Annotated in this window: 61 protein-coding genes, 2 tRNA genes, 1 other RNA gene and 1 pseudogene (1 of these 65 cut by a window edge); 37 read left to right on the plus strand and 28 right to left on the minus strand. The window is 65.0% G+C overall.

Annotated elements, in window-relative coordinates; translation table 11 throughout:
• Nucleotides 1-384 precede the first annotated feature (384 nt).
• Nucleotides 385-675 (minus strand): hypothetical protein, encoded by a 291-nt coding sequence (locus FXF75_RS11240; RefSeq protein WP_163521997.1) that lies wholly within the window; start codon nt 673-675, stop codon nt 385-387.
• A 209-nt stretch (nt 676-884) separates the two neighbouring features.
• On the minus strand, nt 885-1,511 hold the full coding sequence (locus FXF75_RS11245; protein WP_163521998.1) for an alpha/beta hydrolase: 627 nt from the start codon (nt 1,509-1,511) through the stop codon (nt 885-887).
• Nucleotides 1,512-1,526: 15 nt separating this feature from the next.
• On the opposite strand from FXF75_RS11245, the gene FXF75_RS11250 reads away from it, so the two are divergent.
• Nucleotides 1,527-2,078, plus strand: a complete 552-nt coding sequence (locus tag FXF75_RS11250; protein ID WP_163521999.1) for a potassium transporter TrkG — start codon at nt 1,527-1,529, stop codon at nt 2,076-2,078.
• A gap of 188 nt (nt 2,079-2,266) precedes the next feature.
• Here the strand turns inward: FXF75_RS11250 and FXF75_RS11255 are convergent.
• A tRNA-Arg gene (locus FXF75_RS11255) sits at nt 2,267-2,339 on the minus strand.
• 19 nt (nt 2,340-2,358) lie between these two features.
• The gene (locus FXF75_RS11260) at nt 2,359-2,628 is read right to left on the minus strand and encodes a twin-arginine translocase TatA/TatE family subunit (RefSeq protein ID WP_375335536.1); all 270 of its coding nucleotides are present in this window, start codon (nt 2,626-2,628) and stop codon (nt 2,359-2,361) included.
• Nucleotides 2,629-2,853: 225 nt separating this feature from the next.
• Here FXF75_RS11260 and FXF75_RS11265 point away from each other — a divergent pair, with 225 nt between their 5' ends.
• The 3 genes from FXF75_RS11265 (at nt 2,854) to FXF75_RS11275 (ending at nt 5,384) form a co-directional block, all read left to right on the plus strand.
• Nucleotides 2,854-3,333: a redoxin domain-containing protein gene (locus FXF75_RS11265; protein ID WP_163522000.1), complete on the plus strand. Its 480-nt coding sequence runs from the start codon at nt 2,854-2,856 to the stop codon at nt 3,331-3,333.
• Nucleotides 3,334-3,640: 307 nt separating this feature from the next.
• The gene (locus FXF75_RS11270; protein WP_163522001.1) at nt 3,641-4,432 is read left to right on the plus strand and encodes a winged helix-turn-helix domain-containing protein; all 792 of its coding nucleotides are present in this window, start codon (nt 3,641-3,643) and stop codon (nt 4,430-4,432) included.
• Nucleotides 4,433-4,754: 322 nt separating this feature from the next.
• Nucleotides 4,755-5,384 carry a hypothetical protein gene (locus tag FXF75_RS11275; RefSeq protein WP_163522002.1) on the plus strand — a complete coding sequence of 210 codons (630 nt, stop codon included), beginning with the start codon at nt 4,755-4,757 and terminating at the stop codon, nt 5,382-5,384.
• Between the two features lie 236 nt (nt 5,385-5,620).
• On the opposite strand, the gene FXF75_RS11280 is transcribed toward FXF75_RS11275, so the two are convergent.
• Together FXF75_RS11280 and FXF75_RS11285 are read right to left on the minus strand one after the other, a co-directional pair.
• Nucleotides 5,621-5,992, minus strand: a complete 372-nt coding sequence (locus FXF75_RS11280) for a DUF4870 domain-containing protein (protein ID WP_163522003.1) — start codon at nt 5,990-5,992, stop codon at nt 5,621-5,623.
• Between the two features lie 301 nt (nt 5,993-6,293).
• The gene (locus FXF75_RS11285; RefSeq protein ID WP_163522004.1) at nt 6,294-7,082 is read right to left on the minus strand and encodes a hypothetical protein; all 789 of its coding nucleotides are present in this window, start codon (nt 7,080-7,082) and stop codon (nt 6,294-6,296) included.
• A 375-nt stretch (nt 7,083-7,457) separates the two neighbouring features.
• On the opposite strand from FXF75_RS11285, the gene FXF75_RS11290 reads away from it, so the two are divergent.
• From FXF75_RS11290 to FXF75_RS11300, 3 genes are all read left to right on the plus strand, one after another.
• Nucleotides 7,458-8,054, plus strand: a complete 597-nt coding sequence (locus tag FXF75_RS11290) for a hypothetical protein (RefSeq protein ID WP_163522005.1) — start codon at nt 7,458-7,460, stop codon at nt 8,052-8,054.
• A gap of 35 nt (nt 8,055-8,089) precedes the next feature.
• Nucleotides 8,090-8,548 (plus strand): DUF4870 domain-containing protein, encoded by a 459-nt coding sequence (locus tag FXF75_RS11295; RefSeq protein WP_163522006.1) that lies wholly within the window; start codon nt 8,090-8,092, stop codon nt 8,546-8,548.
• 160 nt (nt 8,549-8,708) lie between these two features.
• On the plus strand, nt 8,709-9,539 hold the full coding sequence (locus FXF75_RS11300; RefSeq protein ID WP_163522007.1) for an HD domain-containing protein: 831 nt from the start codon (nt 8,709-8,711) through the stop codon (nt 9,537-9,539).
• Here FXF75_RS11300 and FXF75_RS23090 read toward each other — a convergent pair.
• The 3 genes from FXF75_RS23090 to FXF75_RS11315 form a co-directional block, all read right to left on the minus strand.
• The gene (locus FXF75_RS23090; protein ID WP_205427517.1) at nt 9,536-10,570 is read right to left on the minus strand and encodes a PAS domain-containing sensor histidine kinase; all 1,035 of its coding nucleotides are present in this window, start codon (nt 10,568-10,570) and stop codon (nt 9,536-9,538) included. The two genes, FXF75_RS11300 and FXF75_RS23090, sit on opposite strands and share 4 nt — an antisense overlap.
• 57 nt (nt 10,571-10,627) lie before the next feature.
• A complete protein-coding gene (locus tag FXF75_RS11310; RefSeq protein WP_163522008.1) occupies nt 10,628-11,731 on the minus strand; it encodes a glycosyltransferase in 1,104 nt (367 codons plus the stop codon).
• Nucleotides 11,732-11,809: 78 nt separating this feature from the next.
• Nucleotides 11,810-12,817 (minus strand): glycosyltransferase family 4 protein, encoded by a 1,008-nt coding sequence (locus FXF75_RS11315; RefSeq protein WP_163522009.1) that lies wholly within the window; start codon nt 12,815-12,817, stop codon nt 11,810-11,812.
• 259 nt (nt 12,818-13,076) lie between these two features.
• On the opposite strand from FXF75_RS11315, the gene FXF75_RS11320 reads away from it, so the two are divergent.
• Complete coding sequence (locus FXF75_RS11320) at nt 13,077-13,352, plus strand: ribonuclease P protein component 4 (RefSeq protein WP_163522010.1); 276 nt, start codon at nt 13,077-13,079, stop codon at nt 13,350-13,352.
• A 15-nt stretch (nt 13,353-13,367) separates the two neighbouring features.
• On the opposite strand, the gene FXF75_RS11325 is transcribed toward FXF75_RS11320, so the two are convergent.
• Nucleotides 13,368-14,267, minus strand: coding sequence for a bile acid:sodium symporter family protein (locus FXF75_RS11325; RefSeq protein ID WP_163522011.1), 900 nt, complete (start codon nt 14,265-14,267; stop codon nt 13,368-13,370).
• An 87-nt stretch (nt 14,268-14,354) separates the two neighbouring features.
• On the opposite strand from FXF75_RS11325, the gene FXF75_RS11330 reads away from it, so the two are divergent.
• The 3 genes from FXF75_RS11330 to FXF75_RS11340 all read left to right on the plus strand — a co-directional run bounded on the left by FXF75_RS11330 (nt 14,355) and on the right by FXF75_RS11340 (nt 16,916).
• Nucleotides 14,355-14,600 (plus strand): YhbY family RNA-binding protein, encoded by a 246-nt coding sequence (locus FXF75_RS11330; protein ID WP_163522012.1) that lies wholly within the window; start codon nt 14,355-14,357, stop codon nt 14,598-14,600.
• Nucleotides 14,597-15,481, plus strand: coding sequence for a mechanosensitive ion channel family protein (locus FXF75_RS11335; protein WP_375335540.1), 885 nt, complete (start codon nt 14,597-14,599; stop codon nt 15,479-15,481). The genes FXF75_RS11330 and FXF75_RS11335 overlap by 4 nt, the downstream gene beginning before the upstream one ends.
• A 271-nt stretch (nt 15,482-15,752) precedes the next feature.
• Complete coding sequence (locus FXF75_RS11340; protein WP_163522014.1) at nt 15,753-16,916, plus strand: hypothetical protein; 1,164 nt, start codon at nt 15,753-15,755, stop codon at nt 16,914-16,916.
• Nucleotides 16,917-17,054: 138 nt separating this feature from the next.
• Here the strand turns inward: FXF75_RS11340 and ffs are convergent.
• The 3 genes from ffs to FXF75_RS11355 form a co-directional block, all read right to left on the minus strand.
• Nucleotides 17,055-17,367, minus strand: an RNA gene (ffs, locus tag FXF75_RS11345) — signal recognition particle sRNA.
• A gap of 76 nt (nt 17,368-17,443) precedes the next feature.
• Complete coding sequence (locus FXF75_RS23315; RefSeq protein ID WP_309221801.1) at nt 17,444-17,956, minus strand: DUF5658 family protein; 513 nt, start codon at nt 17,954-17,956, stop codon at nt 17,444-17,446.
• Nucleotides 17,957-18,045: 89 nt separating this feature from the next.
• Complete coding sequence (locus FXF75_RS11355; protein WP_163522015.1) at nt 18,046-18,465, minus strand: hypothetical protein; 420 nt, start codon at nt 18,463-18,465, stop codon at nt 18,046-18,048.
• A gap of 82 nt (nt 18,466-18,547) precedes the next feature.
• Between FXF75_RS11355 and FXF75_RS11360 the strand changes: the two genes are divergently transcribed.
• Entirely contained in the window at nt 18,548-18,826 is a 279-nt protein-coding gene (locus FXF75_RS11360; RefSeq protein WP_163522016.1) for a DUF5798 family protein, read from the plus strand.
• Nucleotides 18,827-18,918: 92 nt separating this feature from the next.
• A complete protein-coding gene (locus FXF75_RS11365) occupies nt 18,919-19,899 on the plus strand; it encodes a PLP-dependent cysteine synthase family protein (protein WP_163522017.1) in 981 nt (326 codons plus the stop codon).
• A 477-nt stretch (nt 19,900-20,376) separates the two neighbouring features.
• On the opposite strand, the gene FXF75_RS11370 is transcribed toward FXF75_RS11365, so the two are convergent.
• Nucleotides 20,377-21,099: an HAD family hydrolase gene (locus tag FXF75_RS11370; RefSeq protein WP_163522018.1), complete on the minus strand. Its 723-nt coding sequence runs from the start codon at nt 21,097-21,099 to the stop codon at nt 20,377-20,379.
• Nucleotides 21,100-21,154: 55 nt separating this feature from the next.
• Nucleotides 21,155-21,565: a CoA-binding protein gene (locus tag FXF75_RS11375; RefSeq protein WP_163522019.1), complete on the minus strand. Its 411-nt coding sequence runs from the start codon at nt 21,563-21,565 to the stop codon at nt 21,155-21,157.
• 108 nt (nt 21,566-21,673) lie between these two features.
• Here FXF75_RS11375 and FXF75_RS11380 point away from each other — a divergent pair, with 108 nt between their 5' ends.
• Complete coding sequence (locus tag FXF75_RS11380; protein WP_163522020.1) at nt 21,674-22,315, plus strand: SdpI family protein; 642 nt, start codon at nt 21,674-21,676, stop codon at nt 22,313-22,315.
• Nucleotides 22,316-22,348: 33 nt separating this feature from the next.
• On the opposite strand, the gene fen is transcribed toward FXF75_RS11380, so the two are convergent.
• From fen to FXF75_RS11395, 3 genes are all read right to left on the minus strand, one after another.
• On the minus strand, nt 22,349-23,332 hold the full coding sequence (gene fen / locus FXF75_RS11385) for a flap endonuclease-1 (protein ID WP_163522021.1): 984 nt from the start codon (nt 23,330-23,332) through the stop codon (nt 22,349-22,351).
• Between the two features lie 61 nt (nt 23,333-23,393).
• Entirely contained in the window at nt 23,394-24,824 is a 1,431-nt protein-coding gene (locus FXF75_RS11390) for an FAD-dependent oxidoreductase (RefSeq protein ID WP_205427519.1), read from the minus strand.
• Between the two features lie 223 nt (nt 24,825-25,047).
• On the minus strand, nt 25,048-25,704 hold the full coding sequence (locus tag FXF75_RS11395) for a GNAT family N-acetyltransferase (protein ID WP_163522023.1): 657 nt from the start codon (nt 25,702-25,704) through the stop codon (nt 25,048-25,050).
• A gap of 187 nt (nt 25,705-25,891) precedes the next feature.
• Between FXF75_RS11395 and FXF75_RS11400 the strand changes: the two genes are divergently transcribed.
• The 4 genes and pseudogenes from FXF75_RS11400 (at nt 25,892) to rad50 (ending at nt 31,103) form a co-directional block, all read left to right on the plus strand.
• Nucleotides 25,892-26,473, plus strand: a complete 582-nt coding sequence (locus tag FXF75_RS11400) for a class I SAM-dependent methyltransferase (protein WP_163522024.1) — start codon at nt 25,892-25,894, stop codon at nt 26,471-26,473.
• A gap of 26 nt (nt 26,474-26,499) precedes the next feature.
• A complete protein-coding gene (locus FXF75_RS11405) occupies nt 26,500-26,916 on the plus strand; it encodes a DUF3054 domain-containing protein (RefSeq protein ID WP_163522025.1) in 417 nt (138 codons plus the stop codon).
• A 160-nt stretch (nt 26,917-27,076) separates the two neighbouring features.
• Nucleotides 27,077-28,441, plus strand: coding sequence for a DNA double-strand break repair protein Mre11 (gene mre11 / locus FXF75_RS11410; RefSeq protein WP_163522026.1), 1,365 nt, complete (start codon nt 27,077-27,079; stop codon nt 28,439-28,441).
• Nucleotides 28,438-31,103: pseudogene (gene rad50 / locus FXF75_RS11415) on the plus strand (DNA double-strand break repair ATPase Rad50). The gene mre11 and the pseudogene rad50 overlap by 4 nt, the downstream one beginning before the upstream one ends.
• Before the next feature lie 85 nt (nt 31,104-31,188).
• Here the strand turns inward: rad50 and FXF75_RS11420 are convergent.
• Genes FXF75_RS11420 through FXF75_RS11430 form a run of 3 tightly spaced genes read right to left on the minus strand, consistent with a single transcriptional unit; the run spans nt 31,189 to nt 32,357 of the window.
• Nucleotides 31,189-31,626 (minus strand): hypothetical protein, encoded by a 438-nt coding sequence (locus tag FXF75_RS11420; RefSeq protein ID WP_163522027.1) that lies wholly within the window; start codon nt 31,624-31,626, stop codon nt 31,189-31,191.
• A gap of 25 nt (nt 31,627-31,651) precedes the next feature.
• Nucleotides 31,652-32,122 (minus strand): hypothetical protein, encoded by a 471-nt coding sequence (locus FXF75_RS11425; RefSeq protein WP_163522028.1) that lies wholly within the window; start codon nt 32,120-32,122, stop codon nt 31,652-31,654.
• Between the two features lie 49 nt (nt 32,123-32,171).
• On the minus strand, nt 32,172-32,357 hold the full coding sequence (locus tag FXF75_RS11430) for a hypothetical protein (protein WP_163522029.1): 186 nt from the start codon (nt 32,355-32,357) through the stop codon (nt 32,172-32,174).
• A 137-nt stretch (nt 32,358-32,494) separates the two neighbouring features.
• Here FXF75_RS11430 and FXF75_RS11435 point away from each other — a divergent pair, with 137 nt between their 5' ends.
• The 7 genes from FXF75_RS11435 (at nt 32,495) to FXF75_RS11465 (ending at nt 40,249) form a co-directional block, all read left to right on the plus strand.
• On the plus strand, nt 32,495-35,230 hold the full coding sequence (locus FXF75_RS11435; RefSeq protein ID WP_163522030.1) for a DNA-directed DNA polymerase: 2,736 nt from the start codon (nt 32,495-32,497) through the stop codon (nt 35,228-35,230).
• Nucleotides 35,231-35,387: 157 nt separating this feature from the next.
• Nucleotides 35,388-36,284 (plus strand): ABC transporter ATP-binding protein, encoded by an 897-nt coding sequence (locus FXF75_RS11440; protein WP_163522031.1) that lies wholly within the window; start codon nt 35,388-35,390, stop codon nt 36,282-36,284.
• 9 nt (nt 36,285-36,293) lie between these two features.
• Nucleotides 36,294-37,724 carry a Fe-S cluster assembly protein SufB gene (gene sufB / locus FXF75_RS11445; RefSeq protein ID WP_163522032.1) on the plus strand — a complete coding sequence of 477 codons (1,431 nt, stop codon included), beginning with the start codon at nt 36,294-36,296 and terminating at the stop codon, nt 37,722-37,724.
• Nucleotides 37,721-38,932, plus strand: a complete 1,212-nt coding sequence (sufD, locus tag FXF75_RS11450; RefSeq protein ID WP_163522033.1) for a Fe-S cluster assembly protein SufD — start codon at nt 37,721-37,723, stop codon at nt 38,930-38,932. Before sufB ends, sufD begins: the two co-directional genes overlap by 4 nt.
• A 158-nt stretch (nt 38,933-39,090) precedes the next feature.
• Complete coding sequence (locus FXF75_RS11455; protein ID WP_163522638.1) at nt 39,091-39,582, plus strand: ferritin-like domain-containing protein; 492 nt, start codon at nt 39,091-39,093, stop codon at nt 39,580-39,582.
• Nucleotides 39,579-40,007 (plus strand): metal-dependent transcriptional regulator, encoded by a 429-nt coding sequence (locus FXF75_RS11460; RefSeq protein ID WP_163522034.1) that lies wholly within the window; start codon nt 39,579-39,581, stop codon nt 40,005-40,007. Before FXF75_RS11455 ends, FXF75_RS11460 begins: the two co-directional genes overlap by 4 nt.
• A gap of 138 nt (nt 40,008-40,145) precedes the next feature.
• Nucleotides 40,146-40,249: transfer RNA gene (locus FXF75_RS11465), tRNA-Gln, on the plus strand.
• A 123-nt stretch (nt 40,250-40,372) separates the two neighbouring features.
• Here FXF75_RS11465 and FXF75_RS11470 read toward each other — a convergent pair.
• The gene (locus tag FXF75_RS11470; RefSeq protein WP_163522035.1) at nt 40,373-41,071 is read right to left on the minus strand and encodes a haloacid dehalogenase type II; all 699 of its coding nucleotides are present in this window, start codon (nt 41,069-41,071) and stop codon (nt 40,373-40,375) included.
• Between the two features lie 202 nt (nt 41,072-41,273).
• Here FXF75_RS11470 and FXF75_RS11475 point away from each other — a divergent pair, with 202 nt between their 5' ends.
• The 4 genes from FXF75_RS11475 (at nt 41,274) to FXF75_RS11490 (ending at nt 43,696) form a co-directional block, all read left to right on the plus strand.
• Entirely contained in the window at nt 41,274-41,483 is a 210-nt protein-coding gene (locus FXF75_RS11475; RefSeq protein ID WP_163522036.1) for a hypothetical protein, read from the plus strand.
• Between the two features lie 177 nt (nt 41,484-41,660).
• A complete protein-coding gene (locus tag FXF75_RS11480) occupies nt 41,661-41,960 on the plus strand; it encodes a hypothetical protein (protein WP_163522037.1) in 300 nt (99 codons plus the stop codon).
• Nucleotides 41,961-42,055: 95 nt separating this feature from the next.
• Complete coding sequence (locus FXF75_RS11485; RefSeq protein WP_309221802.1) at nt 42,056-42,781, plus strand: alanyl-tRNA editing protein; 726 nt, start codon at nt 42,056-42,058, stop codon at nt 42,779-42,781.
• 204 nt (nt 42,782-42,985) lie between these two features.
• Nucleotides 42,986-43,696, plus strand: coding sequence for an HD domain-containing protein (locus tag FXF75_RS11490; RefSeq protein ID WP_163522039.1), 711 nt, complete (start codon nt 42,986-42,988; stop codon nt 43,694-43,696).
• A 519-nt stretch (nt 43,697-44,215) separates the two neighbouring features.
• On the opposite strand, the gene FXF75_RS11495 is transcribed toward FXF75_RS11490, so the two are convergent.
• Nucleotides 44,216-44,887, minus strand: a complete 672-nt coding sequence (locus tag FXF75_RS11495) for a LysE family translocator (protein ID WP_163522040.1) — start codon at nt 44,885-44,887, stop codon at nt 44,216-44,218.
• A 107-nt stretch (nt 44,888-44,994) separates the two neighbouring features.
• Complete coding sequence (locus FXF75_RS11500) at nt 44,995-45,732, minus strand: metal-dependent transcriptional regulator (RefSeq protein WP_163522041.1); 738 nt, start codon at nt 45,730-45,732, stop codon at nt 44,995-44,997.
• Between the two features lie 171 nt (nt 45,733-45,903).
• On the opposite strand from FXF75_RS11500, the gene FXF75_RS11505 reads away from it, so the two are divergent.
• The 3 genes from FXF75_RS11505 to FXF75_RS11510 all read left to right on the plus strand — a co-directional run bounded on the left by FXF75_RS11505 (nt 45,904) and on the right by FXF75_RS11510 (nt 47,734).
• Nucleotides 45,904-46,074, plus strand: a complete 171-nt coding sequence (locus FXF75_RS11505; protein WP_163522042.1) for a hypothetical protein — start codon at nt 45,904-45,906, stop codon at nt 46,072-46,074.
• Nucleotides 46,075-46,330: 256 nt separating this feature from the next.
• A complete protein-coding gene (locus tag FXF75_RS23095) occupies nt 46,331-46,456 on the plus strand; it encodes a hypothetical protein (protein ID WP_256567929.1) in 126 nt (41 codons plus the stop codon).
• Between the two features lie 129 nt (nt 46,457-46,585).
• Nucleotides 46,586-47,734, plus strand: a complete 1,149-nt coding sequence (locus FXF75_RS11510; protein ID WP_163522043.1) for a YncE family protein — start codon at nt 46,586-46,588, stop codon at nt 47,732-47,734.
• Between the two features lie 29 nt (nt 47,735-47,763).
• Here the strand turns inward: FXF75_RS11510 and FXF75_RS11515 are convergent, their stop codons facing one another.
• The 4 genes from FXF75_RS11515 to FXF75_RS11525 all read right to left on the minus strand — a co-directional run bounded on the left by FXF75_RS11515 (nt 47,764) and on the right by FXF75_RS11525 (nt 50,614).
• The gene (locus tag FXF75_RS11515) at nt 47,764-48,957 is read right to left on the minus strand and encodes a threonine synthase (protein ID WP_163522044.1); all 1,194 of its coding nucleotides are present in this window, start codon (nt 48,955-48,957) and stop codon (nt 47,764-47,766) included.
• A 116-nt stretch (nt 48,958-49,073) separates the two neighbouring features.
• Complete coding sequence (locus FXF75_RS11520) at nt 49,074-49,709, minus strand: cupin domain-containing protein (protein ID WP_163522045.1); 636 nt, start codon at nt 49,707-49,709, stop codon at nt 49,074-49,076.
• A 170-nt stretch (nt 49,710-49,879) separates the two neighbouring features.
• A complete protein-coding gene (locus FXF75_RS23100) occupies nt 49,880-50,008 on the minus strand; it encodes a hypothetical protein (RefSeq protein ID WP_275897407.1) in 129 nt (42 codons plus the stop codon).
• Nucleotides 50,009-50,251: 243 nt separating this feature from the next.
• Nucleotides 50,252-50,614 carry a group 1 truncated hemoglobin gene (locus tag FXF75_RS11525; RefSeq protein WP_163522046.1) on the minus strand — a complete coding sequence of 121 codons (363 nt, stop codon included), beginning with the start codon at nt 50,612-50,614 and terminating at the stop codon, nt 50,252-50,254.
• A 179-nt stretch (nt 50,615-50,793) separates the two neighbouring features.
• Here FXF75_RS11525 and FXF75_RS11530 point away from each other — a divergent pair, with 179 nt between their 5' ends.
• From FXF75_RS11530 to FXF75_RS22625, 5 genes are all read left to right on the plus strand, one after another.
• Nucleotides 50,794-51,162 (plus strand): response regulator, encoded by a 369-nt coding sequence (locus tag FXF75_RS11530; RefSeq protein ID WP_163522047.1) that lies wholly within the window; start codon nt 50,794-50,796, stop codon nt 51,160-51,162.
• Nucleotides 51,163-51,228: 66 nt separating this feature from the next.
• Nucleotides 51,229-53,481 (plus strand): Hpt domain-containing protein, encoded by a 2,253-nt coding sequence (locus FXF75_RS11535; protein ID WP_163522048.1) that lies wholly within the window; start codon nt 51,229-51,231, stop codon nt 53,479-53,481.
• A gap of 176 nt (nt 53,482-53,657) precedes the next feature.
• Nucleotides 53,658-54,470 carry a chemotaxis protein CheA gene (locus tag FXF75_RS22620; RefSeq protein WP_240334662.1) on the plus strand — a complete coding sequence of 271 codons (813 nt, stop codon included), beginning with the start codon at nt 53,658-53,660 and terminating at the stop codon, nt 54,468-54,470.
• A 32-nt stretch (nt 54,471-54,502) separates the two neighbouring features.
• On the plus strand, nt 54,503-54,646 hold the full coding sequence (locus FXF75_RS11545; RefSeq protein ID WP_309221803.1) for a chemotaxis protein CheW: 144 nt from the start codon (nt 54,503-54,505) through the stop codon (nt 54,644-54,646).
• Nucleotides 54,643-54,850, plus strand: the beginning of a protein-coding gene (locus FXF75_RS22625; protein WP_240334637.1) for a chemotaxis protein CheC. The gene runs 500 nt beyond the window's last position; 208 of the gene's 708 nt are visible here — the first part of the coding sequence; it begins with the start codon at nt 54,643-54,645; the stop codon falls past the right edge of the window. The genes FXF75_RS11545 and FXF75_RS22625 overlap by 4 nt, the downstream gene beginning before the upstream one ends.

Here is a 54,850-nt window from a genome sequence, read left to right on the forward strand (position 1 = left end):
ACGGCGAAGTCGTCATCACCGACGAACACGGCGACGGATAGCGTACGAGTCGGCCCTGGGTTCGATTCTATCGTGTTGTTATTCGAATTATATTCCCGGAACTGAGACGTGAGTCTCGGTAGCGTAGATTCGCGTCCGGAGGACGTGAACGTTTCTCGCGTGGGTATGTGTGTTATTCTCCGAGTACATTCATATTCCCCCGGACCGACGTGAGAATACAATGTACGTAGCTTCCCAATCGCGGACAGGTCGAACCGCTACCGACGTGAAGAAGGGTCGAATCAAACGGCGAACGACGCAGTTCGCGTTCCTGTAATCGGTCGCGAAGCGGTCACGTTTTCGAGTTTATTCCCGCAGTAGCGCGAGCAGTCGCCGTCGAGTAGGTTACTCGGACAGTCGCGCTCGGACGGCAGCCACCTCGTCGGAGAGCGACGTGGAGACGGGCGGGGAGCGCATCGCGGCGATGCCCGCCCAGAGAACGCCGGTCAACAGCGCTCCGGACGCCGAGAACGCCATCCCCATGCTGTAAAAACTCACGCCGTAGACGACGCCGAGCGCGGCCGACGGGAGACTCGTCCCGAGTGGGACTCGCGCAGTGTGGTCTTTCAGGGTCGGAGCGAGGAAGAGTATCGAGGAGACGCTTCCGAGGAGGAAGACGAGGTCTTGCCAAATCACGATACCACCGCCGCTGTGAGAGCGTATGCAGTCATCACTGCTCAGTAGACGGGTCACGGGTGTAACGCTGGCCCGTATATCTATTCGAGGTTTCTGTGACACGGGGTTCGATAACTAGCGATGAGACGGGGTGGCGCGGAACGACCCTCCGAGTCGCACGCGGTGAGGTCAGTCGAGGGGAGGGGCCGGGCGTCGGTCGAAGTCGAGCGTCATCGCCGTGGGCCGACCCACGCCGCCACGTCGGTCATCTCCGCGGCCGAAATTCGGTGGCCGACCGGATACGTGCGGAAGGTCACGTCGATGCCGGCGTCCGTGAGCAGGTCGGCGGTTCGTTCGCCGTGTTCGGGCGAGATGACGGTGTCGTCTTCGCCCACGCCGACGAAAGCGGAGACGGAGTTGTCGCGCGCACCCGCGAGTCGGTCGGGGTCGTCGTAGGGCCGGGGCAGGAATCCGTTCAGTGAGACGGCCCACCGGAACAGGTCCGGGTGTTCGACCAGCGACGCGAGCGCCGCCTTCGCGCCCTGACTGAACCCGAAGAGACCGATGCGGTCGTGAGCCACGTCGGCCACCTCCGGAACCAGTTCGGCGAACGCGGCGAGCAGGTCCACGCTCGGCGCGAAGGGGTCGGGTCGCGAGTCCATCCACCCGTATCGTCCGTCACCCGCTTCGTGAGGCCCCCGAACGCCGAACACGTGCAAGTCGTCTGGGAGACGGTCGGCGTGCGGTAGTAAGTCCTCCTCGTCGGCCCCGTACCCGTGGAGTACCAGCGCGGCGGGGGCGTCGGCCGTCGGTTCGTCGGGCGGTCTCTCGACGTAGGCGAGCGGAAATTCGACCACGTAGCGTGTTGGGGTGTGACGGTGTTGAGGCTGCTGCCCGGTAGACGGTCCGGCGTCCCGTCGTCAGTCGGCGGGGCGTCGGGTTCGACCGCCAGCGGAATCAAACTCCTGCGGGCGGTCCGTCTGACCAGCGGGTCGTGGAGTCGCGTTCAGGACGTCTTCTTCGCCAAACGCTCGCAGGTACTGGACACGGAAGAGGGAACTATCGTCTCCAGTCACGCCTCGACCACGTGCGACGAGGGCGCGCTCGTCAGTTTCCTCTGGTTGGCCTTCGTCGTGGCCGGGGTGTTCGTCCTCCTCTGGACGTTACTGAGCGGCCGACCGTTAGAGCAAGTGTTGTTCGAGGTGTCGAGCGCACAGGGGAACGTCGGGCTATCGACCGGCATCACGGGACCACATGCCCCTCGGAGCGAAGTTGGGATTCGTCTTCAACATGTGGCTCGGTCGCCTCCAAACAATTCCCGCCCTCACCCTGTTCCGTGGTCTGGAACGGGCCACCGAGGAGACGGGTCGGAACCGGACGCTGTGACTCGGCCAGCGACTGTGACCCGGTGGACTGACGACTGAAACGTACGGACTGCGACTTACAGGGGTGCGAATCTCTGTGCCCGTTTCTGACTCGTCTCGCTCGGCAGAAAACGGGCGTGACGGGAGTGAGCAAACGCGGTTTGTTTGCGAACCACGTCACGCCAGCGAGGCTAAGCGGAGCGAACCCGCACGCTTCGTTCTCGGTCTCGCGTTTCTCGACACGAGAACGGGCGTGACGGGATTCGAACCCGCGGTCAGGAGGTTAGGAACCTCCTGCCCTATCCACTAGGCCACACGCCCCCGGGCGAAAAAAGGCGGATTATTCGGAGTCTGTGCTGGTGTTCGTCTCGGTCGCGGGTTCCGTCTCGGTCGCGGGTTCCGTCTCGGTGGCGACCGAGTCGGTGCCGCTCTCCTGCATCTCGCGGAGTTCGTTTTCGACTTCCTGACGCCCCTTCTTGAATTCGCCCATGGCCTCGCCCGTCGAGCGCGCGAGTTTCGGAATCTTGTTCGCGCCGAACAGCAGGACGGCGATGAGGAGAATCACCATCATCTCCATCCCGCCGGGCACGGGTCCGAACAGTGGAATCATCTGTACCATCTCTACGTTAGGATAGCTTATTCTGGATTATAGGCTTTTTGCTAGTTCCTCAGACGCGAGAAGACGGCCGAACGCGTCCGGCAGAGCCGTTGAACCGTCCGTCGAGTTCTGGTCCCCGTTGTGACGAAGGTCGTCGTACAGCGGTGCCTCTATCGGTAGGACGTCCGAGTGAGATTCGGAACTGTCTTTTCGTAGATGCGTGTAGTAATACACGTAATGGTAGACGTTGGCGACGACGCACCTGATTTCACTGCACCGCTCGCAAACGGCGACGTAACGGAGTTCACGTTCTCGGACACCCTCGACGAGGCACCCATCGTCCTCGCGTTCTTCCCCGGCGCGTTTACCGGGGTCTGCACGACCGAGATGGCCACGTTCGAGCAGCGACTCGACGAGTTCGAGGGCGCGGGCGCGACCGTCTACGGCGTCAGCGTGGACGCGCCGTTCTCGCTCAACGAGTTCCGCGACCAAGAGGGGCTGAGCTTCGGTCTCGTCAGCGACTCCAACAAGGAGATTATCGACGCTTACGACGTGGAGATGGACTTCGCGGACATGGGCTACTACGGCGTCGCCAAGCGCTCGGTCTTCGTCGTGGACGGCGACGGTACAGTCGTCTACAAGTGGGTCAGCGACGACCCCGGCGTCGAACCCGACTACGACGAAATCATCGAGTCGTTCGCTGAAGCCGAGAACTAATCGGGAGCGACCGCGGCCGTTTTTTGCTAACTTCGTTCGTGACCGAACAGTATCAGTTAGCGCGACAGGAACCGCCTCTCGTCGAGTGACGCTACAGTACGGAATCGTTGCTGTGAACGCCTCGCAACTGTGAGACCGAGCGGATAATCCACCCTCGGTACGGAACTCCGATTGCTTCACTTCGACGTCGGTCCGAGTCGAAACCCAGACGAGCCAGTTTACAACAATTTCAATCTCCATCATACTTCAAATTTTCTATCATGTAAATACGGAAAGTAATTATCTGTGCGTCGTACATAACCGAAATATGGATAACGCGGAAACCGCCACCATAGCCGATTCCGGAACGGGCGACGAACTCCGAGACGTCCTCCACAAGCGAAGCGATATTCTCGACGCAGTCGCCGACCGACCTCGTACGAAGCCGGAACTGATAGACATCGTAGACAAATCACGGTCGACAATCGACCGCGGCGTCGATGACCTCGAGTCCGTCGATTGCATCGAACGTCGCAACGGAACGTATCACCCGACGACGAAAGGACGCCTCGCGTTGGCAGAATACACGGATTTCACCGAGATTACGAATCGCCTCGAGACGGCCGGTGGAATCCTGAACCACCTTTCGTCAGAGAACCCAGTCAGTCGCGTGTTCCTCGAAGGCGTCACGATACATTCTTCGAATCCTCACGTCCCCGGAGCAGCGCTCGAAGAGCGCAACGAGTTGCTTCGGTCGTCTACGCGGATGGTTGGTCTCACGCCGACCGCTCTCTGCTCCTTTCCCGACACCCTGACAGAGGTCGTTCGTGACCAGTCCATCACTATCGAGATAGTCGTCGAAGAGGCCGTGTTCGAGTCACTCTCTGACGTAAAAAGCGACCGAATCACCGCACTAGTGGCGCACGACGACGTTACGTTCTACACGTTCGAGGGAACGCTCCCCTACGCACTGTGGGTGATGGAGCAGGAAGACGACACGTACGCGGGCATCACCGTGTACGAGAACGGTGGCGTCCAAGGAGTACTGATAAACGACACGACCGAGGCGGTCGACTGGGCCGAACGAGTCTACCGGAAGTACCGCACGCGGGCAAAATAAACGGAAACGGAGGAATCGGACGATACCGTAGTGGTCTGTACTGTCGTTCGAGGGATACCTGTACGCCGAAGACGGCAGGTTTCTCGACTCCACCGGCCCAGTCACTGTGAGTCCAAGTGGACCTTCAGCGGAGAGCTATTTCGAGGAACCTCGCATTTTCGTCGGCCGCCTGTGAGCCAGACCGGGTGCGGAGACTCGTCTACCGACGAACGGGTTCACTCACGCGTAGCGAAAAAATCGTCACGGCTCGGTAAGGCAGATAGTATCCGTGCTCTGACCAGTAAATGATTTAATCATGTCGTAGACTTTATTCCGAATTGCGATGCCAGAAGAAAAAGGCAGTGATGATAGCAGCGAACAGACCCTTCCCCGACGAAAGATGCTCCTGACCACCGGTCTCCTCAGCGCAGGCGCAGTTGGCGTTCCCGGTGTATCCGCCGCCAAGGATTCCGGTTCGTCCCCCAAGATGGACGAAGAGGACTTCTCGTGGAGCGAAGTCGACCACAGCAAGTGGGAGGCAGTGCCGCAGGGCGATACGCCGCAATCGCAGGTGTACGGTGCCGAAGTCGCCCAGTCCAACGACCGCATTACGACGCAGGCGTTGCCGGAAATCGTCATCTTCAGCAAGGACATCCCGTCGTACGTGCCCTACATCGGCGGCGATACCCTGACCGTCAAGATTGTTCCGACCCTGTCGTGGCAGGCGGTTTCGCTCGACGTCGTCGTCTGTCTCAACAGCAGTTGCGTCTCCGTCGGTGGGTTCGGCATCGAGAAGAAGAACTCGGACGTGTGCGTCGACTTCAAGCACGGAAGCGTTCCGCTCGACATCGGAATCTGTGCTAACGCGTCGTGGGACGGCGGTTACGACGTCACCCTCAGCATCGACGCCGAAGTCTGCGTGAAGTACACGAACTTCTGCGTCAGCGGTTCGGTCGTCGACGTGGAAATCTGAAGCGAACGCGATAGCCACCCGTTCCCTGACCGCGTGCCGGACCGGCACACGGTCAGATTGCTCGACCGTACGAACCGGTGACTCGAACGGAGGGACAGTTCGAGTTCGAAAATAGATTCTCGTCCCGCACTATTTCGTCGAAATCGTGAGTCCGAAACTTCGGGACCGACGATATCGACGCTGTGCTCGCAGTGTCACCGAGACGAAACCGCAGAGATATCGATAGAGACCGCCCGTTATATGATATTAGGGGTGAATGGATACCGCCATTCCTGTCCGCGAAGCGCTTTGACTGCCGCTACGAGGCAGAACACCGTATTGAGAAGCACCAGTAATAGGGTTCCTAGGGCCGCGAGTATGACGAACAAGTCCGAAACCGGTTTGAGACCGAACGCGATTACGCCGAGCACAGCGCCGACCAACAGGACGAAAATCTGCCAATTTAACGCGTTTCGCGCGTTGGCTTTCGTGAACGCCGCATCCGACAGGAGATAGACCACCCCCACACCGAGAATTCCGAAAAAGAGACCCAGTAGATGGACAATCGTTCCGAAAATCGTTCGCTTGGCACCGCCTCGATTCTCCGAGGACTCTGTTACTGAATCCATGTATAAAATTTCGCCACCAACACATATATATTTATTGCTTAAACGAATGTCTATGTTTGTGAGCGGCTAGCCAGCCGTCAGTTGCGAACAGAACACCGACCGCGATACGTTTCGATGCGCCGACCGTGTCCGACACTCAGTTTGGAACTATTACCACCTGCATCGTCAGCAGTAGCGCCCGGACCCTCGGACTACCGAGATGCTCGCAGTCGGCGAGGTGTGCGTCACTTCTGTCGGACACAGGCAACTGAACGAGTCTCGACCGTGATGGGCGTATCGTGGGGGTTAGCCCACCACCAACCTACGGCTTGTAGTGTTCGCGGTGGACGACTTCCTCCGTCCCGTTCTGGATAGCAGTCACGACGATTTGGTCACCCGTCGGGTTCAGAGTGACGACTGCCCACGACCCGGACCACGAACCGCTGAACTCGGCTTGGTACCCGCTCACGGTCGCTTCGACCCGGATGGTGTCTGCTTCGGTGCCGGGTGAGTCCGTGAGTGAGACCGTCGCCGTGTGTTCTCTCGGGTCGCCGTACGTAATCTCCTCGACGACGCTCGCGTTCTCGTCTTTGATTGGGTCCTCGAACACCGACTCCGGGTTTTCGGGGACTTCGTTTTTCTCTCCGACCCAGAAGACGCGCCACTTACCACCTTCGGTAACGAGGACCCACGTGTTCGTCTTCGGGTCGGACCCCGATTTCTTCAGTTCGACGGTAACGAGGCTGATGTCGGAGTCACCGATATCGTTCCGGAGGTCGCTGTTATCGAACTGTACCGAGGCGTATTTCAGTTTGAAGATATCTGCTACCGACCCGTTTTTGGTTACGATTTCGGTGTCACCGCGCTTTCGGCCCTCACCGATGTTGAACATGACTTTATCCTCGGCGAGCGCGTTCTGCATCGGACTCGAACTGTGGACGACCTCTCTCATCGCGTCCAAGTCGTCGTTTTTAGCCGCGGCGAGGTACGCGTCGATTACCTCCGTGGGATTAGTCGTGCCATCATCTCCGGACCCGTCGGTATCGGTGGTAGTCGTGGAATTAGTACTATCGCTCTCGTCGGTCGTCTCGGTGCCGTCGTTTCCTGACATGTCAGTGGACCCGCTTATGCAACCAGCGAGGAGGGACGGTACAGCAGCGCCAGCAGTGACCAAATACGTTCGGCGGTTCATAGCCGATTACAACTCCGTCGCGCTACGAAATAAACAACACGCGATTTTGGCGGACGCCAACCCGCGTTCGCCGGGCTAACCCTGCCGGTCGTCAGCATCCGCCGGTGAAAACTGCGGTTCACACCGGCACGAAACAGGTCTTCCGCCCGGAAGACGAGTTCCCCCTCGTGAGCGCGTCTAACGACGTCTCTCGCTATCGGCGGCCGATTTTACGACCGCATATTCGCGTTTGACGCCCGCCAAACAGGAGAAGCATTTAATTTACGTACCATCTATAGTTACAACTACGACACGATGTCATCCCTTCCAGAGTGGATTGGGGACCGAATCGACGTCGGTCTCGACAAGAAACTCACCCAGCGTCACGTCGTCGAGACCATGATAGAATCGGAGCGACCGTTCTTCTCCATTCGCCAGCTCGAGGCACTCGTCAAACCCGAGGTGAGCAACGAGACCGTACGCAACCGTCTGGACGAACTCCGAGAAATCGACGTCGTGGCCGCAGAGACGTACCCCGAGTCGATTACGCTGTACTACGTGAACTACTCCCAATCGGACTGGCCGCTGTCGCCCGAGGGTAAGGATGCGCTCGAAGACGACACACCGCTCGAAACGCTGTCGGCGGCGGACTTTCTACGGCTCAGAAACCCGGCCGGAATACGGACGTTAGTCCTCGCCGGCTTCCAATTGAGCCTGTTGCTGTTCTGTGCCGGAACGGTCCTGATGCTCTTCGCGGTCGACGCACCGGTCCAGAACGACCACGGACTGTGGGAGGCCGCCGGAAACCTCCTCGTCACGTGCGTCGTCCTCCTCCTTTCGGAGCGAATCGTTCGAAAAGTTCGCCACGACGGGCCTCGCGGAGTGCTTCCGCGACGGTTCGTCTCCAAGTAACGGATTCAGACCCTCCAAAATCAGATTCCAATACCATGTCACCGAAACCCAACTCCGCGTCGCCGAAATCGCCCTCGACCCAACCTGGCCCGTCACTGCTCGCAGAGCGGTCGCTGCTGGGAATCTTCGTTCACGCCATCGGTCTCGTTTCGGGATTCGTCGGCCCGTGTTTCGTTTACTGGGTGTCGGACCACGAGTTTACGCGGGCCAATGCCCGAAACGCGCTCAACTGGCAACTGTTCCTTACCCCTGCGTTCCTCGTCGCAAGCGCCGCCGTCACCGTACCGATGGGCGTGTCGAACTGGTTCGAGATTCCGGACGTAATCGAGTTCGTCCTGTTCGTTCCGGTGGTGGTAGTCGTCGTAGCCTTGACTTTACTCAGTCTAATGGCGTTCGTGTTGCCAGTCGTCGCGACGGTGAAGGCCATCTTCGGCAAGGCGTGGGAGTACCCCATAGCGCCCGACTTCGTATCGCGAGTAGGCGGACTTACCTGACCGCTCTTCGCAGACGCGACACGGGACAACCGACCGGTCGGCAGCGTCCCCGTTCGGTCCGTCGAGGCTCACCACCGTGACCGATACTCGTCGGACTTTCTTCGAACACCGCCGACGTTCCAGCCGAGGGCTTTTTCCGCTAGACCACGACGTACAATACATGAGCGAGACCGAAGACACCGAGCAGTCCGACGACGAAGGTCGTGAGTACGACCCGCAGGCCGACCACGCCTTCCCCGACGAGCGCCTCAACGAAGTTCTGGAGTTCGTCGAGAACGACCCCGAGATTCAGACCTACCTCGACGCCCAGAACGTCAACCCCGTCGTTCGGAAGGGGTACAACGACCACGGGCGCAAGCACATCTCTATCGTCCGAAATCGGGCACTGGGTCTCTACGACCTGCTCAAGCGGGGCGACGTCGAGTTCAACGGCGCGTCCCAGCAGGGACTGGAGGAGGCCGACGAGAGCGTCATCGTCGCGCTCGCCGCGACTATCCACGACATCGGTCACGTCGTCCACCGCGACGAACACGCCTACTGGTCGATTCCGCTCGCGGCCGACCTGCTGGACCGAATCCTGCCCGAGTTCGGCTTCTACGACACCAGGGAGGTCGTCCGAGTCAAGGGCGAGGTCCTCCACGCCATCCTCTGTCACCACACCGAGGAAGACCCTCTCACGACCGAGGCCGGAGTCGTCCGGGTCGCCGACGCACTCGACATGGAGAAGGGCCGTTCGCGGATGCCCTACGAGAAGGGCGGCCGGGGCATCGACACGGTGTCGAGTCAGGCAATCCAGCGCGTCACGCTGATGCAGGGCGAGGCGGTGCCCGTCCTCGTGGAAATCGAGATGCTCAACGCCGCGGGCGTCTATCAGGTGGACAACCTGCTGAAGGCGAAACTCCGCGACTCCGGACTCGAAGACGATATCCGTATCATCGCGGTCAACATCCGCGAGGACGGCAACCAACTGGTCGAGCGGGTCGAACTCTAAACTCGGATTTCGAATCGCGCGCCGCCGCTTTCGGACTCCGCTATGCGGACTCGCCATCCGTGAGCGTCCACGATTCGCTCGACGATAGCTAACCCCAGTCCGGTCCCGGTCGAAGCAGTGGTGTACCCGTCTTCGAAAACGCGTTCGCGGTCCTCGACGGGGACGCCGCGACCGTCGTCGGCGACGAAGAACCCGTCGTCGAGGTCGAGCGTCCCGACGACGACCGTACTCTCGTCGTGGTCCACGGCGTCCTCGTGAGCGTGTGAACGAGGACTCGCGGAGCCGTGTTCCACGGCGTTCCGGAAGCAGTTTTCGAGGACGTGGTTCAGCAGTTGCGGGTCGGCCTCGAACTCGGTCGAATCGACGACCGAGAGGTCCGCGTCGCCCGTCTCGACCTGCTCCCAAGCGCGATTCGCCCGCGTCCGTAGTTCGACCGTCCTCGTCGCGGCAGTCTCGTCCGACCGGACGAACTCGAGGGCTTCGGAGATGATAGATTCCATGCGCTGGAGCGACCTGACGAGGGGTTCGGCGTGTTCGGACTCGACAAGTTCCGCCCGTCCGAGAGCGACGTTCAAGGGGTTGCGGAGGTCGTGACTGAGGAGACCGGCGACGGTTTCGAGTTGGGCGTTCTGGTTCCGGAGTCCGATTTCGGACTGTTTGCGGTCCGTGATGTCCACGTGCATGACCAGCACGTACCGTTCGCCCGACTGCTCGAACTCGATACCGCGCATCGTGAACCATCGGTCGCCCCTCGGCGTCGGACAGAAGTACTCGACCGAAACGCGCTCCCTGTCGCCATCGAGGAGCGCACGGAGTCGGTCGGCGATTCGAGACGCTTCGTCGTCCCCACTGGCCTCGCAAACCTCGAGATAGTTCGTGCCGACGTGGTCGTCCGCGACTGCACCGGTTTCGGTCGGGAACTCGCGCCACGCTCGGTTCGTGAACACGATGTCTCCCGTCCCGTCGAGTATCGCCACCTGACTCGGAAGCACGTCCAACCCCGACAGGAGCATCGAGTCGTTGACGGTCACGAACGGAGGATAGTATCGTCAGAGCTTATATTTCGGGGTCGTTATCAGAGCTGACACTCACGCGATTTCGCGGTAGACCTCTCGGAGGCGCTCGACCGCGTTCTCGACGCTCACGTCGTCGCGACGCGCGAGACACGTCTCGCGGAGTCGCTCTCGGTCGGCCAGCGTCCGGCGAATCGCGTCCCGGAAGTCGTCGATGTTCCCGCTCTCGTAGTGGTAGCCGGTCTCGCCGTCGTCGATGGTGTTGGCCAGCGCGCCCGCGTTCGCGCCGACGACGGGCGTCCCGCAGGCGTTGGCCTCCAGCGCAACCAGCCCCTGCGTCTCGACCGGACTCGGGAATGCGAAGGCGTCGAGCGCCGAGTAGAACGCCGCCATCTCCTCGCGGTCGAGGAACCCGAGGAACCGAGCGTTCGCCCCGAGGTCCTCCGCCTGCGCTTCCAAGTCCGCGCGGGCGGGACCGTCGCCGCCGAACACCACCGTCACGTCCATCTCCGAGGCGGCGGCGACGAGTTCCGAGAGGCGCTTCTCGTACCCGTGGCGGCCGGTGTAGCCGACCAGCGGTCGCTCGCCGTCGAGGTCGTACCGGGCCAGAAAGTCGTCGGTCTCGACAGGTTGGAACCGCTCGGTGTCGATGCCGTTGGGGACGACCTCGACGGTCGTATCCACGCCGACCTCCTCGGTGAGGTGGTCGCGAGTCGCCGCAGAGGGTGCCAGCACCGCGTCGGCCCGACCGAAGAACCAGCGCTCGTAGGCCTCCGACACGCGCCCGACCAGCGACGCGATGGAGTCGGTGGGCGAGACGTATTCGGCGTACTCGCTGGTCGGGGTGTGGTAGGACGCGACGAGGGGCACGTCGTTGTCGCGCGCGAGTCTGAGACCGCCCAGACCGATGCTGAAGGGCGTGTGTGCGTGGACGACCTCGGCGTCGCGGACCGCCTTCGGAATCCGCGGAGTACCGAGACGGAACCCGTCGTAGAACGGGAACGGGAGACTCCCGACGGGGTGTTCGCCGTCGGTCGGTCTGTGGCCGTCCGCGTTGGGGTAGACCACGTCCATCTGACCGCCCGCCCGCTCCCAGCGGTCGCGCCACGACGCGATAGTGTAGGTCACGCCGTTGACGGTCGGCAGATAGGTGTCGGTGAACGCGGCGACCTGTTCCATTACTGGCTCCTTTGGCAACCGATACTTAAGACCTTTTGAAGTTGTGCTGCGACGGAGACGTCCGAGTTCGGTCGCCGCTCAGGCCAGTTCCCGGTACAGAGCGACGAGGTCGTCGCCGACCGCGTCCAGTTCGAACTCTCGACTCTTGTCCGCGGCGCGCGCACCGAGTCGCTCGCGCAGGGCCGGGTCGCGCAGGCGGTCGAGTTTCGATGCGAAGTCGCCCACTGCGCCGCTCGACTTGAGGCAGTGAGTGTCGTCTTCGAGCCAGTCGTACGTCGGGATGTCGCGGATGACCAGCGGTTTCCCGCAGGACATGGCTTCGAGGAGCGCGATGCCCTCGTTCTCGTTCTTGGAGGGCCAGAAGAACACGTCTCCGGCCGCGAACGCGCCGCGGATGTCCTCCACGTAGCCCGTGAAATGACAGTTGTCGGGGGAGTTCTCGACCAGTCGCTTGGTGTCCCGACTCTTGAGCAGGCGGTCGAGTTCGCCGCCCGCGGGGTTGAGGTAACCGAACCAGACGAAGTCGAGGTCGGGCATCTCGCGGGCCGTCTCCACGAAGGCTTCGAGTCCCTTGCGCTTGATGACGTGGCCCACGTTGAACACCACCGGCGGGTCGAGGTCGTAGCGGTCGAGATACTCCCTTCGGAGGTCCTCGTCGTCGGACCCCGCCACCTTGTCCGGGTCGAACCCGTTGCTGATGACCGTCTTGGGCGCGTCGGCGTACTCCTCGACGACCGCCCGGTTGTGTTCCGACGGGCAGACGAGGTGGTCGGCCTGCGAGTAGGCGTACCGGAGGTAGGGCTTCATCGGCCGGGAGAGCGCGTTCGAGAACGCGAAACTCTCCCGGAAGTCCTCGGCGGTCTGGTGAGTGTGGACGAGGACCGGTACGTCGGCGCGTCGGGCGCGTTTGGCGTAGTACAGCGACTTCGGCCCCATGTTGTTGAGGTGGAGCAAGTCGGCGTCGAGGGTGGGTTCTGTGGTGTACTCGATGCCGCGTCGGTCCATAATTTTGCGCTGATTGTCCACCGACTGGACGTGGCCGCCCGTGATGTACTCCTCCCACTCGAAGTAGTGGCTCACCTTCATGGGTCGAGTCCGATTCCATACCCGAAACCGCCGATTCCGGGGTCGTTGCGCGCGCTCACTGTCGGACGGAAAACGCGGACGCGACAAAACCCTACCGGAACGCGGTCGGCGAACGCGAGGAGCGTCGTCGATTCCGCCCTCGAAAACCAAAAAGTATTTTACTCATTCGGAGAATGACCCCGATGGGGCAACACAGGCACTTTCTATCCTTGTCCTGTCTCGCCCCGGAAACCCCCACCCCCCCCCATTCCCATATTGCATGACGATAGCCGAAGAGCGCATTGAGCGTCTTGCATCGCTCGCCCGCGAGGCCGCCGCGGAGTGTCACGACCGGCGCGCACGCGAGTACGTGCGCCTCGCGCGACGACTCGCCGAGCGCAACCGCGTCTCGCTCCCCGAGCAGTTCAAGCGATTCAGTTGTAACGACTGCGATAGCTACCTCCGCCCCGGCAAGAACGCCCGCGTCAGATTACAGGAGGGCCACGTCGTCCTCACGTGCGACTGCGGGGCGCAGAAACGACACCCCTACGAATAGTTCGACTTCTCCGGTTCAGTCGGCGAACCGGCGAGCGAGGACCGCGCTCGTCGCCATCTCGACGACGCCGAACAGTACTGCCGGGAGCGACGCGCTCGCCGGGAACCCGGCCGCGGTCACCAGCGCGGCCGCGACCGCGAAGTCCCGCATCCCGACCGAGAGCGTCCCGGCGACCCGGGCCGGACCGTCGGCCGACCGCGTGCCTATCCACCCGAGCGCGTAGCCCGCGAGGTTGACCGCGAGCGCGCCCGCACCGACGGAGACGAGGAGGTCCGTCTCCGTGCGAATCAGGTCGGCGTTGGCCGCGGTGACGCCGCCGATGATGAGAATCACCATGACCGCAGAGACCGACGCGTAGTACTCCTCGTACGTCCCCACGCGCCGGTCGTAGCGCGTCCGCACGCCGACCGCGAGTACCATCGGGACGACGACCGCGACCAGCAGGCTCTCGGCGATGCGCCAGCCGTCGATTTCGACACCGGACCCGAGCAGCAGCGTAACCGCGACCGGCGTGAAGATAGTACTCCCCGCCCCGATGACGACGAGCGCGGTCGAGGCGAGCGCGGTGTCGCCGTCCGAGAGCGCGGTCATCGTCGGCGTCACGAGTTCGGGCGTGACCGCACCGAGCAGGACGAACCCGGCGACGAGGTCGGGACCGAGACCGAGGGCGCGAGCGACCGCGAACGCGACCGCGGGCATCGTGACGTGGCCGACGAGGATGCGACCGAGCGCCGACCGGTCCACCGCCCGGAAGCGGTCGGCCGAGAGGGTCAGCGAGACGCTCCCGACCATCACCGCCAGAATCGGCGCGGAGAAGTCGGCGACGACCGCCAGTCGGGGTTGGGCGACGCCCAGTGCGACCGCCGCGAGAATCCACGCGAACAGGTAGTCGTCGACGACTTCGGTAACTCGCATCGACCGCCGATTGACACGAGAGGCCGAAAAAACCCGTCCCCGTCGTCCTCCACGTGCTTTAAGTTATTCGGCTCCTCAGAACGTGGTATGACAGACGAAGACCTCCGGAAGCAGGCCCACGACACGGACGTGACCGTCTGGGTCGGCAAGTCCGGTATCGACGCGGTCACCGACGAACTCGCCGACCAGTTGGCCGACCGCGAACTGGTGAAGGTCAAGTTCCTCCGGGCCGCGCGCGGCGGCACGACGACCGACGAACTCGCCGAGGAACTGGCCGACGAGGTGGACGCCGACCTCGTGGAGACGCGAGGCAACACCGCAGTGCTGCACTGATGGTCGACCCGCTGCCATTCCTTGACCGCGTCCTCGACACGGGGTACGCGACGGCCGTCACGCAGGCCATCTACTTCGTCGTGTCGTTCGTCGCTATCTACGTCGTCGGCCGACTGACCGTGATTCCGCTCGTCGGACGCTTCCTCGACCGGCGGGACCTCGACAGTCACGCCAAGCGACCGCTGGTCAAACTCACGAAGTTCGCCGTCGTGTTCGTCGCCATCTCGGTCGCGTTCGGGTTCGCCGACTACGGCAACTTCCTGACGGCGCTGGCGACCATCGCGGCCGCGGCCACACTCGCCATCGGATTCGCGATGCAGGACGTCATCAAGAACTTCGTGGCCGGCGTGTTCATCTACACCGACAAGCCGTTCAAAATCGGCGACTGGGTGGAGTGGGACGGCGGTAGCTACTCGGGTATCGTGGAGGACATCGGTCTGCGCGTGACCCGCGTCCGGACGTTCGACAACGAACTGCTGACGGTGCCCAACTCCGCGCTGACCGACGGCGTCATCAAGAACCCCGTCGAGGGCGACCGACTCCGACTGAAGTTCCTGTTCGGCATCGGCTACGATGACGACATCGACCGCGCCACCGAGGTCATCGTGGAGGAGGCCGAAGCCCACCCCGACATTCTGGACGACCCCGCGCCCTCGGTCCGCCTCACGGAACTCGGCGACTCGTCGGTCGGTCTCCAGTCGCGCATCTGGATAGCCAACCCCTCCCGGAGCGACTACGTGAAGACTCGCGGGGAGTACGTCACCGCGGTCAAAGAGCGATTCGACGAGGAAGGCATCGACATCCCGTACCCGAACCGGACCCTCGAAGGCGGACTCGAACTGACGAGCGTCGAAGACGTGGTCGAAGCCGCGGACGACTGACCCCTCTGCAGAAGGCGGTTCTCTTTTCCCGGACTCGACGGCGATTCTCCTATCGACACGGCCCCAGCTACGGCCACGTCGCACCCGAAAACTGGAATGTGGCTAGAAGCGGCCGACCGCAGCGACGAAAGCCAACAACTAAGGCGGGGATTTGAGACTCTGCCACCTGCATGGCACGCGAGCGGTTGGAGAATCCGCCTCCACGAGTAGCAGGTAGTATCGACCGCGCTGGCACCGAACCTCTCCCGTCTGCGTCCGGTGGCCCGCCGCGATGAGGCGCGTCGCAGTGCTCGCGCTCACCGCACTCTTGGTGAGCGGTGCGAGTACCGGGGCGCTCGCGTTCGTTGACTCCGACGCCGACGGGGTCTCGGAGTTCCGCGAGTTCTTGGGACCGACCGACCCGACGGTCGCCGACACCGACGGTGACGGTCTGGACGACGGGACCGAACTCGAACGCGAGTCCGACCCCACGGCCGCCGACACCGACGACGACGGACTGAACGACCGCGAGGAGTCCGCGGTCCACGAGACCGACCCCGTTAATGCGGACACGGACGGCGACGGACTCGCCGACACGGCAGAGGTAAGCGAGTATCCGACGAGTGCCACCGTGAGCGACACGGACGGTGACGGATTCGCCGACGCCGACGAGGTGACCGAGCGCTCGACCGACCCGACGGTCGCCGACACCGACGACGATGCGCTGGACGACGGTCCGGAGGTGCGCGAGTACGGAACCGACCCGACGGTCGCCGACACCGACGCCGACGGTCTCGGCGACGGCGTCGAGGTTGGGACCGGGTCGGCCTTGGCGAAGGCCGACCCCCTGCGAAAGGACGTGTTCCTCGAAATCGATTACATGCGCGGAACGACCGTTCCGGAGTCGAAACTGGAACGCGTCGAGCGCGCGTTCGCGAACGCCCCGGTCACCAACCCCGACGGGTCGAGCGGAATCGCGCTCCACGTCCGCGTGAGCGACTCGCCCGTTTCGGCGGAGTCGAAAACGTCGCTGTCGGAGTACTCGAACACCTACTATCGGTCGGCGTACGACACGGCGGGGAAGGGGTACTTCCACGCGCTCGTCGTGAAAGAGGTTCCCGACGAGTCGGGCAACCGAGTCGGTCTCACTTCGACCGGCAACTCCGGGATGATAATCGAGGACCGGCCGAGTCGAGTCCGCGTCACGAAGACTATCATGCACGAACTCGGACACAACCTCGGTCTCCATCCGGACGAACACCGCGGGATAGACTCCTACGAGGTCCAGCCGAAGCGATATCCGAGCGTGATGAACTACCATCGACTCGGCGGGTGTGACTGTCACTACGACTACTCCGACGGGACCCACGGTCCGGACGACTTCGACGACTGGGGCCACATCGCGTCCGTACTCGACGAACAGGCACCGAACGCGAGCGACGCGACGACGCCCTGACGTTCGTCGGTCTATAGACGAACCAGACGAGTTCCCGATTTTTCTGAACGACCGGGCGCTGTCGAACGACGCATCTCCAGTCGCGTCGCTGTGTAGGTGACACCACCGTCTCCGTAGTGACGTGAGAATGCAGTATGAATGCGGACAGCCGGAATTGCCCGGCGTTCCGCGTCGGGGAGTCCCGGTCGCGTCCTCCACCCCGCAACCCTGCGAGCGATAGCTGTCCAGTGGTCCGCTGCTCGCTTCCGCGCCTGGCGGATTACCACCGGCTAACTCCGACTGCGACACTCCTGCGAGTGCCCGCCGGAGACCGCTATCCCCGCAGGACGAGGCTTCGAAGTTGGCTTCCGGGGCCCGGCGCGGTCTGACCGGACGCCTCCGGGGTTCGGTCCCCGCTAAAGGCCATAGTGCGGGAGACGAGCAGGGCCTAACTGCCCGACCTAGTCCATCTACAAGTAAGCGGGTGCGGACTTAAGGGCTTTTCGCAAATCGCGCGACGGGAGAGTTCCGTTCGGCGAGACCGACGGTCAACTGACGACGAGGATGGCCCAGACGTTGCCGACGACCACGAGCAGGCCGACGAGGAGGAAGACCGCGCTCCCCGCGCGGAACGTCCGGCGAGCGTCGTCGGTGAGACCGGGCAGGAGGAGCAGAACTACCGCCGTCATCGCCTTCAGTAGGACGAGTCCGCCGAGACCCGCCTCCGCGATAATCGCGGCGGCGACCGGGTTGACCTCGTCGAGTCCCATCGCCATCCCGACGCCGGTGGTTATCACGTCGCCGACCATCACCGCGACCACCACGCCGAACAGGAGCGGCGAGACGTACCCCCACCACGACCGGCCCTCGTCGCGGAGGACGTACTCGCGGTCCTCCTCCAGAAGGAACTCGTCGTCCCGGAGCATCCACCGCTCGCGCGCTCGCTCGGACTCCGCGAGGTCTCCAACCCCGTCGGCTCCGCTCCGAGCGTCGCCCGACGCGCGGTTCCAAGGCGTCGCGTCTCCCCGCGCGCCGGTCCCGGGGGTTTCGTTCTCGGACACGACGCCGACTACCGGCGCGTTCGGCTTTGTTATGCATCGGCTGACACCGATTCACGCACGGTCTGTGAGGGAGTAATCGGTCGCTACCGCTACAGCACGTCGTTGGCGAACCACCCGGCGGTGGCCGCGACCGCGAAGGCGGTCGCGAGGAGTAGCCAGCGGTGGTAGTCGAACGCCGCGACTGAAGTGAGACTGCCGACGAGTCCGCCGACCTCGACGGCCCACCAGAGGACGAGTAGCGTCATGAACCCGCCGAGGACGACCGTCGCGCCAGCAGCGGTCGGCGGGTCGGTCCGACCGTTGCGACCGGCCGCGAAGACCACGACGGCGACCATCGCGAACAGGCCGACAACGAGGTGAATCGGGAGGAACGTCGGCGCGCTGTAGTAGACGCCGACTTCGGGCGCGTCGATGAGGAAGTACGGTGCGACGACCGCGACGAGTACCGCCAGCGCGGCGACGACGCCGACAGTCGGGGCGGGCGTCTCGGGCAACCGTTTCTGCGACATACCCGACAGTTCTCCGGTGGCATCAAAAAGACCGGCGGTCGAGTCGGAAAAGTCACGTATCGGGCGACACAACGTATCGAGCATGGGATTCGGAAGCACGGCCAAGAAGGTCCAGAAGCTGGCCGACACCGCCGAGAAACTGTACGGCAAACTCAACGAACTCCGCGAGCAGGTCGCGGAGATGCGCGAGAAGTTGGACTCGACCAGCGAACGCGTCGAGCGACTGGAGCGCGAGAACGCCCAGCAGCGCGCGCTCCTCGAAGCCATCGCCAAGGAACAGGGCATCGACCCCGCGGACGTCGAAGCCGAGAGCATCGAGGGCGGAGACACGGAAACCGCGGCCGACGAAGCGGAAGCGTAGCGGTTCGGAACTGACGCCGACCCCAGATTTCGCCACCCCCGAGAGCGCCACACAAAAAAAGGTTAACCGCCTTCCCAACTTTTGCCTACCCGATGACAGACCACCGGACGCCCCTCGATTCCGTGTTAGACACGGTGGGCGAGACCCCGCTCGTCCGCGTGCAGGCGGCACCCGACGAGGTGCCGGTGTACGCCAAACTGGAGTCGTTCAACCCCGGCGCGAGCGTCAAGGACCGCATCGGCGAGTACATGGTCGAACAGATGCTGGAGCGCGGCGAGTTGGAACCCGGCGGCACCGTCATCGAACCCACCGCCGGGAACACCGGCATCGGGTTCGCCATCGCCGCGGGCCAACTCGGCGTAGACGCCGTCTTCGTCGTCCCGGAGCGGTTCAGCGTCGAGAAACAGCAGTTGATGGACGCGCTCGGCGCGGAGGTCATCAACACCCCGACAGAGGACGGCATGGGCGGGGCCATCGACCGCGCCCACGAACTCGCCGAGGAGATGGACGACGCCGTGGTCCCCCAGCAGTTCTCGAACCCCCTCAACGTCGAGGCCCACTACGAGACGACGGGACCGGAAATCTTCGAGGCGTTAGACGGCGAGGTCGGCGCTGTCGTCGCCGGGACGGGCACGGCGGGGACGCTGATGGGCATCGCCGAGTACGCGCTGGAACAGGACCCCGACACCCACGTCGTGGCGGTCGAACCCGAGGGGTCGCTCTACTCCCAGACGAAGGGCGAGGACGTGGAGGAGGCCGAGTACAAAATCGAAGGCATCGGCACTCACGACCCCGCCACGAACGAACTGTTCGACCCCGAACTCGTGGACGAGGTGCTACAGGTCCCGGACCGGCGCGCCCACGACGAACTGAAACGTCTCGCGCGCGAGGAGGGCCAACTCGTCGCGTCCAGCGCGGGCGCGGCCAGCGCGGCGGCCCGGCACGTCGCCGAGCGCATCCGCGACGGCGAAATCGACGCGCCCCACGACTCGGTGGCCACCGTCTTCCCGGACTCCAGCGAGCGCTACCTCTCGAAGGGCATCTATCGCTCGTTCGAGGAGTGGGAAGGGTAGTCGGCGCTGGCGAGGTGCGGTCCACGGTTTCAGTAACGCGGTTGCAGAATTGGCATCGGTCACAGGTGGCTTCCTTCGCATCTTCTCGACGACTGTGGCTTTCCTCGACGACGATTCGGAGGACACCAAGGATTCAGCAGACGCGGCGACCCGACCGACAGCGACGACACCGCAGACAGCACCGCGAGTTCGTGCGTGAGCCACGGAGTTACCGCACGGCCTCGCACCGCGACCTCGAACCGCCCCGGCATCCTGCGTTTCTCGGTCGTCACTTCGCTCCTCCCTGCGATACTCGTCCACCGGAGGACGCAGTGCGTCCTTCGAGCAGTCGGTCGATTCTCTCCCGACGACCTCGCACGCACGGGCGTGGCACGCAGGCCGCGCTGGCGTGCGCCTGACAAGTATTAGATAATCAGCGCGCGCCGGAGAAGAGGGGTCAGCGCGCCCCGAAGTCGCACTTTCGTCCGTCGCCTCGGGTCACGCCCACGGCGGTGTTTGGAGGTCGTGCATCGACTCGATGGTGTGGTGGGGCGTGTGGTCGGCGGTCGCGTCGGGTTGTTCGAGCCACACCGACCGGACGCCCGCGGCGTGCGCGCCAGCCACGTCCGCCCGGAGCGAGTTGCCCACGTGGACCGTCTCGTCGGCCGAGGCGTCCATCGCCGCGAGGGTGCGATGGAAGTGGTCCGGGTCGGGCTTGACCGGGCCGTCGGGTTCCGTGAACGTCATCGCGTCGAAGTAGTCGGCGATGTCGAGGGCGGCGAGTTTCGCGGTCTGGGTCTCGCGGTCGCCGTTCGTCACCAGCGCGAGGTCGTGGTCGGCGGCGAGGGCGTCGAGCGCCGACGCCGCGCCGGGCAGGAACTCGACCGCGGTCGGGTCCGGGTCCTCGTAGGCGCGGGCCACTGCGAGCGCGTCGGCGGCGGCACGGCCCTGCTCGTCGGCGATGCCGGTGAAGCACCGCTCGCGCAGTTCGACCGCGGAGTCGGCGGTCACCGTCGTCAGCCACCGCCGGAAGTCCTCGGTGTCGAAGAAGGGTTCGACACCGGCCCGGTCGAAGGCGTCGGCGAGTCGCTCGCCGGTCGAACGCGTATGCTCGCAGATGGTCTCGTCTAAATCGAGGAAGACCGTCGAGACGTCGGCGTCGGCATCGGCATCGGAGACATTGGCGTCGGAAGAGGCGTCGGCATCGGAAACGTAGTTCATTACCGGCGTCTACGCTCTCGGTGGCAAAAAGGGGTTCGTCGGTCGCCCGGCGTCCTCACGCGACCAGTCGCTGGTGTTCGACCTTGATGCACTTGTCTTGGACGACCCGCCGCCCGGCGTCCTCGGCGCGCTCGGCGGCCTCCTCGTCGGCGATACCGAGTTGGGTCCAGACCACGGCCACGTCGTCGCGGTCGAGCGCCTCCTCGACGATGCCCGACACCTCGTCGCTCGGTCGGAAGACGTCTACGATGTCCACCTCCTCCTCGACCTCGGAGAGCGAGTCGTAGGTCTCCCGGCCGAGAATCTCGTCGGCGGTCGGGTTGACCGGAATCACCTCGTAGCCGTTGTCGAGCAGGTACTTCGGAATCTCGTGGGCGTCCTTGCCGGGCGTGGACGAGCATCCGACGACCGCGACGCGCTCCATCCCCAGAATTTCGCGCAGTTCGGCGTCGCTCTGTACGGGCATACCTCACGTGAGGTCGTCTGCGTGCAAAAGGATTGAGGTTGCAGTAAGACCGGCCCGCGGACCCGCCTCGACCGTACCTTTATATCTGATAACGGACAACTCCCGGACATGAGCCTCCGACGCAGTCACCTCGTCGGCATCGCCCTCGTGGGGGTCTCGGCGCTCCTCAGCCTCGTCGCGTACCCCGAGATGCCCGCGGAGATGGCGACCCACTGGAACGCCGCGGGCGAGGTGGACGGCCGGACGCCGAAACTCGTCGCGCTCGCGGCGTTTCCGGCGCTCCTCGCCGCCACGCTCGCCGCGTTCGCCGCGCTCCCGCGAATCGACCCGCTGGGCGAGAACGTCGCCGAGTTCCGCGAGCAGTACGACACCTTCGTCGCGCTGTTGCTCGGATTCCTCGCGTACCTCCACCTGCTGGTCGTCGCCGCCAACGCGGGCTACGAGTTCGGGATGATTCGGGCGCTCGCGCCCGCCGTCGGCGCGCTGTACTACTACGTCGGCGTCCTCTCGGAGCACGCCGAGCGCAACTGGTTCGTCGGTATCCGAACGCCGTGGACCGTCTCCAGCGACGAGGTCTGGGACCGGACCCACGAGCGCGCCGCCCCGCTGTTCAAACTCGCGGGCGTCGTCGCCGCGACGGGTGCGCTCGTCCCGGCCTACGCCGAGTTGTTCCTCGCGGCACCGGTCGCGGCGGTCGCGCTGTACGCCACGGCCTACTCCTACGTGGAGTACCGGCGGGTCGGCGCGTAGCGCCGAAGCGAGACAGAGTCGCGTTCGGCCGTCCTACGTCCAACTGTCGAGACCGGTCTGGACGACCGACTCCTCGATGCGCTCGAAACCGCGTTCGACCTCGTCGGCGTGGACGCCCCACTCCTCGACCACGTACTCCCGGGCGGCGTCGAGGTCCGGGTCCATCTCGGCGTCGAACTCGTAGTCGTCGCTCACCGTCGGGTTCAGGAACAGTTCCCGAATTACGTCCACGTCCTTGTCGATGCTCGCGCCGCGGGCCTCCAGCACGCCCCAGATGTCGCCGTGTTCCTTGACGCCCTTGAGTGCGGTCTTCGGACCGATGCCCGAGACGCCCTCGTTGAAGTCCGTGCCACAGAGGATGGCGATATCGACCAACTGCTCCCACGTCACGTCGTGTTCGTCGAGCGTGGCCTCGAAGTCCATGAGTTCGGGGTCGCCCTTGCTGGTGAGTTGGCGGAGCGTGAGCGGTGCCCCGAGCAGGAGCGAGTCGTAGTCCTCGGTCCCGCAGTAATCGACCGCGCCCGTCCGATTCATGTGCGCGGCCTGCGACTCGCCTTCGCCCGGAGCCTCGATGTAGGGCACGTCGAGGCGGTCGAACAGCTCGCGCGTCGTGCGCTGAATCGTGTCGGTGAGGCGCTGGGTGTGGGCGTCGAGTCGGGCGACTTCGACAGCATCACCCGCCTCGCGGGCCTCCTCCAGTTTCTCCTCGCGCTTCTCGCGCTCCTCGCGGCGCTGTTCGATTTCGGCGGTCTTGTGGTCGGTCACCGCGCCGTCGAAGACGAAGACTGGCGTCAGGTCGTTCTCGAAGAACTTCGGTAGGCCTTGCACGACGCCGACGAGGTTTGCGACTTCGGTCCCGTCGTCGGTGGTGTACACCTCGTCGCTCGTCCACTTGACGGTCGTCGTGAGGTACTTGTAGAGCCAGTTGTGCGCGTCCACGGCGACGACGCTCCCCTCCAGTTCCTCGAAGGGGACCTCCTCCAGCACTGCGAGTTGACGTAAATCAGAGTTTCCCATTAGGTGACGGTAGGCTTCGCGGGGGTTTGAAAGCTACTGCTCGGCGCGCCAACACCGGGACTCACTCCCAGCGACTCGGCAGTTCCTCGTTCGCGGGACCGTCCAACACGTCGCCGTCTATCGAGAACCGCGACCCGTGACAGGGGCAGTCCCACGACCGCTCGCCGTCGTTCCAGTGGACGATACACCCCATGTGGGTGCAGACCGCCGACCTGACGTGGAGGTCGCCCTCCTCGTCGCGGGCCACTGCGAGCGGTTTCCCGTCGCGCCGCACCACCTCGCCAGCGCCCGGTGGAACCGTCTCGTCCGCCGTCCCGAGCAGTGCCTCGGCCCAGTCTCGGGTGAACTCCTTGCCGACGTTGGCGTTCTCGGTGACGAGTTTCTTGCCCGCCGCGCCGGGGTCGATGCGCTCGGGGTCGAACGTGTGCGCCCAGAGGCGGTTCGGGTCGCCGCGGGCGAACTGCGCCAGCAGCATCCCCGCGGCGGTCCCGTTGGTCATCCCCCAGCCGCCGTACCCCGTCGCGCCGTAGACGTTCTCGTACCCCGGGCCGAGTCGCCCGACGTAGGGAATCTTGTCCGCCGAACTGAAATCCTGCGTGGACCACCGGTACTCCACCGACTCCACGTCGAAGTGCTCGCGGGCCTGCCGTTCGAGTCTCCGGTAGCGCTCGGTCGTCGAACCGCCCTGTCCGGTCTTGTGACTCTGGCCGCCCACGAGAGTTAGGTTCCCCTCCGCACCGGGATACGGGCGCACCGAGAAGTACGACTGGGACTTCCGGTAGAACATCCCCTCGGGCGGTTCCTCCGCGAGGCGGACGCCGAGGATGTACGACCGATGCGGGAACTGTCGGGCGAAGTAGGCCGCCGGGTCCTCGATGGGGAAGTGGGTCGCGACGAGGACGGTGTCGGCGGTCACGGTGCCGTGCGGAGTTTCGACCTCGCAGGGCGACCCGTCACCGATGCCGGTCGCCTTCGTGTTCTCGAAGACGTGACTTCCCTCACCGGGAATCTCCTCGGCGAGGTCCAGCAGGTACTTCCGGGGATGGAAGTGGACCTGCTCGTCGAACCTGACCGCGCCCGCGCTTCGCCCGGGGAACGGCGGGTCCTCGACGAACGCGGCGGGGAGACCCAGCGACTGGGCGACCGACACCTCGCGTTCGACCTGACCGCGCTTTTTCTCGTCGGTGACGTAGGTGTAGGCCGGAAGCCGGCCGAAGTCGCAGTCGATGTCGTGGCTCTCGACGCGGTCCGCGATTTCCTCGACGGCGGCCGAGTTGGCCTCGGCGTACCCCTGCGCTCGTTCCCGGCCGTGTTTCTCCAGCAGTTGGTGGTAAATCAGCGAGTGCAGCGACGTGACCTTCGCGGTGGTCTTCCCCGTAACTCCTTCGACGATTCGACCCTTCTCAAGCAGTGCGACGTCCTGACCGGCCTCCTTGCAGTGGACCGCCGCGGTCACTCCAGTGATGCCGCCGCCGAGGACAACCGTGTCCACTCGGCGGTGCCCGTCCATCGTCGGAAAATCCGTCCGAGGCGTCGTGTCCATCCACAGCGATTCGTGGCGCCCCCGTAGCGAGTCTCGTTCACTCATTCCCAGAACCCCCGGATTCGATACTGGTTCGACGCCGCTCGGTTTAACCCCGGTGGCCAGCGCGGCCGCTGTCCGTCGAGGTCGGGTCGTATCGCACTTCGCGTGGTCTGAGTAGGGGAACGGCGGGTTACGGCGACTCGACTCGCTCGGGCGGGTCGGCGTGGGACTTCGCGGCCAAGAACGACCGCTCTTCGTCCGCGAGGCGGTCGCGCTCGCGGTAGACGTCCAGCCCTGACTGGTAGCGCTCGCGCGACCGGTCGCCCGGCAGGGCAAGCACCAGTTCTGCGAGACCGGTCTGCTCGCCGGTGTAGCCGAACCCGGCCTTGTAGAGGGCGTGGTACGCGAAGGCGTTGTTCACCGCGATTTTCACGCGGTCGTACTCTCGCTCGCGGAGGCGCGCGGTCGTGAACCGGGCGAGGCGCGCGCCCAGACCCTCCCCGCGGCGGTCCTCGCGGACGGTCACGTACCGAAGCCACGCCGTCGCCGGGTCAGTCCGGTCCTCGTTGAACGCGACGGCGGCGACGATTCGGTCGTCCTCGACCCAGTCGCGGTCCCGTTCGGGGTCTCGCCCGGAATCCACCTCGCGTTCCCCGGACCCGTCGTCTGTCTCGACTTCGCGTTCGTCGGTTCCCTCTCCGTCACTGTCCCCGTCTTCTCCCTCGTCCTCGCGCACGACCGCCTTCCCCGTGTTCGACATCACGAACTTCCCGGCGTAGCTGAACTCGCGGTGGTCGAGTCGTATCTGGGGACCGTCCTCCGGCCATCCCACCAGCGAGTACTCCATGAGTCCGGTTTCGGTTTCGCGCGGTAACTGTGCTTCGCTCGGGTCCCCGTCCAGATTTCCGTCTCCGTGGTCCAACTTGTGTTCCGACGAGCCACCCGATTGCCCGAGTCGCGACTCCCGACCTGCAATCGACAGTCACGCCGACCGGAGTCCGGTTTTTTTGCCGTCTCGGCACGTCGTCTCGACCATGAGCCACGCGCTTGGCGACACCGCCACCTTCGACCGAACGGCCCGGTTCTACGACTGGTTCGCGCCGACGCCCGACGCCGCCGAGTTCCGCGACGCCCTCTCGTTCGCCGACCGAGAGGTAGAACGCGTCCTCGACGTGGGCGGGGGAACCGGCCGGGGCGCGAGCGCGCTCGGCGTCTCCGAGCGCATCGTCGCCGACGCCGCCGAGGGCATGACGCAGCAGGCGCGCAGGAACGGGTTCGAGGCGGTCCGGGCCGACGCCGCGACCCTCCCGTTCGCCGCAGAGGGCGTCGATGCGGTCCTCGTCGTGGACGCGCTCCACCACTTCGGCGACTACGAGCGCGCCGTCGCGGAGGCGGCGCGCGTCCTCCGGCCCGGCGGCGTCCTCGTGATTCGGGAGATAGACCCGACGTCGCTGGTCGGCCGAGTCGTCGAAGTCGGCGAACACCTCTACGGCTTCGATTCGACGTTCTTCGCGCCCGAGGACCTCGGCCGGGCGGTCGCCGACGCGGGACTCGACGCCAGATTCCGGACGTCGGGGTTCGAGTACACCGTCGTCGGGCACGCATCGCGGGAATGATAATCGCCCGGGTCTAAAGCGGCGCCATGAGCAACGCCGACGGACTCCTGCGCTCGCGGGTGAACCGCTCTCCGGGTACGGCGCGCCTCGCGCTCGGCGACCTGTTGGTGATGGTCGGATTCCTCGTGATGGGCGAACTCCGCCACGGGGTGAACCCCGTCACGATGCCGGGCCGCGTCGCGGGCACGATAGCCCCGTTCCTCGCCGGGTGGGTCGTCGCCGCGTTCGTGGTGGGGACGTACGCGCCGGGCGCGACGCGAACGGTTCGGACCGCGGTCCAGCGAGCGGCCGGGGCGTGGGTCCTCGCGGCCGCTATCGGGTTGGCGCTTCGCTCGACAGAAGTCTTCCACGGCGACGCGCCGTGGACCTTCGCGCTCGTCGTGACCGCCACCGGCGTCGTCTTCTTCTCGGCGTGGCGCGCGACGGTGGCGTCGCTGCGCTGAGGGGCCGCGCGCCGGGCGGACCAACGTTTATAGGGGAGAGCGCGCGATGCTCGGGTATGACGACCGTCACGACGAGTCGGCGCGGACGGAGTCGAGAACGCCGTCGCCGGGTTGCACCGTCACGGAACGCCTTTAGGCACCGGACGCAAACGACGAATCGATGACACGGGTGATACACACGGGGGACACCCACCTCGGGTATCGGCAGTACCACTCCCCCGAGCGACGGGAGGACTTCCTCCGGGCCTTCGAGCAGGTGATAGACGACGCCATCGCCGAGGACGTAGACGCCGTGATTCACGCCGGAGACCTGTTTCACGACCGTCGCCCCGACCTCGACGCCCTCCACGGAACTATCTCGATTCTGGGCCGACTCCGGGACGCCGACATCCCCTTCCTCGCTATCGTCGGCAACCACGAGGGGACGCGGGGCCGCCAGTGGCTCGACCTCTTCGAAATGCTCGGTCTCGCCACGCGACTCCGCGACGAACCGGAGGTCGTCGGCCAGACCGCGTTCTACGGTCTCGACCACGTCCCCAAGTCCAAGCGCGACGACCTCGACTATCGGTTCGAGGGACACGACCGACCCCACGCCGCGCTCGTGAGCCACGGCCTGTTCCAGCCCTTCGACCTCGGCGACTGGGACGCCGAGGAGGTGCTGACCGAGGCCAACGTGGACTTCGACGCGATGCTGCTGGGCGACAACCACAAGCCCGGGACGAAGGAGGTCGCCGACACGTGGGTCACCTACTGCGGTTCGACCGAACGGTGCAGCGCCGACGAGCGCGAGGACCGCGGCTACAACATCGTCGAGTTCGACGGCGACGTGACCATCACGCGCCGGGGACTCGACGCGACCCGCGACTTCGAGTACGTAGAAGCGGACCTCGCCGAAGACGAAGGTATCGACCGCGTGCGCGAGAAACTCCGGGAGCGCGACCTCGAAGACGCCGTGGCAATCGTGGAAATCGACGGCGAGGGCGAACAGGTCACGCCCGCCCGCGTCGAGGAGTTCGCGCTGGAAGCCGGTGCGCTGGTCGCCCGCGTCGCGGACCGCCGCGAGGTCGAGGACGACGAGGGCGAGGTCGAAGTCTCGTTCGCCGACCCCGACGACGCCGTACGCGAACGCGTCCGCGACCTCGGCCTGAGCGAGGCCGCGCGCGGTATCGACGAGACGGTCCGGGCGAGCAAAATCGCCGACTCGAACGTCCGGGAGTCGGTCAAGGGCCGCGTGAGCCAACTGGTCGAGGACGGCGACCTCTCGGCGTTCGAGTCCGCGCCGGACGACGGAGACGGTTCGGCGAGAGCGGGAGGAACCGACGACTCCGACGGCGGAGAGAACGAAGCGGACGCCTCGACCGGCGAGAGCGGAGAGAGAGCGCCCGACCCGGACGACTCCGAGGCCGTGCAAGCAGTCGCCGAGGCCGCAACGGAAGTCGACGCCGACGCGGACGCCGAAGCGACGGGTGACTCCTCGCCCGAGGAAACCGGAGAGAGCGACGGAACGCTGGAGGAGTACCTATGAAGTTCGACCGCGTTCGCCTCCGGAACTTCAAGTGCTACGCCGACGCCGACCTGCGACTCGACCGCGGCGTGACCGTCATCCACGGCCTGAACGGGAGCGGAAAGTCCTCGCTGCTGGAGGCCTGCTTCTTCGCGCTCTACGGCGCGAAGGCCTTGGACCGCACGCTGGACGACGTCGTCACCATCGGCGAGGAGGAGGCGGTCATCGAACTCTGGTTCACTCACGACGGCGGTGACTACCACGTCCGGCGGCGGATTCGGGCGACCGGCGAGCGCGCCACGACCGCCGAGTGCGTCCTCGAGACGCCCGACGACACCATCGAGGGCGCGCGAGACGTCCGCGCCGAGATTACGAAGCTCTTCAGGATGGACTCGGAGGCGTTCGTCAACTGCGCGTACGTCCGGCAGGGCGAGGTTAACAAGCTCATCAACGCCTCTGCCGGGCAGCGCCAAGACATGATAGACGACCTCCTCCAACTCGGCAAACTGGAGGAGTACCGCGAGCGCGCCAGCGACGCCCGACTGGGGGTCACGTCGGTGCTCGACGACAAACGTGGGAGCCTCTCGGAGTTGGAGAGCCAAATCGAGCAGAAGGAAGAGAAGAATCTCCACGCTCGCCTGAACGACCGGAAGTCCGACCTCAAGGAGGTCGAGACCGAAATCGAGCGCTTCGAGGACAACGAGGAAACCGCCGAGCGAACCCGCGAGCAGGCGGTCGAGATACTGGAGACCTACGAGGAGAAACGCGAGGAGTTGGAGTCGCTGTCGGAGGACATCGACGAACTCGAAGGCGAAATCAGCGAGACCGAACAGCAACGGACCGAACACGGCGAGCGCGTCCGCGAACTCCGCGAGCGCGTCGAGGACTTCGAAGCGGACGTCGCCGATTTGCTGGCGGAGACCGACCTCGATTCGGCCGACGAGGACGCGCTCGACGCCCGACTGGACGAACTCGACGCCGAAGACGAGGACCTCGCGGCGGACCTCAACGACGCGCGGACGCAGGCCCAGATGTTCGACACGCAGGCCGGGAACCTCGCCGAGAAGGCCGAGGAACTGGAAGGGCGGGCGGCGGACAAGCGCGAGCGCGCCGAGACGCTCGAAACCGAGGCCGACGACGCCGAGTCCGACCTCGAAACGCGCCGCGAGAAACTCGACCAGTTGAGCGACGACATCGCGGCCGAGAAGGCGGCGTTCGAGGACGCGCCCGTCGAGTTCGGGGACGCCGACGCGCACCTCGAAGACCGACGCGAGGCTCAGACCGACCTCCAGAGTCGCATCGAGGACGTGAAAGCCGACCTCAAGAGCGCCCGCGACAGCGTGTCCGAGGCCGAACAACTCCTCGACGAGGGCAAGTGTCCCGAGTGCGGCCAACCGGTGGAAGACTCCCCGCACGTCGATACGCTGGCCGAGGACCGCGAGCGCGTCGAGGAACTGGAGACCGAACTGGCGGACCTCCGCGAGGAGCGCGAGACCGTCGCCGACGAACTCGACGAGGCCGAGCGCCTGCGCGAGGCCGAGCGCGAGGTCGAGAATCTCCGGGACCGCCGCGAGAACTTCGAGCAGTTGGTCGCCGACAAGCGGGAGTCGGTCGCCGAGAAGCGCGAGGAGGCCGAAAACCTCCGCGAGGAGGCCGACGACCTCGACGCCGACGCCGCGGACAAGCGCGCGGACGCCGACGAACTCCGGGCGAAGGCCGAGGACCGCGAATCGAAGGCCGAGGAACTCGAAGCCGAGCGCGAGCAACTCGCGGCCAAACGGGAGCGATTGGAGGAGATTCGGTCGCTGCGCGACCGAATCGAGGACGCGGAGGACGACATCGAGCGCCACCGCGAGAAGCGCGCGAGTCTGGCGGAACAGAACGACCTCCGGCGCGAGCGCCTCGCCGAGAAGCGCGAGCGCCGGAGCGACCTCCGCGAGAGCTACGACGACCAGAAGGTCGAGTCGCCCGCGAGGACAAGCGCGAGGCCGAGGAGTATCTGGAGAAAGTCGAGGTCAAACTAGACCAACTCCGCGACCGGCGCGACGACCTCCAGAGCGAAATCGGCGGCATCGAGAGCGAAATCGAGGAACTCGAACACCTGCGCGACCGACGGGAGCGACTCGCCGAGCGCGTCGAGTCGCTGGAGTCGCTCCGCGACGAGACCGAGGAGCTACAGGAGATGTACGGCGACCTCCGGGCCGAACTCCGCCAGCGCAACGTGGACCAGTTGGAAGCGATGTTGAACGAGGTGTTCGACCTCGTGTACCAGAACGACTCGTACGCGCGCATCGAACTCGATGGCGAGTACGAACTCACCGTCTACCAGAAGGACGGCGAACCGCTCGACCCCGAGCAACTCTCCGGCGGCGAGCGCGCGCTGTTCAACCTCAGCCTCCGGTGCGCCATCTACCGACTGCTCTCGGAGGGCATCGAGGGGACGGCTCCGATGCCGCCGCTCATCCTCGACGAACCGACCGTCTTCCTCGACTCGGGTCACGTCGCCCAACTCGCGGAACTCGTCAACTCGATGCGCGAACTCGGCGTCGAGCAGATTGTGGTCGTGAGCCACGACGACGAACTCGTCGCGGCGGCCGACGACGTGGTGTGGGTCGAGAAGGACTCGGTGTCGAACCGCTCCACCGTCGAGCGTCGGGAGAGTCTGTTGGAAGCGGCGGACTGACGACGAAACTCGACGGCTGCCGGGAGGAGATTGACAGACTGACGACGGTGGTTTCTCCCTTCGAATCGAGAGGTGCCGAGAAATACTACGGGTCGCCTCTTTCGCCGGTGAGCAGTGCGAGACCCTCGTCCGCTCGGTCGGTCGTCCCGTAACCGCGCTCACCCAGCACGCGAGTCTCCTCGACGAGTCCGGCGGCGCGGAACTCCGTCAACAGACCGAGCAGGTCGCTCTCGCAGAGGTCGGTGGCGTCGAGCAGGTGGCGGACCGAGTGGGGGCCGCGCTCGCGCAGGTCCACGAGCAGGCCGAGCGCGCGTTCGTCCGGCGTCGCGGTCAGGACGCGACGGGCCGATTCCGGGACGGCGCGGGCCGCCGCCGCCAGCGCCGACTCGCCGGAGGCGGGTTCGAGTTCGTCGCTGTCGCGGTAGCTCTCTTCCCCTGTCTCGGGGTTCCGGACTTTACAGGCGTCGCTCGACTCCTTGAGGAGCAGGTAGACGGTCCCGGAATCGTCCCGGACGGTTCGCATGGCCGGTCGTTGGCGCGGCGCGCGGTTAGTCCTTCTGGAGTTCGGCGTCGTCGGACGTTTCGTCCGGAACCTCGCGCTCGGAGTCGTCTGCGTCGGTCGCCCCACCCTCGTCGTCGTCCGCGTCGGTCTCCCCGTCGGCGTCTCCGGACGTGTCGGTCGCCTTCCGATAACCGTACCACCCGCGGGCGAAGGCGAACGCGCCCACTGCGAATATCGCGCCGCCGAACTCCCACCGGCCCTCGAAGCCGACGAGCATGATACCGAGGCTCATCCCGAACAGCGCGACGTTGAACAGCAGCACGAGCGACCAGAACTCCTTTTTCACCTCGGTGGGTGCGTCCTCCTCCGACGGGACCGACACCTGCGGCGGGTCCGGAGCGAGACCCTCGGAGGGGTCGTCGGGGAGCAAGTCGGTTTCCGCCTCCGGCGGGTCCTCGGGCAGTAAGTCGGTGTCCGGCGGGTCGGTGTCGTCCGGCGTCGAGTCGTCGGGAGCCACTGTTCGACAGTCGAAACGGAACGAGGAAAAGCGCTTCGTCCCGCCGTCCTCAGAGTTGTTCGTTAAGTGTGAGCGGTTCGCCCGCCTTCAACCACGCCAACGGGTTGTCCGCGTCGTAGAATACGACCCCGTCCTCTGTCTGATATGACTCGACAGTCGCTTCCGCGTCGTCGGGTTCCGGAAGCGCCGCTTCCGCACGGTCCAGCTCGTCGCTCGGGTTGACGTGGTCGGACATAGGCGTCACCTCGTCCCATGGTATGCGTTAACACGTTATATGTCTTTGCATTCAGGAAACCGTTTCGTCGGTCGCGTGACTCGCCGCGGTCCGCCGAAAGCGAGGGTTTTTAGCCGAAAGCCCCAAACCCCGAATACATGAGCGATTCGGGGTCTACGACGACACTTACCGACTTCTCCGACGGTGGTGACGACGAGCGCGACGCCGAGGCCGAGGCACGCGCCGTCGCCGGAGGCGACCACCAGCGCGCCGACGCGGTGGTCGGGGACGACGACTGGCTTCCCGACCCTGAGGGCGAAGTCGAACTCTCGGTCGTGCAGGTCGATTACACCGTCGAAGGCTCTGGCGACGACGAGGAACCCGTCGTCCACGTCTTCGGTCGCACGGACGACCAGCGCTTAGAGCACGTCAAGGTCTACGACTTCGAGCCGTATTTCTACGCACCTGCGGAGAACGTCGACGACGAGCGGATTGCACAGTACGACGGGTTGGTCACCTACCGGGAGACCGACGAGCACGGCGACCTCTTCGAGTCCATTCGTGGCGAGCGCCTCGTCAAAATCATCGGTCGAACGCCGCGAGACGTCGGGCAGGTCCGTGACGAGTTCGACCACTACGAGGCCGACATCCTGTTCCCGAACCGCCTGCTCATCGACAAGGACATCAAGAGCGGCGTCAGGCTCCCCGAGCGACGCGACGACGACGGGGACATCCGCATCTCTCACGAGGAAATCGAACCCGTCGATGCGAACGTCACGCCGCGGGTGAACACCTTCGACATCGAGGTCGACGACCGGCAGGGCTTCCCCGAGGACGGCGAGGAGACCATCGTCTGTCTCACCTCTCACGACTCCTACCGCGACGAGTACGTCAACTGGCTCTACCAGTCCCCGGCAGGCGTCGACGGTCCCGCGGCACTGGCCGGGTACGACCCCATCGAGGACGACTTCGAGGCCGACGTCCGAGTGTTCGAAGAGGAAGAAGCGATGCTGGAGGCGTTCGTCGAGTACGTCGAGGAGACGGACCCGGACATCCTCACGGGCTGGAACTTCGCGGACTTCGACGCGCCGTACTTCCTCGACCGGATGGAACAGCTTCAGGGGTCCCACCACGACTACGACCTCGACATCGACCGCCTCTCGCGGGTGAACGAGGTCTGGCGCTCTGACTGGAACGGTCCCGACATCAAGGGACGGGTCGTCTTCGACCTGCTGCGGGCGTACAAGAGCAACCAGCGCACCGAACTGGAGTCGTACCGCCTCGACGCCGTCGGCGAGGTCGAACTCGGCGTCGGCAAGGAACGCTACAGCGGCGACATCGGCGACCTCTGGGAGGAGAACCCCGAGCGCCTGCTGGAGTACAACCTCCGGGACGTCGAACTCTGCGTGGAACTCGACCGCAAACAGGACATCGTCGCCTTCTTCGAGGAAGTGGCGTCGTTCGTCGGGTGCAAACTGGAGGACGCCCCGACGGCCGGGGACGCCGTGGACATGTACGTCCTCCACAAGGCCTACGGCGAGTTCGCGCTCCCGTCCAAGGGCACCGTCGAATCCGGCGAGGAGTTCGAGGGCGGTGCGGTCTTCGAACCCATCACGGGCGTCCGAGAGAACGTCTCGGTGCTGGACCTGAAGTCGCTGTATCCGATGTGCATGTGGACTGTCAACGCCTCGCCGGAGACCAAGGTCGACCCGGAGGAGTACGACGGCGAGACCTACCGCACGCCGACGGGCCAGCACTTCCGGACCGAGCCGGCCGGGATGATGCGGGAGATGATTGAGGAGTTGCTGGCCGAGCGCGAGGAGAAGAAACAGCTCCGCGACCAACACGAACCCGGCACGGAGGCCTACGAGCGCTACGACAACCAGCAGGCCTCCGTCAAGGTCGTGATGAACTCCCTGTACGGCGTGTCGGGGTGGGACCGCTTCCGCCTGTACGACAAGGACAACGCCGCGGCCGTCACGGCGACCGGGCGCGAGGTCATCAACTACACCGAGGAGACGGTCTCCGATTTCGGCTACGAGGTCATCTACGGTGACACCGACAGCGTCATGCTCGAAATCGGGCAGGACGTCGCCAAGGACGAAGCAATCGAGAACTCCTTCGAACTCGAAGAACGAATCAACGAGTCGTACGACAACTTCGCCCGCGAGAACCTCAACGCCGAGGAACACCGCTTCCAAATCGAGTTCGAGAAGCTCTACCGGCGGTTCTTCCAAGCGGGGACGAAGAAGCGCTACGCGGGCCACATCGTCTGGAAGGAGGGCAAGGACGTAGACGACATCGACATCACCGGCTTCGAGTACAAGCGCTCGGACATCGCGCCCATCACGAAGACGGTCCAGAAGCAGGTCATCGACATGATTGTCCACGGCGAGGATTTGGACGATGTGAAAGACTACGTCCACGACGTCATCGAGGACTACCAGAACGGGAACGTGAACCTCGACGACGTCGGCATCCCCGGCGGTATCGGGAAGCGACTCGACGACTACGACACCGACACCGCGCAGGTCCGCGGGGCGAAGTACGCCAACCTCATGCTCGGCACCAACTTCCAGCGCGGGAGTAAACCGAAGCGCCTCTACCTCGAAGGAGTCCACCCGGACTTCTGGCAGCGACTGGAGACTGAGGAGGGGTTCGACCCGAGCGGTAATTCGCGCGAAGACCGCCTCTATCGGGAGTTCAAGAAGGACCCCGACGTAATCTGCTTCGAGTTCGCCGACCAAGTGCCGCCGGAGTTCGAGGTCGATTGGGACAAGATGCTCGACAAGACGCTCCAAGGACCCATCGAGCGCATCCTCGAAGCGCTCGACATCTCGTGGGACGAAGTGAAGTCCGGCCAAGAACAGACCGGACTCGGCAGTTTCGTCTGACGAGAGGTCGGCGCCGACACCCCGTGTCGTCGTCTCGCGGGATAGTTTTTCACAATCCGAAAAGTTATTTTCCGACCTGCGAAACCATTTACGTGGGAATGCGAAAGCATTATGAGACGCACAGCCCTTTCTCCAAACGACTTAGGTGAACCTAACAATGGCAACGCTTGAACTCAAAAATCTACATGCAGAGGTCGTCGAAGCCGACGAGAAGATTCTCAACGGCGTCGACCTCGAGGTACAGTCCGGCGAGATTCACGCCCTGATGGGTCCCAACGGGAGCGGGAAGTCCACCACGGCGAAGGTAATCGCGGGCCACCCCGCCTACGAGGTGACCGAGGGCGAAGTCATCCTCCACCTCGACGACGAGGACGTCCCCGAGGACAAGCAGTCGTGGAACCTGCTCGACCTCGAACCGAACGAGCGCGCGGCGCTCGGCGTCTTCCTCGGCTTCCAGTACCCGGCCGAAATCGAAGGCGTCACGATGGTCAACTTCCTCCGACAGGCGCTCAACGCCAAACTCGAAGAGCGCGAGGAACTCTTCGAGGACGACGAGGAAGCCGAGGCCGAAGCGGAAGAGGAGGACGCTGGCTACGAGACCAGTCCGATGGAAGGTCCCGCCGACGAGGGCGAGGTCGACGTCGCGGAGTTCCAGCAGATTCTCTCGGAGAAGATGGACCTGCTCGACATGGACGAGAAGTTCGCCCACCGCTACCTCAACGCCGGATTCTCCGGCGGTGAGAAGAAGCAGAACGAGGTTCTGCAGGCCGCCATCCTCGAACCGTCCGTCGCGGTGCTGGACGAAATCGACTCCGGTCTCGACATCGACCGCCTGCAGGACGTCTCGAACGGCATCAACGCCCTGCGCGACGAACAGGGGACCGGCGTCCTCCAGATTACCCACTACCAGCGGATTCTCGACTACGTCGAACCCGACCACGTCCACGTCATGCTCGACGGCGAAATCGCCATGAGCGGTGGCGCGGAACTGGCCGAGAAGCTCGAAGACAAGGGGTACGACTGGGTCCGCGAAGAAGTGTACGAGGCTGCGTAAGGTGATAGCATGAGTTCCGAACAAGACCAACTGAAAGAGACAAACACGGAAGAGCGCTTCGCGTTCAAGAAAGAGGAGAGCGCGGCGGTCAAATCCGGGAAGGGGCTGACCGAGGAGGTCGTGAACCTCATCAGCGACGACAAGGACGAACCCGACTGGATGCGCGAGCGACGCCTCCGCGCGCTCGAACACTACCACAACATGCCCCTGCCCACCGACTGGCCCGGGCAACCCGACCTCACCCAACTCGACATCGAAGAAATCGTCCCCTACATCCGCCCCGACGTCGACAAACGCGAAGGTGCCGATAGCTGGGACGACCTGCCAGAGGACATCCAAGACACCTTCGAGAAACTCGGCATTCCCGAAGCCGAGCGCAAGGCCCTCTCCGGGGTCGGTGCGCAATACGAGTCGGAGGTCGTCTACCAGAACATGCAGGAGCAGTGGGAGGAGAAAGGCGTCGTGTTCTGCAACATGGACGAGGCGGTCCGCGAACACGAAGACCTCGTCAAAGAGCACTTCATGACCTCCTGCGTTCCCCCGAGCGACAACAAGTTCGCCGCGCTCCACGGCGCGGTGTGGTCCGGTGGGTCGTTCGTCTACGTCCCCGAGGACGTAACTGTGGAGATGCCCGTCCAGGCCTACTTCCGGATGAACTCGGAAGGGATGGGCCAGTTCGAGCACACTCTCATCATCGCCGAAGAGGGCTCGGAGGTCCACTACATCGAAGGCTGCAGTGCGCCCAAGTACGGCAGCCACAACCTCCACTCCGGCGGCGTCGAAGTCTTCGTCGGCGAAGACGCTCACGTCCAGTACAGCACCGTGCAGAACTGGTCGAAAAACACCTACAACCTCAACACTAAACGCGCCCTCGTCGAGAAGGGCGGCCGCATGGAGTGGGTCTCGGGCAGCATGGGGTCGAAAGCCACCATGCTCTACCCCTGCTCCATCCTCAAGGGCCGCGGCGCCTCCGCGAACCACATCTCCATCGCGTTCGCGGGCGAAGGCCAGAACATCGACACCGGCGCCAAAGTCTACCACAACGCCCCGCGGACGAATTCGACTATCGAATCCAAGTCCATCAGTAAGGACGGCGGCCGCACCAACTACCGCGGTCTCGTCCAGATTTCGGAGGGCGCGACCGACTCCAGCACTAGCGTCGAGTGCGACGCGCTGATGTTCGACAACGACTCGGTCTCCGACACCATGCCCTACATGGAAATCGACGAGTCGAAAGTCGACGTCGCCCACGAGGCCACCGTCGGCAAAATCGGCGACGAAGACGTCTTCTACCTCCAATCCCGAGGGCTGGACGACGACGACGCCAAGCAGATGATTGTCTCCGGCTTCATCGAACCCATCACCGAGGAACTGCCTATCGAGTACGCCGTGGAACTGAATCGTCTCATCGAACTCGAAATGGAGGGGAGTCTCGGATGACTGCGACGCAGGTACACGAGACCATCTCGGAGGAGACGGTCCGACAGATATCCGACGAACTCGGCGAACCCGACTGGCTGCTCGAGACGCGTCTCGAGGCGCTCGACGCGCTCTCGGACCTCGACATGCCCGACGTGATTCGGACGCCCGGCCGCAACTGGACCAACCTCCACGCGCTCGACTTCGAGGGCTTCGTGGACCCGCTCGACGCTGCGGAGGAGAAAGACCAAGTCGGTCCCGAGGACGCCGAAGTCCTGTCCATCGCCGAGGCGGTCGAGGAGCGCGAGGACCTCCTGCAGGAACACTTCGGGTCGGTCGTCGACCCGCAGGAGAACTACCTGACCGCGCTCTCGACAGCGCTGTTCAGCACGGGCACGGTCGTCTACGTCCCGAAGAACGTGGACGCCGAGGACGTGACCATCCGGACCACGCAGAACTCCCAGTCGCTGTTCAACTACACGCTGGTCGTCACCGAGCAGTCGAGTTCGGTGACGATTATGGAGCGACAGGACACCGGCGAGGACGTCGAGGGCGACCGCTACTACAGCGGCGTGGTGGAAGTCGCCGCGGGCGAGAACAGCCACGTCCAGTACGGGTCGCTGCAGGACCTCGACGAGCAGACGTACAACTACACGCTCAAGCGCGGTGAGGCCGCCGACTACGCCACGGTCAACTGGATTGAGGGCAACCTCGGCTCCCGTCTCACCAAGTCCTCCGTCGAGACCGAACTGAACGGCGAAGGCTCGGAGACCAAGACGGTCGGGGCCTTCTTCGGTCATGACGACCAGCACTTCGACATCGCGGCCCGCGTCTGGCACAACACGGCCCACACCACCGCGGACCTCGTGACCCGCGGCGTGCTCGACGACGACGCCCGCTCGGTGTACGAGGGCGTTCAGGACGTCGGCCGCGAGGCGTGGGACACCAACTCCTACCAGCGCGAGAACACGCTGATGCTCTCCGACGAGAGCGAGGCCGACGCGTCGCCGAAGCTCATCATCAACAACCACGATACCGAGGCCAGCCACTCGGCCACGGTCGGCCAAATCGACGAGGAGGACATGTTCTACATGACCTCCCGCGGACTCGACGACGAGTCCGCTCGGAACATGCTGGTCGAGGGCTTCTTCGTCCCCGTCCTCGAAGAAATCGAGGTCGAGGAACTCGCCGAGGACCTCCAGACCAAGGTCCGCGAACGGCTTCGGTAAGCCGATTCGGCCCTCGCTGTTTCGCCAGCGGTGTCGCTGGACGTTCGTTCTCTCGTTTTTTCGTCTCGCTGTCGAGTTTAATCACATCTGTTAAGTCCCCCAGCGCCCCAGTTAGGCACGATGACTGACGTATCGCCGTTCGAGCGCGGGTGGTCGACGTGAGCGTCGGCCAGCGCGTCTCGACCGACCATCAACTCGCCCGCCTGCTCCAAATCGCGATGGTACTGGAGGAGGTCGTGGAAGTTCGCGCGGCGCGTCACTACGAGACGCTCTCGCCCGAGGAGCGCGACGAAGACGTCGAGGAACTGCTCGACGAGGCCCGCGAGGAGTCCGCGGCCCACCGAAAGCAACTGGAATCGCTCATCGACCAGTTGGACGCCGAAGCGGTTCCGCTCGAAGAAATCGAGATGCTGGTGGAGGGTCACTACGCCCAGACGGGACCGGAAGATTTCGACGGTGTCCTCTACGACCAACTCCACGGCGAGGAGACCGCCTACAAGTTCTACGACGACCTCATCGAGGCCATCGAGGTCAGCGACACCGAGTTCACCCTCGACCGCGAGGAGTTGCTTACTACGTTGAAGGCGATTCGCGAGGAGGAGGCCGAAGGCGTCGAGGAAGTGACCCAAGTGATGGAGGCCCGAGAATGAACACGGCAGACCAGTATCTAAAGGCGATTTATCTCGTGCAGAAGATGGAGAACGGTCCCGCTTCGACCGGCAGACTCGCCGACCGACTCGACGTGAGTCCCGCGAGCGTCAACGAGATGATTGGCAAACTTCAGGAGCGCGGTCTCGCCGACCACGAGAAGTACAAGGGGGTCAGCCTCACCGACGAGGGAATCGAGCAGGCCCGCGAGGCGCTCCAGACCTACTGCATCATCGAGCGCTTCCTCCACAACGTCCTCGAAGTCGAGGAGTTCCCGAGCGAGGCGAAAGCCCTCGAGAGCGTCATCGACGAGACCGTCGCGGAGCGACTCGACACCATCATCGACCGCGAACCCCAGTGTCCGGACTGTTTCGACGCCGAAGCCGACATGTGCGCCGAACTGGTCCGCGAAGGCGAAGCGGACTAATCTGTGGGTCCTTCTCGGTGGCTTTCTATTGCGATACGTTCAAGTGCGTCTTGCGATTATGTGGAAACGAAGTCCCGTGGTGGTGAGAGAATCCGGAGGATTCTCGACGCTCACGGGACGAGCGAACGACGTGAGCGAAGTCCCGTGGTGTAGTGGCCAATCATATGGGCCTTTGGACGTGGTGAGTTACGAGTCGCTACGGAAGATAGCCCATGACGGCGGTTCGAATCCGCCCGGGACTATTCTACTGCGAGCAAACGTGTGAACGACAGGTATTCCTCGTAACTACTCCACATCGTCGCGTCTGACGCTCACGACGAACCAGCAATCAGTGACGTCATCGACACACCCCCATCGCTACTGACTCAGGACAACCGGTCCGCGAGGTCGTGGAAGTCCTCCACGACGATGTCCGGGTCCGGACCTAACTCCTCGTGAGGAGCGTTCTCCTCCGGGCGCGAGAGCCACGCCGTGCGCATTCCGGCGTGTTTCGCTCCCCAAACGTCGCGCATGCTCCCGCCGGAGACGTGGAGTATTCTGTCGATTGGCGTTCCGACTCGCTCGGCGGCGTGGCGGTAGATAGCCGAGTCAGGTTTGTACACCTCGATTTCGTCGGCGCTTATGGTGTCGGTGACGATACCATCTAGGTCTGCGGTCTCGACGAGGTGGTCGAGCATCTCCGGATTCCCGTTCGAGAGGACGTACACCTCGTACCCTAAATCCGTGACGCGGTCGATTCCGTCGGTCACGTCTTCGAAGACGGTGAGTCGGTCCTCGTAGACCGTGCGTCGAATCCGGTCGCGGACGTCCGCAGAGACGTCGTACCCGTTCGCTTCGAGGGCGTATCGCAGTCCCTGCCCGACGAGTTCCCAGAACGGTCGATACTCGTCGATGTCGTTCGCGACCATCGAGTAGTTGATGTACTGCGACCGCCAGCGTTGGGACACCGTCTCGGCGTCGTCCATCCCGTCGACGTGTTCCTCTAGCGCTTCTATCTGGGAACCGACGTCCACGAGTGTGGTGTACGAATCGACCGTGACTGTCGTGACTGCTTCGGAGTCCATGTCGTAATCGCGCACCGCAAACGTCCATAATTGTTTGTCACTGTCGGAGTGACAGAGTTGCCGATAGAACCGCAACTCGTGCTCCCACCGCGTTCTCCAAGCACTCGGTTCCGAGGCGGAGAGGGAGTGTTCTCACGTTCAGTTCGTTGGCGCACCATCTGCAGTTACCTATTTCACGCCCAACGTTGACTAGTAGCATCCTATGTCCCTCCCCGTCGAACTCGCCGTCGGCGTCGTCCTGCTCGCGTGGGGGTTCGCGGACTACCTGTTTCCACAGACCGTCCTCCGCACGCAATCGAACCTCCTCAACGTCCCGCCCGAACCGGAGGAGTCGCTCGCCCGGCACAAACGGCGAGTCGGACTCGTCTGCATCCTCGCAGGTCTGCTAGCCGTCGTCGCGGCGGTCGGATGAGGGTGCTTACCGCGTTACAAACACTCTTTACACCCCACTTATATTCCCTCTATTCAAGGAGAAAATTATAAAGCGTCGTCAGGCGATACATAACAAAGCCACTACGCACTGTGGTTTCGCACGCATGGTCCCCACTCGTCTGCATCGCGCCGCCGACCGCCCGCCAACCGGAGAACGATGGAACTGACGTGGCTGGTAGCCTCGTCGATACTCCTCGTCAGCGTCGGGTACGGCTTCCTCAGGCGCGCTCGGCGAACCCGGGTCGTCTGCTGGACCCGACTCGGCGCGTCGCTGTTCGCTCTCGCCACGCGCGACCTGTTCCAGTCGCGCGAGCGGGGTCGGCCCGCCGCGTCGCCGGTCGGCGAGTCGGCGACGCGCGCCGAACGAACCCGCACCGAGCGAGCGCAGACCGACGACGAGCGACGGACCCCGCTCTTCGTCCGACTCCGTCGGCGAGTCGCCGGATGGCTCAACTGAACCGGGGATACCGCTGGAATCCGACACGAGCGACTCGACCGGCGTCCGTTTCCGCCAGCGGACCGATTAAGCGTCTCGAACGCCTTTGGCCGACCGTGACCGAGCAACGCTACCTCCCCGACGCCGACGACGTGACCGAGTTCGAGGCCACCGCGACCGAGGCGACCGACGACTACGTCGTCCTCGACGGGACGTACTTCTACCCGGAGGGCGGCGGCCAACCGGCCGACCGCGGCGAACTGTCTTGGGACGGCGGCAGCGCCGCGGTGACGAAGGTGCGGAAGAACCACGGCGACGTTCGCCACTACGTCGAGGACGTGGAAGGCGACCTGCCCGACTCTGGCGACCGAGTGCGGGGCGAAATCGACGCCGAGCGCCGCGAGGCCCACCGCCGGATGCACACCGCCCAGCACGTCGTCTCGCGCGTGGTCCTCGACGAGTACGGCGCGGCCACCGCCGGCAATCAGGTCCACGCCGACCGCTCGCGCATCGACTTCGAACCCGCGGAGTTCTCCGCGGCGGACGTGGAGCGAATCGAGCGCCTGTCAAACGAGGCCATCGAGCGTGACCTCGAAGTAACCAAGGCCGAGCGCCCGCGCGAGGAGGTCGAGGAGCGCACGGAGGAGGGTCGCGCACTGCTCGACCTCATTCCCGACCACGTGGACCCGCTCCGGGTGGTCGAAATCGAGGGCTTCGACTACTGCCCCTGCGGCGGGACCCACGTCGATAGCCTCGGCGACCTCGGCCGCGTCGAGATAACGAACCGGGAGTCGAAGGGCGAGGCGACCGAGCGCATCGAGTACGAACTGCGGAGGACGTAGCGAGGCCCGAATCACGTCTCGACGTATCGTGGAAAAAATACGACGAGGAGGTGATGGCCGGTCGCACGAACGGCGGGAGATTCCGGACGACGCCCCAAAAAACGCGTCTTCGGTTCGGAGTCCCATCGTCGTAAGCCTAAAGAGTCAATCATTCGTTTATACGAGTAAGAATGAGTACGGACATCTGCGAATCGAGGTGGTTCTGTGGGCGTCGAAATTAAGGAGTCGCCCGTCACGGACAGCGAATTCGAGGAGATGGAGGACTTCGTGTACGAGTATCTCGTCGCCAGCGTCGAGAACGAGGACGGCGGCGGCCGGATGCGGTGGTACCCGTGGCACTCCGCGGAGTACCGGTTCAACCACATCCTCAACGTCGTGGACCTCGCGGGCACCATCGCCGAGAAGGAGGGCGCGAACGTGGACGTGGCGCGCGTCGCGGCGCTGTTCCACGACATCGCCAAACTCGACGCCGACCAAGACGTTCACGCCGAGGAGGGCGCGCGCATCGCCCGGAAGTACCTCGAAACGCACGGCGACTTCCCGGAATCGTTCATCGAGGAGGTCTGCAAAGCGGTCGAGAACCACTCGTATCAGGGCGACCTGACCGACCTGCCGAAGGAGACCCAGTGTCTCATCGAGGCCGACCTGCTCGACAAGGTGGGCGCGAACGGCACCGCGCTGATGCTCCTGCGGATGGGCTACGAGGCCCGCACCCACATGGACGCCGCGGAGATGGTCGACAGAGTGATGGAGCGCGGGAAGGACGCCACCAAGCGGGTCCAGACCGAGACCGCGGAGGGAATCGCACACAGGCGTCTGAAGCGCGTCAAGTGGTTCCGAGAGTGGCTCGAAGAGGAGGTGCCGGAGATGGACTGCGAGGAGTCGCCCGACCGCCGGACGCAACGACGACCGTAACGAGGCCGCGTTCGGGTCCAGAATCGGCCGCTTTTCGCCGCCCGAGCAGTGGCTTCCGTCGCGACGAATGGACGGGGAAATCACCGCAGTAGTACTTCGAACGTAACTGTTCGGCACTTACCGCGACACGGCTAGCTACTCCTCGAGCGACACGGCTAGCTACAGCGCGAACGACACGGCTAGCTACTGCTTGAACAGAGGAGTCCGGCACCGTCACTGCACCGCGACACCGCGACCGGCACTGCGACCGCACAACACCCACCACGACACCACAGCACCACCGCGACCGCACGGCACCGCCACCGCGCCCCGTTCCTCCCCGCTTGCACGCTCGGTAGCGCCCGCACCGCGACGCGCTGCCGAGCGAGCGGCGCGTCCCGTGGACTGTGACGATTCACGAAACGGGGGACGGCGAGAATCACGAAACGGGGGACAGCGACGGTCCGCGAAATTGGGAAACAGCGGGGACGCACGAGATGGGCGTGGTGCAGTGCGGTGAGGTGGTTCAATCGGTCTCGGCTACGCCAGCATCCCGCCGGCCTTCGAGAGGAACGAGAGACCCGCGAGCGCGAGGACCACCGCGCTGAGGTAAGCGACGGCGGGCGCGAACGCGTCCACGCGTCGCCCGACCGTCACCAGCGCGGCAGGGAATCCCGTAATCCAGAGTGCGATGCCGCCGAAGAAGCCGACCACGATGACCGGGCTTCCCGTCGATATCGTCAGACCGCCGAGCGCGTCGAGCGCGAACGTGCCGGGGTCGAGCAGGCCCACGCCCGCCGTGAGCCACCAGAGAATCTGGTAGGGGTTGGTCAGCGCCAGCACGAACGCCTTCCGGAAGCCCTTGCTGTCGCCCCCGGTCGCCGCGCCGCCGTCCGCGGCGGCGTCGCCGCCGAACGCCGCGCTGGCGTCGGCGACCGTCCCGTACGCGAAGTACAGCATCAGCAGGCCGCCGACGCCGAACAGCACGCTCTGGACCACCGGAACGTCGCGTACTACCGTAACGACACCTAGCAGCGCGAGAACGAAGAAGCAGGCGTCGGCCGACATCGCGCCGAGACCGGCGCGGAACCCCGACCCCCATCCCCGGAGGACGCTCTCCTCGGCGATGATGGCGTTCATGGGGCCGGGCGGGGCCGCCAGCGAGAGTCCGAGCGCGACCCCCGCCAGCGCCGACGCGACTGCTTGAAACATCGCTCGAAGGTAGGGACCCCGGCCGAGAAAAAACTGTCTCTCCGTGGAGAACTCGGGCCGAGTCGCTCTCGGAGACCGCCGTGGGCCGAGTCGCCACCGCGCGTTCCTCAGGGTTTGAGGCCCTGCGCGTCCCCGCTGGATTCGTTCCCGGCGTCGTCGGTGTCGATTTCGTCGCGCTCGTCCGCGGGCCGCACCCGGATGGAGCGCGCGACGTTCTCTGGGAGGCTCTGTTCGCGCTCGTCGCCGTCCCCGACTCGGACCGTCACCATCCCGAACGGCGCGACGTCCAGCACGTCGAGTTCGGTCCCGGGCGCGATGCCCGCGTCCGCGAGGTAGCGCAGTTCCTCCTCGTCGCGGTCGCTGACCCGGGCGACCACGAGTCGGTCGCCGGAGTCGTGGTCCGAGAGCGGCGTGGTGTCGTCCGTTTCGAGCGGTGCGAGGTCGGCGCTCGGGATGGGGTCGCCGTGGGGGTCCACCTCGGGGTCGCCCAGCGCGTCGGCGACCCGCTGTTCGAACTCCTCGCTGATGTGGTGTTCGAGGGTGTCGGCCTCCTCGTGGACCTCGCTCCACGAGTAGTCGAGGTGTTCGGTCAGGTACGACTCTAGCAGGCGGTGGTGACGGAGCACTTCGAGCGCCACCGTCTCCCCCTCCGCGGTGAGTTCGACCCCCTTGTACTTCTCGCGCTCGACCAGCCCTCTGTCTTCGAGTTTCTCCACCATGCTCGTGACCGTCGGCGGCGTCACGTCGAGGTAGTCGGCGATGGCCGAGGTCGAGACCGGCCCGCCGTCCTCCTTCTGGAGGGCGTATATCGATTTCAGGTAGTCTTCCATCACGTCGCTCAACATTTCCCGTCCGGATTTAGCCGCGTCTAAAACTTATATTTGTCCCGTCCCGGCCGAGGCTCCGAGGGAGTCGCCGGTACGGCGTGACTACGCCGAGTTAGCGCGGGAAAACGCCGTCTCGGCGGCGCGAGTAGACGGCGTATAACTAACCGACGGGACGCGGTTTTACGGGACATGTCGCACATCGAGACGCGTATCGGGTGTCCGAACTGCGACGGGCGGGCCGTCGAAGTCGCCACAGACGGCGGCGAACCCGACCCGGCGTTCCGAGACCCCGACCGACTCACGGGGACGACAGTGGACTGTAGCAACTGCGGCGACGAGTTCGAAGTGTACTACTACTGACCCCCGATTTCGAGCCAGTCCCCCTGTTCGATACGGTCCGGTGCCGCCCAGCGGAGTTCAGTTCTTCCCAGTCCGACTCGATTCGACCGAGTGCCGGTCGGTCCGACCCGGTACACTCGGTTCGATTCGATACTTCCGGTCGCTTCTCCGGCCTCGCTTACGAACGAGTAGCCCCGGCGTATCCACGGGTAAACCGCCTGTACTCCCGGGTAGACGGCGTATAGTAATGGCCGGGTGCCACGTAGCGGCGGACACGATGTCAGAGACCGAGACGAGCGAACGAATCACCGCTCACTTCCACGACGGGAACCTCGAACTCCGGTCGAAGGAGTCGCCCGACGCGTGGATAATCGCCGAAGAACCGGTCAGCGTCGAACGGTAGCGAAATCTCCGAACTGTCCGCGTGTCCTCGCCGACGAGTCGGGGCACCGACCCGGGCAATCGAACGCACAGACTCGATACCACAATAGCGAGCCAGTAACCCTATTGAAACGAGCGTCTTCGAATCGGTGTGAATCTGGGGAAATACGCGAACCGACGCGACGTGCTTCGAACCGTCGGCGGACTCGGAGGGACTGCACTGGTCGGCGGCGTCGCCGCGGCACAAGACGGCGGGACGACCACTCCCGGCGGCGGAGGGACGACGACGGAGGGCGGCGACCAGACGACGACCGAGACCAACGGGCGGGCGACCGACCGGCCGCTGGTCGTCACCTGTCGCCTCGACGACTCCGTCGCGCTACTGAATCAGGAGACCAAGGAGATATTCGCCGAGATACCCGTCGGGAAGGAACCGCTGTACTGTGCGGTCTCGACCGACGGCGAACTCGCCTACGCTCCGAACACCGCGTCCGCCGACGTCTCGGTGGTGAACGTCGAGCAGCGGGAGGAGGTGAAGCGAATCCCGCTCGACGCCGCGCCGCGCGGCGTCAACGTCCACCCGGAGAACGACGACGCGTTCGTCGAGGTGGCGGGCGCGAATCAGGTTGCGGTAATCGACAGCGAGAACCTGGAGGTGCGCGAGACCATCGACGTCGGGAAAGCGCCGCACAACATCGTCTTCGACGCGGAGGCCGGGTTCGCGTACGTCACGAATCAGGGAGGGAACAGTCTGGGGTTCATCGACCTCCAGTCGCTGGAGATGGTAGACCAGGTTCCGGTCGCCAAAGCGCCGCACAACCTCCACGTGGACCGGGAGCGCAACGTCGTCTACACCGCCAACGCGCTCTCGAACGACGTGGGGATAATCGACGTGGAACAGCGCGAACTGCTGAAGAAGCGGCCGCTGACAGACCAGAACGCCGACATCCACGCGACGCAGAACGGCGAGAAGATATTCGTCGCCGGAGTCCAGTCCGACGCGGTGACGGTCTACCGGGCGCCCGACGACCCCGCCGAAGGCGAGTACCGGGTCGCCGACATCGTCACGGTCGAGGACCAAGACGAGATACGACCCCCGCTCCCCGAGCGCGACTTCGTGCCGCCGGGTCTCGGCCCGCACGGCTGTTTCGTCTCGCCCTACCGCAACGAGGTCTACGTCACCATCACCGGGCGCGACCAGTTGGTCGTCATCGACACCGAGACCCACGAGATAACAGACCGGGTCTCGACGCCGACGTACCCGTTCTTCTCGGACGTGCAGTACGACTCAGGGAACTGAGGCCGACTACTATCCTCGCGCGTTCCCGTTCAGACGCCCTTGCTCATCAGGTGACTGCGGAGGACGTCGTCGTCCTTGTTGCCCGCGCCGGTGTTGAGCAGAACGACGGTGTCGTCCTCGTCGAACTCCCCGCGTCGGGCGAGTTCCCACGCCCCGCTGGCGGCCGCGGCGCAGGTCGCGCCCATCTCAAGCCCCTCGTGCTGGGCCACCGTGACGGCGCTGTCCAGAATGTCGTCGTCGGACGTTGCGACCGCGCCCCCGTCGCTCTCGCGGAGGGCGTCGAGAATCAGGGGACTCGCGCCGGGGTCGGGAATCTCGATGCCGCCGCAGATGGTGTCGGGCGTCTCCCAGACGTCGTGGACCTCCTTACCTTCGTCGAACGCCTCGACGATGGGCGCGCAACCCGACGACTGGGCCGCGTACATCGCCGGAATCTCGTCGGTCAGGCCCAACTCTCGGAGTTCCTTCGCGCCCTTGTGCATCCCGACCAGACCGACGCCGCCTCCGGTCGGGTAGACCACGGCGTCCGGGACCTCCCAGTCGTTCTGCTCGACGATTTCGTAGAGCATCGTCTTCTTGCCCTCGTGGCGGTAGGGCGTCTCGAACGTCTTCACCGAGTACCAGTCGTCGTGGTCGGCCATCGCGTCGGCGTAGGCGTCGGCGGCGTCGCCGATGCGCCCCTCCACGATGGTCATGTCGCCGCCGTGGACGTTGACCATCGCCTTGTTGGTGAATCCGGCCCGCGACGGTAGGAAGACGTGGGAGTCGAGTCCGGCGCGGGCGGCGTAGGCCGACGCGGCCTGTCCGGCGTTGCCCGCGGAGTTGAGCGCCACGTCGGTGGCGCCGTGCTGGACGGCCGCCGTAATCGCGGCGGTCTGGCCGCGGTCCTTGAACGTCCCGGTCGGATTGCGGCCCTCGTCTTTGAACAGAACGCGGCCGACGCCCAGTTCGTCGGCGAGCGTCGGGCACTCCACGAGTTGGGTCGCGCCCTCGTCCATCGTCACCGCGGCCGACTGCGGGAACGGGAGGAGTTCCTCGTAGCGCCACATCGACTCGAACGAGCGGGAGTCGAGGTCCTCGCGCGTCAGGTCGATGGCCTCGTAGTCGTAGTCGGGGTCCAGAATCCCGTCGCAGTCGGGACAGCGGTGGGTGGTCTCCTCGGCGTCGAACGTCTCGCCGCAATCGACACACGTCAGGCCGACGAACGCGTCGGTAGTCTCCATGGGCGGCAGTTCGGAGTCGAGCGACAAATCCCTACTCCTTTCGGCCTCGGTCGCACCCGACGCCGGGACTCGGGGAGTCGCCTCGGTCGCGACGCCGAGCGAGCGCTCCGACGACGCTACTCGCCGAACGGCGTCCTCGCCCGGGCACCGCAGTCCGGACAGACAACGGCCGTCTCGGCGTTCGCGCTCGGCGGGTCCGGCTCCGCGCCGTCGGACGACGCGAGCGTGACCCGCATCTCGCGGCCGCAGTCCGGACAGCCCTCGGGGACGTTCTCGGCGCCGCAGTCCGGACAGACGAGACTCGTTCCGGTCTCGTCCCACGTCGGTCGCAGTTCGCCGTGGCCGCACTCCGGACACGCGAGCGGAACGCGCACGTCCTCGCCGTCGCGCGGTGCCCCGATAGCGAGGGCCACGAGGTCGTCGCCGTCCGAGTCAGCCTCGGAGACGGCGTTCCTGCCCGACTGGTACTCCCCGGGAGCGAACCTGACGGCTTCGCCCTCCGCGACCGTGACCTCACCGGCCTCCTCGCGTTCCGGTCCCAGCGTCTCGAAGGTCGCTTCGCCGTCGAGGACGAGGAAAATCTCTTCCTGGTCGGCGTGGGCGTGGAGTCCGCCGGGGAACCCGTCTCCGGGAGCGACTCGGTAGCGATTGACCGCCACGTCGGTCGCGCCGAGCGGTTCGGTCAACCCGCGGCGCTCGGCGTCGTCTCCGAACGCCCTCGCCTCCACCGCGTCGATGGCGACTCGCTCCATGCTCGCCGGTTCGGTCGGCGGGGGCAAATCGTTTCGGTCGCGCGAACCGAGCGACCGGTCGTCTCGGAATAGATGTCGAAGAATGGTCTCGGTATCCTGCGGCGGACCGTCCCTCCGGCGGGGACGCTACCCGACCCGGAAGCGCCGTGGTCGTCCGGGAGAACTCCTGCTCACCACTCCTCGCGCGGCGGAAGTTCCTCGCCACAGCGCCGGCAGTACTGCATCGGTGCGTTCGATGCGCGCTCCTCGCTGTCGACGGTGGCTTTCCGGCCGCAGTTCTGGCATTCTATCTTCGTCATCGTTCGGACTCCTGTCGTCGGCGTCGGCCCGACGGCGAGTGAAGAACGTCGAACGATACGACGCCGAGTATGATAAACCTAGCCACGGTATCGCGGCGACAAACCGAGTCCCGCTCAGGTCGGTCATCACACCGAGAAGTTATGCGACGCACTGCGACGAAGTATGTTCAGAACTTCACTCGTCCGGAATCACAACCCCCTCGAAACGTTCACTCTAACTACATTATCGCAGTAGTGACACCCTCAGTCGGCCGAGACGATGGCGGGTTCGAGTTCGGCCACCGCGGCGACCACCTCCCTGCGCTCGGACTCCGGTACGTCGAAGGCCGCGAGAGACTCGTCGAGGTGGGTGGCGATTATCTCGAAGTCCCGCCCGTCGATGTCGAGGTGGGCGTGGGCCGTCGAGAGGTTCGCTCCGTCGTACTCGACCGGTCCGCCCGTCACGGACGCGAGAAACTGAGTCTGGTGTGCCCGAAGCGCCGACACGTCGGTGTCGTCGAAGAAGTGCTCGACGCGCTGGTCGTCGAGGACGCGGTCGTAGAACTCCTCGACGACGGCCGAGATGGCGTCTCGGCCACCGAGGCGCTCGTAGAGGGTCTCGGACATGTGTACACCAACACAAATATTCAGGGTGCTTAAATTTATTGGCCGAGAATCGCTATTTCACCTAACTGAATAACCAGATAAAGCGTCAGGTCTAACGAACTATCGGATTTCTTGGTATCCTGCCGGGGAATAGTATTTTATACTTCGCACGGAAGCGCATAAATGATGAGTAACACGCCATGAAGACCGGGATTCTCATCGTGGACGACTCGGAGTTCATGCGACAGCGAGTGAAGAGCGCGCTCGCGGACGACGAGTATCGAATCGTCGCCGAGGCGCCGAACGGCGCGTGGGCGATTCAGAAGTACAAGGAGAACGCCGAGGACATCGACCTCATCTTGATGGACATCGTAATGCGGAAGGCCAACGGCCTGAAGGCCACGGCCGCCATCAAGAAACTCGACGACGACGTTCGGGTCGTCATGTGTACCAGCGTGGGCCAGCGACAGAAGATACAGTTGGCCGCGCGGGCCGGTGCCGACGCGTACATCACGAAACCCTTCGAGGACGAGGAACTCACCGACGCCATCGACGGGGTGGTCGTCTGATGGGCGGGGAGAGACCCGAACGCCCGAACCAGCGCCTTCGACGCGGGACCTCGCGGAGGTGCAGGGATGGCCCCGACTGACGACGCCTTCTTTCGGGAAGCCAAGTCCCAGATTCGCGCGCTGAACGACGGCCTGCTCGCCGTCGAGGGCGACGACGGTGACGCGGCCGTCGCCGAACTGTTCCGCGTCGCCCACTCGCTCAAGGGGTCGTGTCGGACGCACGGACTCGACGAGGCGGGCGAACTCGCCCACGCCGTCGAGGACGTCCTCGACGCGATTCGGAGCGGCGAGGTCGCTCCGACGCCGACCCTCGTAGACGAGGCGCTCGGGACGGTGGACCTGCTCGAAGCGACGGTCCGCGCCGCCGCGGTGGGCGAGGAGCGACCGGGCAGCGTCGAGGCGACGCTCGAATCGCTCCGGGCCGCACTCGACGAGGCGCGCGCCGAGACCGACGACACGGACGCGACGCTCGGGTCCGCGGTGTCGCCGCCCTCCGCCGCCGACGAATGGGACCCCGCAGACGACGACCTGAGCGACGACGTGGTTGCGGCGCTCGAAGACACGACCGAGTTCGACGACCTCGACGCGCTCCTCGACGAGATGGACGACCCGGAGGGCGAGGAGGAACTCGACGGGTGGGGACTCCTCGACGATGGCGACGCCGACGCGGGTGCGCCGGGGGCCGACGCCGCGGCGGTCGCCGAAGACACCTCCGCTACCGAAGACTCCCCGAACGACGCGGGGTCAACGAGGGACGACTTCGCCGACGCGGCCGAATCGACCACCCAACCGAGGAGGGCCGAGACGCCCGACGAACCGTCCGCGTTCTTCGAGGAGACCAAATCCCGGATAGACGACGAGGAGAGCATTGACACCCTGCAGGAGGACATCGACGCGGTCGAGTTCGGCGAGTTCGACGACGAGGACAGTTACACCATCGAGGAACTGATGGACCTCGACCCCGACGAGGGGGCGGCGGACGACCGACCCGAGTCGGAGACGCCGGACGCGGGCGTCGAATCCCCAGAAACGTCGGACGCCGGCGAGATTCCGAGCGCGGACGAAATGGTGGACGCCGAACCGGCAATCGAGCAACCCGCGGACGGTGACGACTCGCTGGATGTCTCGGCCGACCTGCTCGGTTCGGGAGTCGCAGAATCGAACGCGGACGGTGAGGCGTCTGCCGAGGAGTCGTCGGACGCCGCGGACTCGGTCGGCGACCCCCTCGGTCTCGCGGACGCCGACCCGTCGCCGGACGACCCGAGCGATTCGGCCGACGCGTCCGGCGGGGCCGACGACACCGACGAGTCGCCGGAACTCCCCGAGAGCGGCGCGACCAACACGTTCGTCTTCGGGGCGGAGTCCGCGGACGACGGAGCCGACGACGAACCGACCTCGGCCGTCGAGTCCGAATCTGACGCGACGGCGAGCGCAGATTCCGGAGTCGATTCGACGCCGGAGGCGGACGACGAACGACCGATACGGTCGAAGTGGATTCTGTCGGCTCGCCCGAACCCGCAGACGCGTCCGAGTCCGTGGATGCGGACGCGCCCGCCTCTGCCGACGCGCCCGACCGAGCGGACGCGTCTGCGGGTGCGGACTCGGTCGCGGACGCCGCCGAACCGGGCGATGCAGAACCCTCCGACCCCGTGGAATCGGCCGACCACCCGGACGCGCCCGATTCCACGGACACGCCGGAGTCTGCGGACGTATCGCAGTCGGCTGATTCACCTGACTCTGCGGACGAATCGGAGTCCGGGGACGCGACCGACGAGGCGGCCGACGCCGCGGCGGTCCCGGAGGGCGCCGATTCGGTTCCCGACGCCGACTCGGTTCCGGACCCCGACTCGCTCCCTGACGCAGAATCCGTTCCGGACGCCGATTCACTTCCAGACCCCGATTCCGTTCCGGACGCCGACTCCCTCCCAGAACCCGACTCCCTCTCGGACGCGGATTCGCTTCCGGACGCCGAGTCGGTCCCCGACGCCGACTCGATGCCCGAGACCGACCTCGGCGTGGACCTGTCGGACGACTTCGACGCGGACCTCGGGGACGAGGCGTCCGGGGGACTCGGCGGCGACGACGCGGCCGGGACCGAGATGGACGTCTCCGTGGACGACGAGATGGCCGAGTTCGAGTCGCGGTTCGGCGACCTGCTCGGCACCGGGCCGGGGGCCGACGACGGCGACGACGAGGGCGCGGTGTTCCGGTCGGCGGTGGCCACCATCGAGGAGAGCAGACTCGACGCCGACGAGTTCCCGACCGCTGGCGGCGACCGACCGGACGACGCCCGCGAGTTCGACCGCCTGCAGGCGATGACCGTGGACGTGGACACCGCGGACAAACTGCTCGACGTCGCCGAGGAACTGTCGCTGTCGCACCTCCGACTCGACGAGGCGGTCGGTCCCGACACCGACGAGGCCATCCGCGAGGAGGTCTCGAACCTGCTCCGGGTCGTCACCGACTACCGCCGGACGGTCATGGACGTGCGCCTGATGCCCCTCGAAACCGCCATCGACGCGATTCCCCGGACCGTCCGGGACGTGGCGCGCTCGCAGGGCAAGGAGGTCGAACTCGTCGTGAGCGACGCCGACGTGGAACTCGACCGCTCCATCGTGGACCGACTCAGGGACCCGCTGGTCCACCTCGCGCGCAACGCCGTGGACCACGGCATCGAGTCGCCCGAGGAGCGCGAGGCGGTCGGCAAGGCCCCGGAGGGCACCGTCGCCATCTCGGCCGAGCGAGTCGGCGACGAGGTGGTCGTGGAACTCTCGGACGACGGCCGGGGCGTCAACGCGCAAGCGGTCCGGGAGCGCGCCGTCGAGAACGGCGTCGTCACGCCCGCGGAGGCCGAGCAGTTGAGCGACGACGAGACCTACGACCTGCTCTTCGAACCCGGCTTCACCACCAGCGAGGAGGTGACCGACGTGAGCGGGCGGGGCGTGGGCATGGACGTGGTGAACCGGACGGTGGCCGACCTCAACGGCAGCGTGACGGTGGAGAGCGACCCCGGCGTCGGGACGACGGTGCGACTGCGGGTCCCGGTGTCCATCGCGCTGACCGAGGTGCTGTTCGTGGAGGCGGCCGACCAGACGTTCGGCGTCCCGATGGCCGCGGTCGAACAGATTACCGCCGCGCCGCCGGTCGAGGAGGTCGAGGGGCGCGAGGTCGTCAGGCGCTCGAACCTCGACCTCGTGGGCGGTCTGCCCGAGGGCGTCGAGGCCGACGACGCCTACCCCTTCGTGCGACTGGCGTCGGCGCTGGACCTCGACGCGACGCGGACCGGCCGACCGACGACAGCCAGATAATCTGGATTCGGGGCGAGACCGGGCGACTCGCGGTGCGGTGCGACCGCGTGGTCGCGTCCCAAGAGGTCGTGGTCCGGCCCTACGGCGACCTGCTCCGAGACGTGCCCGGCGTCAGCGGCGCGACGACGCTCGGCGACGGCGAGGCGGTCAACGTACTGGACGTGGCAACCCTATGAAACTCGACGTAGACACTCTCGGCACGTTCTACGAGATGGCCCGAGAGGGGGCCGGACTCGCGGCGAATCGGCTGAGTTCGATGACCGACATCCCGGCGCGCGTGGACGTGACCCACCTCAACTTCACGCGGGACGCCTCCATCGCCCGCGAGTTGACCGACACCGAGTGGGTCGGCATCCGGGTCCGCCTCTCCGACGGGTTCG

Source organism: Halorussus sp. MSC15.2 (assembly GCF_010747475.1).
Lineage (GTDB): Archaea > Halobacteriota > Halobacteria > Halobacteriales > Haladaptataceae > Halorussus.

Coding starts and splice junctions, on each gene's coding strand:
- FXF75_RS11275 (WP_163522002.1), top strand. CDS start 4,755: ATGCCAGAAGAAAAAGGCAGTGATGATAGCAGCGAACAGACCCTTCCC.
- mre11 (WP_163522026.1), top strand. CDS start 27,077: ATGACACGGGTGATACACACGGGGGACACCCACCTCGGGTATCGGCAG.
- FXF75_RS11280 (WP_163522003.1), bottom strand. CDS start 5,992: ATGGATTCAGTAACAGAGTCCTCGGAGAATCGAGGCGGTGCCAAGCGA.
- FXF75_RS11400 (WP_163522024.1), top strand. CDS start 25,892: ATGAGCCACGCGCTTGGCGACACCGCCACCTTCGACCGAACGGCCCGG.
- fen (WP_163522021.1), bottom strand. CDS start 23,332: ATGGGAAACTCTGATTTACGTCAACTCGCAGTGCTGGAGGAGGTCCCC.
- FXF75_RS11330 (WP_163522012.1), top strand. CDS start 14,355: ATGACAGACGAAGACCTCCGGAAGCAGGCCCACGACACGGACGTGACC.
- FXF75_RS11460 (WP_163522034.1), top strand. CDS start 39,579: ATGAACACGGCAGACCAGTATCTAAAGGCGATTTATCTCGTGCAGAAG.
- FXF75_RS11260 (WP_375335536.1), bottom strand. CDS start 2,628: ATGATTCCACTGTTCGGACCCGTGCCCGGCGGGATGGAGATGATGGTG.
- FXF75_RS11535 (WP_163522048.1), top strand. CDS start 51,229: ATGGCCCCGACTGACGACGCCTTCTTTCGGGAAGCCAAGTCCCAGATT.
- FXF75_RS11405 (WP_163522025.1), top strand. CDS start 26,500: ATGAGCAACGCCGACGGACTCCTGCGCTCGCGGGTGAACCGCTCTCCG.
- FXF75_RS11300 (WP_163522007.1), top strand. CDS start 8,709: ATGAGCGAGACCGAAGACACCGAGCAGTCCGACGACGAAGGTCGTGAG.
- FXF75_RS11315 (WP_163522009.1), bottom strand. CDS start 12,817: ATGAAGGTGAGCCACTACTTCGAGTGGGAGGAGTACATCACGGGCGGC.
- FXF75_RS22620 (WP_240334662.1), top strand. CDS start 53,658: ATGCCCCTCGAAACCGCCATCGACGCGATTCCCCGGACCGTCCGGGAC.
- FXF75_RS11310 (WP_163522008.1), bottom strand. CDS start 11,731: ATGGAACAGGTCGCCGCGTTCACCGACACCTATCTGCCGACCGTCAAC.
- FXF75_RS11270 (WP_163522001.1), top strand. CDS start 3,641: ATGGATAACGCGGAAACCGCCACCATAGCCGATTCCGGAACGGGCGAC.
- FXF75_RS11365 (WP_163522017.1), top strand. CDS start 18,919: ATGACAGACCACCGGACGCCCCTCGATTCCGTGTTAGACACGGTGGGC.
- FXF75_RS11325 (WP_163522011.1), bottom strand. CDS start 14,267: ATGCGAGTTACCGAAGTCGTCGACGACTACCTGTTCGCGTGGATTCTC.
- FXF75_RS11295 (WP_163522006.1), top strand. CDS start 8,090: ATGTCACCGAAACCCAACTCCGCGTCGCCGAAATCGCCCTCGACCCAA.
- FXF75_RS11525 (WP_163522046.1), bottom strand. CDS start 50,614: ATGTCCGAGACCCTCTACGAGCGCCTCGGTGGCCGAGACGCCATCTCG.
- FXF75_RS11495 (WP_163522040.1), bottom strand. CDS start 44,887: ATGTTTCAAGCAGTCGCGTCGGCGCTGGCGGGGGTCGCGCTCGGACTC.
- sufD (WP_163522033.1), top strand. CDS start 37,721: ATGACTGCGACGCAGGTACACGAGACCATCTCGGAGGAGACGGTCCGA.
- FXF75_RS11340 (WP_163522014.1), top strand. CDS start 15,753: ATGAGGCGCGTCGCAGTGCTCGCGCTCACCGCACTCTTGGTGAGCGGT.
- FXF75_RS11355 (WP_163522015.1), bottom strand. CDS start 18,465: ATGTCGCAGAAACGGTTGCCCGAGACGCCCGCCCCGACTGTCGGCGTC.
- sufB (WP_163522032.1), top strand. CDS start 36,294: ATGAGTTCCGAACAAGACCAACTGAAAGAGACAAACACGGAAGAGCGC.
- FXF75_RS11520 (WP_163522045.1), bottom strand. CDS start 49,709: ATGGAGCGAGTCGCCATCGACGCGGTGGAGGCGAGGGCGTTCGGAGAC.
- FXF75_RS11435 (WP_163522030.1), top strand. CDS start 32,495: ATGAGCGATTCGGGGTCTACGACGACACTTACCGACTTCTCCGACGGT.
- FXF75_RS11380 (WP_163522020.1), top strand. CDS start 21,674: ATGAGCCTCCGACGCAGTCACCTCGTCGGCATCGCCCTCGTGGGGGTC.
- FXF75_RS11290 (WP_163522005.1), top strand. CDS start 7,458: ATGTCATCCCTTCCAGAGTGGATTGGGGACCGAATCGACGTCGGTCTC.
- FXF75_RS11395 (WP_163522023.1), bottom strand. CDS start 25,704: ATGGAGTACTCGCTGGTGGGATGGCCGGAGGACGGTCCCCAGATACGA.
- FXF75_RS11440 (WP_163522031.1), top strand. CDS start 35,388: ATGGCAACGCTTGAACTCAAAAATCTACATGCAGAGGTCGTCGAAGCC.
- FXF75_RS11360 (WP_163522016.1), top strand. CDS start 18,548: ATGGGATTCGGAAGCACGGCCAAGAAGGTCCAGAAGCTGGCCGACACC.
- FXF75_RS11285 (WP_163522004.1), bottom strand. CDS start 7,082: ATGTCAGGAAACGACGGCACCGAGACGACCGACGAGAGCGATAGTACT.
- FXF75_RS11480 (WP_163522037.1), top strand. CDS start 41,661: ATGGAACTGACGTGGCTGGTAGCCTCGTCGATACTCCTCGTCAGCGTC.
- FXF75_RS11500 (WP_163522041.1), bottom strand. CDS start 45,732: ATGTTGAGCGACGTGATGGAAGACTACCTGAAATCGATATACGCCCTC.
- FXF75_RS11420 (WP_163522027.1), bottom strand. CDS start 31,626: ATGCGAACCGTCCGGGACGATTCCGGGACCGTCTACCTGCTCCTCAAG.
- FXF75_RS11430 (WP_163522029.1), bottom strand. CDS start 32,357: ATGTCCGACCACGTCAACCCGAGCGACGAGCTGGACCGTGCGGAAGCG.
- FXF75_RS11505 (WP_163522042.1), top strand. CDS start 45,904: ATGTCGCACATCGAGACGCGTATCGGGTGTCCGAACTGCGACGGGCGG.
- FXF75_RS11265 (WP_163522000.1), top strand. CDS start 2,854: ATGGTAGACGTTGGCGACGACGCACCTGATTTCACTGCACCGCTCGCA.
- FXF75_RS11530 (WP_163522047.1), top strand. CDS start 50,794: ATGAAGACCGGGATTCTCATCGTGGACGACTCGGAGTTCATGCGACAG.
- FXF75_RS11515 (WP_163522044.1), bottom strand. CDS start 48,957: ATGGAGACTACCGACGCGTTCGTCGGCCTGACGTGTGTCGATTGCGGC.
- FXF75_RS11370 (WP_163522018.1), bottom strand. CDS start 21,099: ATGAACTACGTTTCCGATGCCGACGCCTCTTCCGACGCCAATGTCTCC.
- FXF75_RS11475 (WP_163522036.1), top strand. CDS start 41,274: ATGTCCCTCCCCGTCGAACTCGCCGTCGGCGTCGTCCTGCTCGCGTGG.
- FXF75_RS23095 (WP_256567929.1), top strand. CDS start 46,331: ATGTCAGAGACCGAGACGAGCGAACGAATCACCGCTCACTTCCACGAC.
- FXF75_RS23100 (WP_275897407.1), bottom strand. CDS start 50,008: ATGACGAAGATAGAATGCCAGAACTGCGGCCGGAAAGCCACCGTCGAC.
- FXF75_RS11470 (WP_163522035.1), bottom strand. CDS start 41,071: ATGGACTCCGAAGCAGTCACGACAGTCACGGTCGATTCGTACACCACA.
- FXF75_RS11375 (WP_163522019.1), bottom strand. CDS start 21,565: ATGCCCGTACAGAGCGACGCCGAACTGCGCGAAATTCTGGGGATGGAG.
- FXF75_RS11320 (WP_163522010.1), top strand. CDS start 13,077: ATGACGATAGCCGAAGAGCGCATTGAGCGTCTTGCATCGCTCGCCCGC.